34 protein-coding genes and 2 pseudogenes are annotated in these 53,370 nt (G+C 70.8%); 16 read left to right on the forward strand and 20 right to left on the reverse strand.

Features of this window, described 5'->3' with window-relative positions; all coding sequences use genetic code 11:
• The 6 genes from IEZ31_RS56615 to IEZ31_RS15565 all read right to left on the reverse strand — a co-directional run.
• Positions 1-313: hypothetical protein (locus IEZ31_RS56615; RefSeq protein ID WP_229835095.1), on the reverse strand; the 313-nt coding region annotated here is incomplete at its 3' end.
• Entirely contained in the window at positions 310-2,202 is a 1,893-nt protein-coding gene (gene drmB / locus IEZ31_RS15545; protein WP_190250554.1) for an MrfA Zn-binding domain-containing protein, read from the reverse strand. The genes drmB and IEZ31_RS56615, both read right to left, overlap by 4 nt.
• Positions 2,202-6,044 carry a DISARM system helicase DrmA gene (gene drmA, locus IEZ31_RS15550; protein ID WP_190250555.1) on the reverse strand — a complete coding sequence of 1,281 codons (3,843 nt, stop codon included), beginning with the start codon at positions 6,042-6,044 and terminating at the stop codon, positions 2,202-2,204. Before drmA ends, drmB begins: the two co-directional genes overlap by 1 nt.
• Positions 6,044-10,081, reverse strand: a complete 4,038-nt coding sequence (locus tag IEZ31_RS15555; RefSeq protein WP_190250556.1) for an Eco57I restriction-modification methylase domain-containing protein — start codon at positions 10,079-10,081, stop codon at positions 6,044-6,046. The genes drmA and IEZ31_RS15555 overlap by 1 nt, the downstream gene beginning before the upstream one ends.
• A complete protein-coding gene (gene drmD, locus IEZ31_RS15560; protein WP_229835104.1) occupies positions 10,078-13,236 on the reverse strand; it encodes a DISARM system SNF2-like helicase DrmD in 3,159 nt (1,052 codons plus the stop codon). Before drmD ends, IEZ31_RS15555 begins: the two co-directional genes overlap by 4 nt.
• 156 nt (positions 13,237-13,392) lie before the next feature.
• Complete coding sequence (locus tag IEZ31_RS15565; RefSeq protein WP_190250557.1) at positions 13,393-16,170, reverse strand: HsdM family class I SAM-dependent methyltransferase; 2,778 nt, start codon at positions 16,168-16,170, stop codon at positions 13,393-13,395.
• A 208-nt stretch (positions 16,171-16,378) separates the two neighbouring features.
• On the opposite strand from IEZ31_RS15565, the gene IEZ31_RS15570 reads away from it, so the two are divergent.
• The 6 genes and pseudogenes from IEZ31_RS15570 to IEZ31_RS15595 all read left to right on the forward strand — a co-directional run bounded on the left by IEZ31_RS15570 (position 16,379) and on the right by IEZ31_RS15595 (position 25,387).
• Positions 16,379-16,906, forward strand: a complete 528-nt coding sequence (locus IEZ31_RS15570; protein ID WP_190250558.1) for a DUF4352 domain-containing protein — start codon at positions 16,379-16,381, stop codon at positions 16,904-16,906.
• 255 nt (positions 16,907-17,161) lie between these two features.
• Positions 17,162-17,890 (forward strand): annotated as a pseudogene (locus IEZ31_RS59365) (AAA domain-containing protein); the annotation flags it as partial.
• Positions 17,891-17,952: 62 nt separating this feature from the next.
• A complete protein-coding gene (locus IEZ31_RS15580; protein WP_190250559.1) occupies positions 17,953-19,224 on the forward strand; it encodes a C-terminal helicase domain-containing protein in 1,272 nt (423 codons plus the stop codon).
• A 385-nt stretch (positions 19,225-19,609) separates the two neighbouring features.
• On the forward strand, positions 19,610-19,978 hold the full coding sequence (locus IEZ31_RS15585) for a hypothetical protein (protein ID WP_190250560.1): 369 nt from the start codon (positions 19,610-19,612) through the stop codon (positions 19,976-19,978).
• Between the two features lie 7 nt (positions 19,979-19,985).
• Positions 19,986-23,771 (forward strand): GTPase, encoded by a 3,786-nt coding sequence (locus IEZ31_RS15590; RefSeq protein WP_190250561.1) that lies wholly within the window; start codon positions 19,986-19,988, stop codon positions 23,769-23,771.
• The gene (locus IEZ31_RS15595) at positions 23,768-25,387 is read left to right on the forward strand and encodes a GTPase domain-containing protein (RefSeq protein WP_190250562.1); all 1,620 of its coding nucleotides are present in this window, start codon (positions 23,768-23,770) and stop codon (positions 25,385-25,387) included. The genes IEZ31_RS15590 and IEZ31_RS15595 overlap by 4 nt, the downstream gene beginning before the upstream one ends.
• A gap of 91 nt (positions 25,388-25,478) precedes the next feature.
• Here IEZ31_RS15595 and IEZ31_RS59370 read toward each other — a convergent pair.
• From IEZ31_RS59370 to IEZ31_RS15610, 3 genes and pseudogenes are all read right to left on the reverse strand, one after another.
• Positions 25,479-25,640: pseudogene (locus tag IEZ31_RS59370) on the reverse strand (IS3 family transposase); the annotation flags it as partial.
• Positions 25,641-26,122: 482 nt separating this feature from the next.
• The gene (locus IEZ31_RS15605) at positions 26,123-26,644 is read right to left on the reverse strand and encodes a GNAT family N-acetyltransferase (protein ID WP_190250563.1); all 522 of its coding nucleotides are present in this window, start codon (positions 26,642-26,644) and stop codon (positions 26,123-26,125) included.
• Positions 26,641-26,931, reverse strand: coding sequence for a type II toxin-antitoxin system TacA family antitoxin (locus tag IEZ31_RS15610; protein WP_229835114.1), 291 nt, complete (start codon positions 26,929-26,931; stop codon positions 26,641-26,643). Before IEZ31_RS15610 ends, IEZ31_RS15605 begins: the two co-directional genes overlap by 4 nt.
• A gap of 1,235 nt (positions 26,932-28,166) precedes the next feature.
• Between IEZ31_RS15610 and IEZ31_RS15615 the strand changes: the two genes are divergently transcribed.
• The 4 genes from IEZ31_RS15615 to IEZ31_RS15630 are packed head-to-tail and all read left to right on the forward strand — an operon-like array spanning position 28,167 to position 34,000.
• Positions 28,167-28,904 carry a hypothetical protein gene (locus tag IEZ31_RS15615; RefSeq protein ID WP_190250564.1) on the forward strand — a complete coding sequence of 246 codons (738 nt, stop codon included), beginning with the start codon at positions 28,167-28,169 and terminating at the stop codon, positions 28,902-28,904.
• Complete coding sequence (locus tag IEZ31_RS15620; protein WP_190250565.1) at positions 28,904-30,040, forward strand: toll/interleukin-1 receptor domain-containing protein; 1,137 nt, start codon at positions 28,904-28,906, stop codon at positions 30,038-30,040. The genes IEZ31_RS15615 and IEZ31_RS15620 overlap by 1 nt, the downstream gene beginning before the upstream one ends.
• Positions 30,037-32,319, forward strand: a complete 2,283-nt coding sequence (locus IEZ31_RS15625; protein WP_190250566.1) for a hypothetical protein — start codon at positions 30,037-30,039, stop codon at positions 32,317-32,319. Before IEZ31_RS15620 ends, IEZ31_RS15625 begins: the two co-directional genes overlap by 4 nt.
• A gap of 1 nt (position 32,320) precedes the next feature.
• A complete protein-coding gene (locus IEZ31_RS15630; protein ID WP_190250567.1) occupies positions 32,321-34,000 on the forward strand; it encodes a vWA domain-containing protein in 1,680 nt (559 codons plus the stop codon).
• Here the strand turns inward: IEZ31_RS15630 and IEZ31_RS15635 are convergent, their stop codons facing one another.
• The 6 genes from IEZ31_RS15635 to IEZ31_RS15660 are packed head-to-tail and all read right to left on the reverse strand — an operon-like array spanning position 34,001 to position 41,146.
• Complete coding sequence (locus tag IEZ31_RS15635) at positions 34,001-35,974, reverse strand: ATP-binding cassette domain-containing protein (RefSeq protein ID WP_190250568.1); 1,974 nt, start codon at positions 35,972-35,974, stop codon at positions 34,001-34,003.
• Positions 35,971-37,134, reverse strand: a complete 1,164-nt coding sequence (locus IEZ31_RS15640) for a hypothetical protein (protein ID WP_190250569.1) — start codon at positions 37,132-37,134, stop codon at positions 35,971-35,973. The genes IEZ31_RS15635 and IEZ31_RS15640 overlap by 4 nt, the downstream gene beginning before the upstream one ends.
• Positions 37,122-38,213: a protein phosphatase 2C domain-containing protein gene (locus IEZ31_RS15645; protein ID WP_190250570.1), complete on the reverse strand. Its 1,092-nt coding sequence runs from the start codon at positions 38,211-38,213 to the stop codon at positions 37,122-37,124. Before IEZ31_RS15645 ends, IEZ31_RS15640 begins: the two co-directional genes overlap by 13 nt.
• Positions 38,206-38,970 carry a vWA domain-containing protein gene (locus IEZ31_RS15650; protein ID WP_190250571.1) on the reverse strand — a complete coding sequence of 255 codons (765 nt, stop codon included), beginning with the start codon at positions 38,968-38,970 and terminating at the stop codon, positions 38,206-38,208. Before IEZ31_RS15650 ends, IEZ31_RS15645 begins: the two co-directional genes overlap by 8 nt.
• Positions 38,967-40,430 carry a DUF4407 domain-containing protein gene (locus IEZ31_RS15655; RefSeq protein WP_190250572.1) on the reverse strand — a complete coding sequence of 488 codons (1,464 nt, stop codon included), beginning with the start codon at positions 40,428-40,430 and terminating at the stop codon, positions 38,967-38,969. Before IEZ31_RS15655 ends, IEZ31_RS15650 begins: the two co-directional genes overlap by 4 nt.
• Positions 40,431-40,432: 2 nt before the next feature.
• Complete coding sequence (locus IEZ31_RS15660; RefSeq protein ID WP_190250573.1) at positions 40,433-41,146, reverse strand: hypothetical protein; 714 nt, start codon at positions 41,144-41,146, stop codon at positions 40,433-40,435.
• 244 nt (positions 41,147-41,390) lie between these two features.
• On the opposite strand from IEZ31_RS15660, the gene IEZ31_RS15665 reads away from it, so the two are divergent.
• Positions 41,391-42,194, forward strand: a complete 804-nt coding sequence (locus IEZ31_RS15665; protein WP_190250574.1) for a hypothetical protein — start codon at positions 41,391-41,393, stop codon at positions 42,192-42,194.
• Positions 42,195-42,241: 47 nt separating this feature from the next.
• Here the strand turns inward: IEZ31_RS15665 and IEZ31_RS15670 are convergent, their stop codons facing one another.
• Positions 42,242-43,045 (reverse strand): Fpg/Nei family DNA glycosylase, encoded by an 804-nt coding sequence (locus IEZ31_RS15670; protein ID WP_190250575.1) that lies wholly within the window; start codon positions 43,043-43,045, stop codon positions 42,242-42,244.
• Between the two features lie 68 nt (positions 43,046-43,113).
• Between IEZ31_RS15670 and IEZ31_RS15675 the strand changes: the two genes are divergently transcribed.
• From IEZ31_RS15675 to IEZ31_RS15690, 4 genes are all read left to right on the forward strand, one after another.
• A complete protein-coding gene (locus tag IEZ31_RS15675) occupies positions 43,114-45,384 on the forward strand; it encodes an ATP-dependent RNA helicase (RefSeq protein ID WP_190250576.1) in 2,271 nt (756 codons plus the stop codon).
• Positions 45,385-45,462: 78 nt separating this feature from the next.
• The gene (locus tag IEZ31_RS15680) at positions 45,463-46,773 is read left to right on the forward strand and encodes a DUF1254 domain-containing protein (protein WP_190250577.1); all 1,311 of its coding nucleotides are present in this window, start codon (positions 45,463-45,465) and stop codon (positions 46,771-46,773) included.
• Between the two features lie 13 nt (positions 46,774-46,786).
• Positions 46,787-47,542: a hypothetical protein gene (locus IEZ31_RS15685; RefSeq protein ID WP_190250578.1), complete on the forward strand. Its 756-nt coding sequence runs from the start codon at positions 46,787-46,789 to the stop codon at positions 47,540-47,542.
• Positions 47,543-47,618: 76 nt separating this feature from the next.
• Positions 47,619-48,839, forward strand: coding sequence for a glycosyltransferase (locus IEZ31_RS15690; RefSeq protein ID WP_190250579.1), 1,221 nt, complete (start codon positions 47,619-47,621; stop codon positions 48,837-48,839).
• A 103-nt stretch (positions 48,840-48,942) separates the two neighbouring features.
• On the opposite strand, the gene IEZ31_RS15695 is transcribed toward IEZ31_RS15690, so the two are convergent.
• Genes IEZ31_RS15695 through IEZ31_RS15710 form a run of 4 tightly spaced genes read right to left on the reverse strand, consistent with a single transcriptional unit; the run spans position 48,943 to position 52,446 of the window.
• Positions 48,943-50,145 (reverse strand): ABC transporter permease, encoded by a 1,203-nt coding sequence (locus IEZ31_RS15695; RefSeq protein ID WP_229835116.1) that lies wholly within the window; start codon positions 50,143-50,145, stop codon positions 48,943-48,945.
• A complete protein-coding gene (locus tag IEZ31_RS15700; RefSeq protein ID WP_190250580.1) occupies positions 50,142-50,807 on the reverse strand; it encodes an ABC transporter ATP-binding protein in 666 nt (221 codons plus the stop codon). The genes IEZ31_RS15695 and IEZ31_RS15700 overlap by 4 nt, the downstream gene beginning before the upstream one ends.
• Positions 50,804-51,871, reverse strand: coding sequence for a peptidoglycan-binding protein (locus tag IEZ31_RS15705; RefSeq protein WP_190250581.1), 1,068 nt, complete (start codon positions 51,869-51,871; stop codon positions 50,804-50,806). The genes IEZ31_RS15700 and IEZ31_RS15705 overlap by 4 nt, the downstream gene beginning before the upstream one ends.
• Positions 51,868-52,446 (reverse strand): hypothetical protein, encoded by a 579-nt coding sequence (locus tag IEZ31_RS15710; RefSeq protein ID WP_190250582.1) that lies wholly within the window; start codon positions 52,444-52,446, stop codon positions 51,868-51,870. Before IEZ31_RS15710 ends, IEZ31_RS15705 begins: the two co-directional genes overlap by 4 nt.
• Before the next feature lie 128 nt (positions 52,447-52,574).
• Here IEZ31_RS15710 and IEZ31_RS15715 point away from each other — a divergent pair, with 128 nt between their 5' ends.
• Positions 52,575-53,231, forward strand: a complete 657-nt coding sequence (locus tag IEZ31_RS15715) for a response regulator transcription factor (protein ID WP_190250583.1) — start codon at positions 52,575-52,577, stop codon at positions 53,229-53,231.
• The last annotated feature ends 139 nt before the right edge of the window (positions 53,232-53,370 follow it).

A 53,370-nucleotide genomic window follows, 5' to 3' on the forward strand; every position in this document is an offset into this window, starting at 1 on the left:
AGCGGACCGGCACCCGGTGGGTACCCGGACCGCTCCACACTGACTCGACCCGCACGGCGGCGGCCTGCTGGGCGTGTCCGGCCGCCACCCCACGCAGGTAGGCGGCGGCCTCGACGTCCGGCAGCGCGGCATCGCGCTGTGCGTCCAGGACCGCCTTCGCCGCCGCCGCGAATCCGGGCACCGCCACTGCGTCCAGGGCCGCATGATCCGGCCAGCCGGCCGCGATCCGATCGGCCAACGCACGCAGGTGCACCGCGCCCAGCCGGGCCACGGCCGCGACGGCCGCCGACTCGAACGCCTCGACGGAGGTCACGGCAGCTCTCGGAAGAGCGCGAGGTCGGGGTCGTCGATCGGCACCACGAACCGCCGGTCGAGGAACCGGTTGCCGCGCTCGCAGGTGGTTTCGGAGACGAATAGGCACACGTGGCAGGCAGCGCCGTGCAGGAACTCCTCCGGGAACTCGGGGAGCCGTTCGGCGCACAGCGGGTCGGACGAGCAGTGCATAGCCTCGGCGAGGGCACGTCGGGTCAGCCGCACCAGCGGATCCGGCTCGGCCAGCGACACGAGCCCACCGAGCGTGCCCTCGGCGTCGGGTACGGCGGTGTAGATGAGGATGCCGCCACGCGGGTCGCCATCGGTACCCGCGTAGATCCGCTCAGACAGGCTGGCGGAGCTGTACCCGCACTCCAGGGCGATCGTGCGGATCAGCAGGTGCGACAGGGTGTGCAGCGCGATGTACCGCTCACCCGGCCACAGCCGCATCTCGTCGAACGGGCCGGTGATCCGGTCCGAGTACCGGTTGCGGCGGAAGCGGCCATAGGCGCCCCGGTGCGCCTCCATGGCGCTGGAAGCCTTGGCTCGTCCCACCCACGCGTCAAGCAGGTCGTCGGGCACCCGCAAGAAGATTCCCTCACCGCGCACCTCGCTCGCCGGCACCCACGTCGGTGCGGACCGCGACAGCGGTGCCCGGGTCACCAGACCGGGGTCGTCGGGGTCGGGCGAATCGAGCCGGGTGAAGCCGATGAGGGCGCGAACCTCACGGAGGCGCTCGGCCTGCACGACGTCGGCGAAGCACTCCTTCAGTTGCGGTGGCACCCCGGCCGGGTCACGACGCAGCGTGAAGTCGTCGGTCTTCGGCAGCGACCCCGTGGTGGTGAAAATCTCCCACTCGGGGGTAAGCAGGTCCGGATAGGCGTTCCCGTCGTCGGCGGGCTTCGGCCCGGCGCGGTGTTGCTCGATCGCGGCCCACAGTTCGTCGTCCGACCAATCCGAGAACTCCCGCAACTGCGACACGTTGTCACGCGCGTAAGGGAGCATCTCGATGACCTTGAGGCCTTCGAGGTTTCCCCAGTACTGGTCGACCTTCGTCTGTAGCTCGCTCGCGCCGGTCTTCGGCACGGCGAGCGCCGACAACGTCTGCGCGAACCACTGGTTGGACGCGCCAACGACCAGCAGCTTCACCTGGCTGTTCGGGCAGCCATGCGGGTCGAAGTCGCCGAGGTGCGCGCGCCGGCCGCGGCACTTTGGCAGCTTCTCCGCGCCCCGCTGGCCCAGGACCTCGCGCATGTTGCGCCGCGCGCCGCAGTTCAGGCAGCGGATCTCGACGTTGGCCCCGAGGTTGCCGCCGCGGTCGTCCATCCGCAGCCGCGGGTGGCTCACCTTCGGGCAGGCGCCGCCGTGGTGGACGAAGTGGGCGTACGGGAAGTCGTCGAGATGCCCGGTCGTGCACGCGAGCACGAACCGGGCTCCGACGGCGAGCGGCTTGCGCCCACTCTTCTTGCGGGGGCAGTTGGCGTGGAAGAACCGCGCCTCGTGCGGCTTGCGGGCCTTGAGGTTCTCGAACCCGAAGACGCCCGAGTCGAGCGGAGCAAGCTCGTCGCAGACGGTGCAGCGCAGCCAGCCCGGGAACGGCACCGTCGGCACACCGACCTTGGCCGCCGGCCCCTGCGGGTCCTTGTCCGTGCCCTCCATCCACGGCGCCGGGCGCAGCTGGTCGACGGTGCGGAAGCCCATGGCCCGCACGGCGGCGAGCAGCCGGGGCTCGGCGATCGGCTCCCACCCGGGATGCCCGTAGTTCCAGTCCTCCAGCCCGCGCACGAGCACGGAGAAGTTCGGCAGGTCGACCAACGCGCCCACGCCCGTTGTGAACATGAGGTGGCTCGGCCGGACCGCGCCGACCCGCCGGAAGTGGTTCGCCGCCATCAGAGGCCCTTCCCGGTCAGCGTGGACTCGCCGAGTTCGTCACCGTCGGGCAACTCCTCCTCGGTCGGCGGCGCGTCGCCGCCCGCGAAGGCCCACTGCGGCGCGTTGTACAGCGCGTTGAGCACGTCCCCACCGGCCGGCACCAGCAGGTTGATCTCGTTCTCGGTCTCACGCATGGACATCCCGACGGTCAGGTCGCCCCATTTGCCGTTGCCGGCCTGCTCCAGCAGGCCCACCAGCTGCTGCTGCTTGAACGTCCCCGCCTGGTAGCCCAGGCGGGTCGAGCCGGTCCGCTTCTTGTTCCACTTGTCGATGAGGTCCCTGAGTCGCTCCTCGAAGTAGCCGCGGCCGCGCGGGCCGCCGATCGCCTCGGCCCGCGCCAGGAGCCGGTCGACGATCCTGCCGACCTCCGGGCCGTCGAGCGGCACATCGTGGGCGTCGAGGTTGCGGGAGAACGCCTCCTCCGCGTTGCGTACGGCCGCGACGACCGTCGCGGCCACACCCCGGTCCAGGGCCCGGCGGGTGTACGGGGTGACGGAAAGCGCCTCGACCTGGCGGTAGAACGTCGCGTGGTAGTACTCGAAGTCCTCGAAGTGCGCGAGGTCCCGCGGCCGGGTCCAGTTGTAGAGCGTCACCACCAGCCCCGGGCGCTTCGCGTCGCGGCCGACGCGGGAGGACGCCTGGATGTACTCGGCCGTGTTCTTCGGCTGCCCGGTGACGACCATCAGCCCGAACCGCGACACGTCGACGCCGACCTGAAGCATGGACGTGGCCAGCACGACGTCGACCGGGATCCGGTCCTGCTGGGCCCGGTCGCGCTGCCGGTCCGCCAGCGGGTGCACCACGATTTTCGGGTTGGAGGTCGTTCTCGTCCGCATTGCCTCCCGCACGTCGTCGGCGATGGCGCGTCGCCGGACCGAGGTGTCCAGCTCTGGGTCGAAGCCGATCTCCAGCCGCTTGAGCACATCGCTGATGTCGGCCGAGGAGATCCGGGAGGTCAACTCCTGAATCGCGAGCATCTGGGTACCCGTGATGAGCCGATCGGACAGCCCCTTACGGCGCCCGTGCGTGCGCACCCGCGTTGCCACGTCATCGTCGAGGTAGCGGCGCATACCGGCCAGCTCACGGGTGGCGTTGAAGTAGCCGACCAGCGTCAGGTACGGGTCGGCCGGCTCGCCGTACCGGTCGAACAGCGTCTGCCCGGCGATCAGCAGGATCTCGGCGAGACGGATCTCCGCGGACTTCAGCCGCACGCCGTGGGCGCAGACGCCGAGGTACCGGCGGCCCGGATCTGCTTTCGTCAGCGGGACCTGCCGGCTGAAGAACGTGTCGGCGATGTCGATGACCGGCGGCGGGAAGACCGCCAGCTCCCGACCGAACACGCCGAGCACCTGTTCCCGGGCGCGCTTCGTGGTTGCCGTGGACGCGACGATCTTCGGTCCGGCCGCGCCGCCGCCGGGCAGCGGCCAGGTGCACAGCTCGTCGACCGCCGCCTCGAAGAGCCCGACCGTCGTGCCCAGCGCTCCGGAGATGAGGTGCATCTCGTCCTGGACGATGAGGTCCGGTGGCCGCAGCCGTGCGACCGGCTCACTGGCGACCGCGTCCAGATTGCCCTTCTTGTTGTGCCGACTGGTACAGCCGGTCTTGGCGTCCAGGTCGTCGTGCCGGTACCCGTGCCGCGGGCACCGCTGGCGTACCCGGCCGAACAGCAGGCCGGCGAAGCCTCGCCACGGCAGCTGCGCCAGCTTGTCGACGGTCGCGATGACGAGGCTTGGGAGGTACCGATAGATCTCCTCGTCGATCGTGAGGATCGGCAGCCCCTCGGGCGAGCGGGTCCGGGAGAACGGGCACGCGTCGTCGCCTTCGCCGCGCGGGCAGTGCAGCAGCACCCGGCGCGTGTCAACATTGACGTGCAGGTCCTGGTGGGCCCGCAGCTTCGTGCCGCACCACGGGCACGACAGCGTCTGCAGGACGTTGGTGCGTTTGCCGTCGCCGGCCTCGCGGGCCTCGGCGATCTGCTCGGCGGCCTCCTCGAACCAGTTCGGCGAAACCCCGCCGCCGACCCACAGCCCGATCCGGAACGGCTCGGCTCCCCACCGGTCCGCGCGCTCGCGGCGCAGCACCTCGGCGGCACACACCAGCGCCGCGGCCCGCTGGAACTGCTGCGCGGTGAGCAGCCGCAGCGTATACCGCATCAGGACGGCCACTCCCGCCATGCCAGTGCGGGCGTCCGCGCCGGCGCCGATCGCGCGCTGGAGCCGGCGGATCGCGAAGGTGAACGCGGTGAGGCCGAGGTACGCCTCCGTCTTGCCACCGCCGGTCGGGAAGAACAGCAGGTCGACGGTGGCCGTGTGGTTGGCGGCCCGCTCAGGGTGGTCCGGGTCGGTCAGCGACGGAATGTTGAGCAGGACGAACGCGAGCTGGAATGGTCGCCACGACGCCGCCGAGGGTCCCCGCTCATCCACCTTGGCCTTTGCATCCACATAGGACAGCCCATGTTCCTCGCGCAGCCGGCCGATCTCGGTGTGCCGACGCTGCAAAGCCATCGCCTGGTTCGCGAACCGGAACGCGGCGAGAGCGTCGTCATGGCCCTTCAGCTTCGGGTCGGTGAGCAGGTCGATGCCGGCCCGGATCCGAATGGCGGCCTTCTTCGCCACGAACACGGCCGACTCGGCGGCGGCGCGCAGCGGCTCCGGCAACGCCGGGATCTCGGCCTCCTGCTCCTCCAGCCACGCGGCGTACCCGTCCGCGAGCGGCATCAGCCCGGTCCTGAGCTTGCCGATCTCCTCGGTGGCGAGGGCATCCATCGACAGTTCGACGGAGGCCAGCGGAGTCCCCTTCCCGACGGGCGCCACCGTGGCCGGCACGTTGTACGTCGGCAGCCACGTCGTCTCCAACCGGTAGGCGCACCGCTCCTCGTCGCGCACCGACGGGTGGACCGCCACGTTGCGCCCGGACGCGTATCGCCGCTGCGCCCGGTACAGCAGCCGCAGATGCGCCTCTTCAAGGTCGCCGCCGGCCGACCGCAGATCGTCGAGCGGATCGTCGATCGGCAGGAACACCGCCGCCGCACCGTCCAGGGCCGTCACCGTCATCGCCGGCTGGAACAGCCACGCCGTGTCGCTGTTGACGACCGGCTCCAGCTGGGTGTTGATCAGCACCAGCTGCACGACCCGCTGGCCGTCCCGGGGCCGCACGTCCACGGCGAGCAGAACACCCGGCGCGTCCGGGTCGGCACCAGTCAGCGACAGCCGCGCCGACGGGTCGCCGTCCAGGCGGATCTCCTTGGAGTACGACACCGGCTCCCGCGCCCAGACGCTGCGCTTCTTGCCGTTCTCGTCCTCGGCCTCCTTCTTGCCGTACCGACCCCACGTCGCTGTCACGCGCAACGCGTCAACGTCGTTCGGCACCGCGAATGACAGCCCCATCGACGACGCCCACAGCTTCCCGAGCGACTGCGGCGTCAGCACCTCCGGCAGCTCCGCCTCGCTCCCGTCGCCCTGCGCCGTCGAGGCTTCCACGTCCTGCGCCGCATCGGCCTGCGTGCCGTCGGACTTCGGCCGGGACCGCGGGCCGAGCATGCCGACGAGGTACCGTTCGCGCGGCCCCATGGCGTTCGGCCGGAACTGCTCCGTCTCGCCATCCCAGGGCCCGAGAAGGTCCCGCCGCACCAGGTCTTCAAGTTCGTCCCGGACCTGGTACGAACTGGCATCGCTGAACGCCTGCGGCACATCCAACGGCGGGATGGGGGGCGGCTGCTCCGGCTCGGTCTCCTGCGGCAACGGCAGCCGCTCCTGCTCGCCACGTGGGTGCGGGAAGAGGCTTTCCTGGGCGCCGGCCATCAGAACATCGCCTCCTGCTCCGACGAGCCTGAAGCCTTGCGGGCGGCGGCCTTCTTCTTGTCGTGCAACCCTTTCGCCTCTTCTTCGGAATACCGCCGGTGGTTGAGCTCCAAAAGCAGATCGACCATCTCGCGCTGTGCGGCCGGGCCCACTGTATAGCGGGTATACGGCCCGGTTTTGTGGAAACCGTGGTCGAGCCCCTGCCGCAGCAACTCGTCCCATCCGTACGCAGCGCACACCGCCGCATCGATCTCCCGGTGAATTTGCCGCAGTTCCTCGACGTCGTCGTCCTGGCAGCTGGCGTCGTTGACGAGGCCATAGGTCGCCGTCAGGCCTGCGACGCGGGAATCCATGATCTCGCGCCGCCGCCGGTCCAGCAGATCCCCAAGTCGGCGCATGTCCCTGGTCGTCTCCGGCAACGGCAATGTCTCGAACACATCGGACGGCGTGTACCGAAGGTCAGCCTTCATCGTCGAGGCACGGCTTACCGCCCACCAGTAATGCGGCGCACCGGAAAGCAATGCCAGCATCGCGGTGTCATCCGTCGCGAACACTCCGAGCGCGTGCGAGAACACCTGACCGGTCGGCACCATGACCGGCATGACCGTCTTACTCACAAGAGTGATCGCGATAACACGGCTGAACGGCGCAATCGCCTCAACCATTGAAGACTGCTTTTCAGCATACTGCCACCATTTATTGCGATATACGTTCCGTTTATTCCTGTCGCGCTCCGGCTTCACCGTGCGATACACCTGCTCGTAACAGTCGGGGTACGACCGTGCGCGTTCCTCACTCCAGTCATGGAAGTTGACGATCCAACGACTCCCGCTCTGACCCGGCCGAGAATTCAGATCCTGCCCGTTCAGGAAAGGAAACAAAACATCCTTGTTGCGGGCGTCCTTGCGTATCAATACGGCGGCGGCATCCGGCGTCATGGTAAAGCCCATGCCAAGGACGTATGAGCCGATGTGCGACATGTTTCCGTTCAGCACCAGTCGGTATGCATTGCCTTTCGCGCGGGACGCAGCATCGAGCGACGGCGTGATCGCCTCGACAAGCAGACCGTCGGCGAGATGCTTTATTCCATCGACCGGCGTCAGACGGCTCGTCCAGACGGCACAGAACTCCAGAACTGCGGATTTCGATGGCCACGGTTTGCTCTTGATAGCCTGTCGGATGGTCCCAAATTCGGCCACGATTTGATCGAGACCCACCTCGCGGGTGTCGCCTTGCGCAAGGGTGTTGGTGGCGATGATGCCCGTCTGGCCTATGTCGTTCAGCACATCGTGCGCCCGCAGCGCGAAGTAGGCGACCAGGTCGGCGTTGCCCCGTGCCCCGCGGCCGACCGTGTTGACGAGCAGTTCGCGGTAGGCAGTTCCCAGAGAGCCGGTGACTTTCTTTCCGCCCAGGAACGGCGGATTGCCGATCACGGCGTCGAAGCCACCGCGCTCGAAGACCTCTGGGAAGACGAGCGGCCAGTGCAGTGGTTCACGGTCGAAAGAGCCCGGCACGTGGTCCGTCGCAAGCCATCTTCTCCGCTGCCGCCGAGCATCTTTCTCGTCGGCGGTCGCGGCGGCGTCGTTCGCGAGCTTGGCGGCCTCGACGAAGAGCGCATCCCGACGGCCACCGCCGGCCAGGGCAGCGCCCACCGTCAGATCGGCGAACAGCCGGAGCTGCCGGGTGTCCTCGTCGATCTGCTCCAGGAGTTCCCGCTTCTGGATGAGCGCATTGACCGGATCCTCGCCGTCGATCTCGGCGATACGCCGGCGCTTGTCGGCGACCTCATGGACCAGTGGCGCCACGCCGGCGGCCCAGCCGAACAGGTCCTCGTGGACATCACGACCGCGCTTCGGGTTCAGGTGCATGTACTCCAGTTGGTCCAGCGACGTGATACCGAGCAGCGAATCACCCGCCACAAGGCGGTCGTCGAGGAACGTGAACGGGCGTTGCGGGTCCATCGACACCAGCCACAGGGACAGCTTCGCCATCTCCACTGCCATCGGGTTGATGTCCACGCCGTACAGGCAGTGCTCGATGACCTGCCGCCGGGCCTCGATAACGAGCGGGTCCTCGTCAACGCCTGCGCGCCGGTCCGATGCGGTCGCCAGGAACGCCTTCGCGCGTTCGTCTCCCTCATTGGACCAGGCCTCGATGAGGTGGTCGCCGAGGTATCGGGCGGCGGCGACGAGGAACGCCGCCGAGCCCATCGCGATGTCGGCCACCTTCAGCGCGAGGATGTCCTTGCTCAGCTTGCGCTTCCACTCCGCCTTGTCGGCGGTCTGCAGCGGGCCGGGTGAGTAGACGAGAGGCTCCAGAGCTCCTTCGACGACCTCCTCGGCGAGGAAGCGAGGCGTGTAGTGGGTGCCGGTGTTCTTGCGCAGCGCCGACTCAGTGACGAACAGAGCGCCGGGCAGGATCACCGTCGGCAGGCCGCGCAAGTCGGAACGGATGATGCCGAAGAGCGGTAGCAGCCGCTCGGCGAGTGGGTAGTCGCCACCGGTCACCGCGAGCAGCTTCTTGCGCGCCTCTTCGCGCTCGACCTGGGGAAGCGGGGCGAGCCGCTTCGCGAGGGCCGCCGGGGAACCGATCTTCGAGTCCTTGTACCGCTCGGCCAGCGCGGCGGCCAGTTCCGCCGGTGCGGACGGGAGCGCCTCCAGGTCGGTGATCGGTACCTCTTCCTCCTGGCCCTCCTTGCCGATGAGCCCGACGACCACGTCGCTGGCGCGGAAGCCTTCGAAGGACAGCAGGCCCTCGTACACGTAGCCGATCTGTTCGACGTCGAGGGTCCGGAAGCTCAGCGTGCGGACCTCTCGGGAGCGGCCGGTGCCGATCTCGACGCGCTGGACGGCGCGCAGCATGTGCAGCACGGTCCGGTCGTCAATGGAGAGCGGCAGCCATGCGTGCGCCTCGGGGTCGAACAGCGAACCGTCGTGGGCGTGCATGACGAGGCGGGGGTGTTCGATGCCGTGGTATACGGCGTTGAACAGTGCGAGCAGCCGGTGCCACGCGGCCGAGGTGTGTTCGAGGTCCTCCTCTGTTCCTTCGGTGACCCGGTCCTCGAGTTCGCCGCGGAGCCGGCCGGCGGAGTATGCCGTGGCGTACAACTCGTTGTCCGAGGGCAGGAGCTTGCGTTCCTCGGCGAAGAGCAGGAAGACGATGCGCATCATGACGGCCACGGCACCGCGGTACACGTCATGGGCCTTGACGTTCTCCAGACCGGAGCCGCCGAGTTCGCGTTCCCGGACGTCGGCGCGGCCGATCGCGGCGACCAGGAGTTCGACGGCCTTGCGGACCTGGACACCGAGGGCCTCGGTGATCTCCTCCTGGTTGTCCAGGCTGTCGCGCAGCAGCGGCACCAGCCGCTCGGCGTCTGGCACGCCGAAGAACCGGCGCCGGTTCAGCAGCGAGACGAACGCGCGCACCACGTCCCGCTCGGCCGCTTCGGGCCAGGCGACCGTGTCGAACACGGCCGTCGTGGTGACCCCGCCGCGCGGCGCCCAGACGAATGCCCACCAGCGGCCGTCGGTGGCCAGGCCGAGCTCGATGTCGTGGTGGCGGCACAGGTGTGCGAGGCGGTCGACCGGCGTTGCGCTCCAGGCGGAGCCCGCGATGCGGGCGGTGGGCCGGTCGCCGGGCGGGCATACCAGGCCGAGCAGCCGCACCGTGCCGGGCTTGACCTCCTCGCCAGGCTCGGCGAGCACGAACGACGGGACGAGGTCGGTGTCGTGCTCGGCGATACGCACCGTCAGGTCGTCGAGGCCGTCCTGGTGCAGCGCGTCGGCCCAACCGAGCAACTCACCGAGGACGTACCGGATCCAGGCCGGCTGCCCGGCGGCGGTGTCGTCCTGCCAGGCGGCGTGCTCGACCCGGAGCCGTTCGCGGACCTTTTTGTCGATGGGGTCGAGCGTCGGCCAGGTGGCCCGCAGGACGGGCAGGCTGAGGAAGGGGCCGCTCACCTCGACGAGGCTGAGCCAGTCACGGTGCTGCTGTGCGCCGTCGGGCGCGGCGGGGCGCCCCTTGAACGTCCGGCTCATCGGGTCGCTTCCTCCCTCGGTACCACAAAGATCACCGCGACGGGGAACCGGTGCGGCTTCGGATCGCGGTAGCGATCGGCGATGGTCTGCAGTTCCCGGTCCCGTTCAACCTCGAGGCTCTTGAGGCGCTCGTCCCAGGACTGGCGGTCGCGGCGGAACTGCGCCAGCTCCTCCTTGCTCTTGTGCGCGGCGATCGCCATGGCACGGCTGAACAAGGCGTTCTCCGCCTCCTCCTCGTCCTCGGCGAGCGCGCCGCGCAATGAGGCGGCGAACTGGTCGAGGTTCGAGGTGACCCGGTCCTGCTCGGCCTGCTGGCGCTGGACGAGTTTGCGTTCGAGGGATTCGCGCCGAATGGCGGTCCGCCAGTCGATCGCGGCGAGCAGGCCGTCGGTGATCCGAGGCCACCGTGCGGCGAGTCTTCCCTGGAGCAGAGACGAGGCGACGGTGCCGCTGGTGAGCGCCCGGTCGAGGATGCCGCCGAGCGTTGTCAGGTTCTCTAGGCGGCGGAACCGGCCACCCTCCGGCGCCCAGCCTCCGGCGTACAGGACCTCCTCGTGCAGGCGTACCCCGTCGGCGCCAACCAGCACGAACCTCGAGTAAGCGCCAACCAGGACGTCTTCCAGCGCCGGGTCGTCGCTGACCACGGCGGTGACCCGGTGCAGGCCGACGTCGCGGTTCGACACGGCCGCCCGCAGCAGCCGGGTCGACATCGCGACAAGCGGGTGGCCGAGGTGGGCAAGGACGGCAGTACCACCATGCTCCGCCAATTCGCGGGCGGCAGTGTGATCGAACGCGACCGGCAGCTGACGCGGAGGTTCGCCGTCCCGCTGCAGCTTGTCGGTCAGGCCGGCCGCCGCCCGCTGCCAGGATCCGGTCAGCGGCGGTACTGCGAAAAGCCCGTCGACCGGGTGCTTATCATCGACGTGCTTCTTCAGCGGCTGCTGGCGGGCCAGTTCGAGGGCGGTGTCGACAACCCGCTTGACCGCCGCCGGCGTGATGCCCAGCTCGTGCATGGTCTCGGCGAGGTTGGCGCGTAGCCGGCGGACCTGCTCGCCGACGTTGGAATCGACCGGGATGGACTCGGCCGTACCGCTACCGGCGGCGTCGACGTCGTAGTCGACGACCTCACCGAGCATCCGGCGCTGTACCGCGTCGGCGAGGACGGCGTTGACCGACCCAAGGTCGGACTGCATCCGGGCGACCTTGGTCGCGACGCGGGACAGGAACTCGAGGTCGGCCTCGAAGCCGTCGACCTGGTGTCCCCACCCGGTGCCGACGAAGTGCCGGACGTCGGGCGTGGTCCGCTGCCCGTACCGGTCGATACGCCCGATCCGCTGCTCCAGCTTGTTCGGGTTGAACGGGATGTCGTAGTTGACCAGCCGGTGGCAGTACCGCTGCAGGTCGATGCCCTCGCTGGCGGCGTCGGTGGCAAGCAGAATCCGGACGCTGTGCTCGGTGGGATCGGCCTGGAACGCGAGGCGCAGTTGTTCCCGCTCATCGGTGGAGACCGCGCCATGCAACTGCGCCAGTGCGGTCCCGGCCAGCCCTTCCTGCCGGAGCAGTTCGGCGAGCCACATTTGCGTATCGCGGTACTCGGTGAAGACCACGACGCGCTCGTTGAGCCAGTGTTCGCCGTCGGGCATGCACACAGCCTTGAGGTACTTGATGAGCTCGCTGGCCTTGGCGTCGGGCTGGGCCTCGTGCGCGAGCGCCCACGCTTCCATCCGCTCCAGAAGCTCGATCTCGCCGTCGGTGGCGTCGGGCTGCATCGGTCGGGTGCGGCCCAGCGCGTCGTCCTCGGCGTCCGCGAGTTCCTCGTCGGCGAGGGTGGCGCTGTCGTCGAAGAAGTCCTCCATCCACTCCGGCACGTCGTCGTCGACCTGGTGGACGGCGGGCGATTTCCGCGAGCGCAGCGTCTCGAGGTACACCCCGACGGTGTGCGCGAACGCCGCCGGGCTGGAGAACAGGCGCTTCTTGAGCAGCAGGGTCACCAGGTCGGTCGCCTTGCGGCCACGCTGGGTATTGAGCCGTTCGCGGCGCAGTTTCGCGAACTCCTTGAGCAGCGCGTGTACCTGCCGTTCGCTCTCCGGGTACTCCACCGGCATCGCGCGGGTGTGACGCTGCGCGAACCGTGGTGTGCCGTCTGCATTGACGATGTCGCGCTTGAGCCGGCGCACGACGGTCTCCTTGACCGCGGTCGGGTCGGGCTCCATGCCACGCGCGAAGCGCTGGTTGTCGAGGATCTCCAGCAGAGCGGTGAAGGATGCCTGGTACCCGTTGTGTGGTGTCGCGGACAGGAACAGCCGGTGGGTGAAGTGCGGCGCCAGCCGGCGGATGAGCTTGGTCTGCTGTGAGTCGACCGCGTAGACCTGCTTGGGCGCGGCTGGGGCAACGTGGTGGGCCTCGTCGAGGATGAGCAGGTCGAAGGTGCGCGGATAGCTGGGTCCGTCGGCGGGCAGCACCTCGTCCAGCAACCGTTGCGCCTTGGGCCCGCGCAGCCAGGGCAGGCTGACGATGCTCTGCGGGTACACCTCGAAGGGGTTGGCGGCGGAACCATGCGTGCGCCGGACGAGCGCGCAGCGCTCGGTGTCGATGACGGTGAAGTCGAGGCCGAACTTCTCAGCCATCTCGTCGCGCCACTTCACGGTGAGGCCAGCAGGGCAGACGATCATGATGCGGCGGCCGCGGTGACGCAGCAGGAGCTCCTGAGCGACCAGGCCGGCCTCGATGGTCTTGCCGAGCCCGACATCGTCGGCGAGCAAGAGGTTGACCCTTGGCGCGTCCACGGCGCGCGCGACCGGCTCCAGCTGATAGTCCTCGATCGCGACACCGGAGCGGAACGGTGACTGTAACGTCTTGACGTCGGCCGAGGTCACCGCGGACCAGCGCACCGCGTCGAGGAACGCGGCGAGTCGCTGCGGCGAGTCGAACGCCTCTTCGACCACGTCGGGCAAGGAGCCGCTGGGCAGCACCTGCCGTCCCGGTTCGACCTCCCAGATCACCTCCAGGGTGTGGCCGTACCGGCCGTCTTCGACGCTCTGCAGGCTGACGAGGCTGCTACGCTCGCCCGTCTCGACGTCGCTGACCACCCACCGTTGACCGCGAACGGCTACGAGCGACCCGATCGTGGGGGTGTCCATCGTTGCGCTCGACACGCCAAGCTCCTTATGAGTCGAACAACATCAAAGTTTGCGGTACACGCGTTTCGGGCCGCTCGACCATCAAACGCTCTAATCGGTCCGTAGACCGTAGACGTAAGCCATCCGGAATCGGCTCCTCCTTACGGCCTATCTGCGGGGCCGACCCGAGTGTCACGAGCGTTCGCGTGGAAATCCGTCAAGGACATCCGCCGGATTGCCGGCGAAAAGGAGATACTCGACCAGGTCAGCAGTCCATGGCTGTCCGCCTGTGGACAGCTGCTCAGCCGCCCGGCTGAGAAACGACAGGTACACCCGGTATCGATAGGTCGTCCAGCGGGGGCCTTGCCACAGCCACGCCGCCTTCGCCGCGTCCACTCCGTAGGACTCCTGGTCGCGTCTGGCCCAGAACCATCGCATCCGTGCCGCGAGCACCTTATCCAGAACGAGCGGCCGGGGTGGTGGCGCCCCGATCGCCGTGGCCGCGAAGTACAGGAACTTCGTGAAGAACGCCGGCCCCAGCTCCGGTATGTGCCCCTCTCCGTTCAGGAGTTCGTAGGCCTCGGCAGCTCCCCGGTCGGCGAGGGTTTGCACGGCCTGGGCCAGTCGGTGCCGGATCTCGTCGAGCGATGGCGCCGGACGACCGTCTTTGCCGTCGAGAATCCATGAGAGGCGGGTAGGCCCGTAACCGTTGTTGCCCTGCCCCCACATGAAGGACGTCACGAGCAACGGGAGCCAGTCTCCCGTTGCTCGACAATCGACGGCCACGGCCGCGACGGTGCGGCGGCTCAGCCACATTGGACCGGCCGTCTGAGTGAACGGCGGCAGCCAGTCGCTGACGGCCGACCATAGCTGTGGTGAAACCGAGACGGCATGCTGGGACACGAGGTCGTCCGCGTTCCAGGAGGCGTCCGGGTCGGAGGACGCGACGCGGGACGCCAGCGCCTGGCGTGCGAGTCCAAACCAGCGCCGTTCGTCGTCGCGGAGTCCGCCACCGACCACACCGCCGTCGATCTGCGCGGCATCGTCTGGCAATGCCAGGTCAACACTGCCCGGAACGTCGGCGGGCGGACGCAGGACACCCCGCGCGAGCCCATCGGCCGTCATCCGGACAAGCTCAGCGCCCAGGGTGGCCGTGCCGCGCAGTACTTCATCGAAGGATTCCAGACGGCGGAAGGCCGCGCCCTGCCGGCGCTGCTCCTCGAGTGCGGCCCGTGGCACCAGGGCTCGACGGACGTCGAACCGGAACGCCCCTGAGACACTGACCGCCTGCCGTTCGTTGGCCGTGGTGCGCAGCTGGCCGGCCAGGAACCAGGGATCCAACGCGGCCGGATTGGGTCTCAGCAGGTAGAGGTTGGCGCCGAGGAGTGGGCCTTCGACAGTCACCACGAGGGCGGTGAGCTGCCGTGCCACGGTGGGCACTACAACGTCGCCGGGTCGCAGGACGATCTCTGGGGTCAGTCCGTCACCGACGCGGCCGGAGGCGTCCCGGTTGAATACGACGTCTTTGCCGGTCAGCGTCACGCGATCGTCGACGCTGTCGCCCCGCTTGGCGGCTGCTCGCACCGGACCGATGATCTCCAGCGCCCCCGACTTCGCCAGATCCGCCACCGACACGGTTGTCGCCATGGCCTCCGGGCCGGCGACCAAATCAGGTATCAGCCCGGGCAGCTGCGCCACCAGCGCCGTCAAGCGGTCCCGGACGCCGTCGAGCCGTTCACCGGTGTCCCTGGCGTCCATCACTGGCTGTCTGCGGGCAGGGGTTAGGTCGACGTCCTCGTCCAACAACTCGATGACCGGGACAGCCCGCGCGAATCCCGGCTCCTCCGCTGCACCGTCGGGGGCGTTGTCGAACGCGCGGAACGCCGCGAGTGTCCGGTCATACCCCGGGGTGAGATCGCCGTCGGTCGCATCGACCAGCAGTGCGTGTGTCGGCGTGTGCACGCCCGATGCGGGTCGTCGCAGGATCCACAGATGTAGAGGGATGCCGTGGGGCGCCGCCGCCTTCGCCGGTAGCGCGATGACCGCTCGTAACGCGCCTCGTCGGAGCAGCTCCGACCGGATGCGCCGACCAGCGCGCCGACTCGCCGCCGATGGTGGCATCAGCAGCACGGCGGTGCCACCCGGCCGAAGATGGGCAAGTGCGTGCTGAACCCAAGCGAGCTCCGGCTCCGTCCGTGGCGGTGTGCCGTATTCCCACCGCGGGTCGTAGCCGAGCTCGTCGTGGCCCCAGTTGGTGTCACCGAACGGCGGGTTCGACACGACCGCGTCGGCCGCCAGCCCGGGGTAGGCATCGGCGCGCAGGGAATCGCCGACCTTGACGTCCCCGGGGACGCCACGGAAGTCCAACCACAGTTTGGCCATACCGGCCGAATGCTCATCGATCTCCTGCCCGTACACGGTTGTGCAGCCGGCGCGAACGGCGGCCCGCAGGATGTTGCCGGTGCCGCACGCCGGATCGAGCACGATGCCACCCGCAGCGCCGGACAGGCCGATCATCAGTTCGGTCAACGCCTCCGGGGTGACACCGATCCGCCATGCCTGGGCTTGAAGGAATCGACTCCACAGCTCGTCGAACACCGCCTGTGCGCCGCGGTCGCTGGCCAGCTCGACCATGCCCTGAAACGCCGGCAGATCGCCGCTCACCGGCGGGGGCTCACCGCGATGATGGGCAAGAAGTTGAGTGCCGGCCGCCCCGAGCGTCGCGGCAAGGCTGTCGCCGGCCGCCACGAGGTGCGACCACACGCGGTCTTCGGCGGACAGTTCTGGCAGCTTGCCTTGTCGGCGGAGCCAGTCTTCGACGTGCTCGAGGTCGAACTCGGGGCTACTCGCCGTGCCACCGACCGGCGCGGGGAAATCGAGATGGCGCTTCCGCCAATTGCTGACGGCGGCGCGTCCGACGCCCGCGAGGCGGGCGATGTCGGCGGCGGTGACCTTCGGCGATTCCTGCACGAACGCAGTCTACATGACTGTCAAGCAAATCGTCCGTTGACAGAGTTCACAGACGATGCTCTCATTGACACCGCACCTGCTTCTCAGGTGCCACCCGAACCAGGCTTCCGGCGGTCATCACCTGCCCGCCGCAGACTCCCGCACCACCGCATCACCCTGTGCCGGGACAGCCTGCCCGGGGCTTCATCCCCGAAGGAGCGACAACACCATGCGCAAGATCGTCACCGGGCTGGCCGCCGCGTTGGCACTGTTCGTCATCGCCTGCGGCGCTGCCCCGAAGAGCGACACCGTGAGCAAGGCGCCCGCCGCGACCGGCTCGGGCGCGCCCGTCGCCGGCGCGGCGGCGGACACCAAGGCCGCCGCCCCCGAGGGCCCGAAGAAGTTCGCCGTGGGCGAGGTGGGCGTCCTGTCGATGGCGAACGGTTCGACCGGTGAGGTCGTCGTCAAGAGCGTCAAGCTGCAGGGCAAGGTGATCGTCGTGTCCGTCTCGATCACCTGCAAGGCGGGATCGATCGACTACAACACGTTCGACTGGTCGATGCTCGCCGGTGACGGCACCAAGCTCGACACCGGCTTCAGCATCGACGTGAAGAACCAGCTCCACTCCGGCACCATCGGTGCCGGACAGTCGGTCACGGGCAACCTCGTCTTCGAGGGCACCGCGGCGCAGATGAAGGGTGCCCAGGTGCAGTTCTCCCCGTCGTTCGACACCCTCGCCTACTGGGTCAACCCGTAGCCCCGTCCGTGGCGCCGCCTGATGCCCTGGCGGCGCCACGCCTTGACCTTCTCAGTGGGCTGGGCGGGGTCACCGCTGATCGGCAGCCATCTGGCGGGTAGACCCACCCTGGTCACACCCGCAAGACTGGCTGACTCGCAGCACAAGGCCCCAGAAGTCGTGTTGTCGGTCAAATCCTCGTCCGGTGATAGGAGCAGGTGAGGAAGCGTGATGCGTGACGCCTTCGACGTCGAGGTGGTTGCGGTGTTCGGCAGCATGGTCACGCTCTCCGTGCCCCACGATGCGCCGGCCGCGAGGGATGCGGTGCTCCGTTGCGACCTCTCGTGGCTGCTGAACCTGCAGAACAAGCGACTCAGGGAGCTGGTCAACGGTGGGCCGGGCTTCGACGCCGCGGCGGCCTCTGCGGTGGTGACACACCAGCACACGGAAGACCTGCCGGATGGCGTCGAGCTGGCAGACCACGAGCTGCGGCACCTCAATCTCGGCCAACGAAATGCCGTCCAGCTCGGACTTACCACCGGGGTCACCTGGCTGTGGGGTCCGCCCGGCACCGGCAAGACCACGACGCTGGCATCGTTGGTGGCGAAGCTCTACGAAGGCGGCCAGCGAATTCTGCTTACCGCGCCGACCAACGCGGCCCTGGATGTAGCGATCCAGGCGGTGTTGAAGCGATTGCCTGATCTCACTCCGGGCACGCTGGTCCGCCTCGGGCAACCGGCAGATCCGTCATTGATCGACCGCGCGGACGGCCCCGTCCTGATCGACGAGATCGCCGCCACCCGCGGCGCCCCTCTGGCCGAGTGGCGAACGAAGGAAGGCCGAAAGCTCCGGGACCTTCGGGAGAAGCTCTCATCCCTGCAGCGCCGTCACCGCCAGCTCTCCAGGGATGAGGAGCGCACGCGGCTGCAGCTGGAGAAGGAGATTGCCGAACGCCAGGACCTTGTCCGTGAACTCGACCGGATGCTGCCGCAGGTGCGCCGTCAGGTCTGCCGTGAAGCCGCCGTCGTCGCAGCGACCTCGCACCAGGTTGTACTGCAAACGCTCAGGTGCACCGCAGCCCGTTCGAGAAGTCGGGCATCGACAATGCGGTGGCCGGCGGGCGACCGCCGGCTCGCCTGGCTGCCCTCACCGAGCAGTACCGGATGCGTGGGCCGATCAACGAGGTCGTCAGCATCGCCTTCTACCCCGAAAGCAAACTCGTCACCGCACCCGCCGTGGCCCGCAGGGCCCGCCGCAGCCGGGCAGCTTGGGCATGCAACGAGCTCATCGTCCTCGATACCTCAAGCCTCGCACCACGCACCGCCCGCCGACAGGGCGTCACCTCCCGGTACAACCTCATGCACGCCCAACTGGTCGCGGCACTGCTTGGGCCGGATGGCGACGACAATCTTGAACTCGGGCTGGTCACCCCGTTTGCACCCCAGGCCCGGCTGCTGGAGTCGCTCCTTCCCAAAGCCATGCTCGACACCTGGGCGGCCTCCACGGTCCACCGCTTCCAAGGTGGCGAACGCGACGTCATCGTCTACGACACCGTCGACACCGGCTACGGCGTGACGCCACTGCACCGCTGGTTCACCGACGGACACGCGGGAAGCCAAGGCGCCCGCCTGCTCAACGTCGCAGCCAGCCGCGCCCGGGACCATCTCGTCGTTGTGGCTGCCCTGAACCGGATGCACAAGGTCCGTGCCCGCGATGCCGTGTCGACGTTCTTCGCGCACCTGCTCGACCAAGCCACACGCCTCCCGTGGGAGAAGTCGCTCACGTTTTCGTCGAGCACGGAACGAATCACGAACGGTGTCGTCAAGCGTCTCAAGCGCGACCTCGACCGGGCGTCTACCGTCGACATTTGGCTGCCCCGGACACCACTCGTAGGGATGCGGGAACTCATCCCGCACCTCCGACTGATCACGGCCACCGGCTCGAATGCCGAGCCGGTGACCGTCTGGGTCGAACCGGACCGCGACGGCTACCTCTCCGCTGAGGTGTTGGCGACCAAACGCGCAGGGGTCAATGTCCGCCCGTGCACACCGATCCTGGAATCCTTGGCGGTCGTTGGTGATGTGGTCTGGTCCTCAACGCGCTCGCTACTTGGACCGGACCCGGGCGTGGTGCTGCGGACCGAGCATCGGGCCTTCGCCGACGCAGTGCGCCGCGCCCAGCGACGCCGCCCAGGAGTGGCCCCGGGCAGCGGACAGACGGCGGACGACCGCGGCCACTGTAGACGTACGTTGGTTCGCTTCGAACTCCCCCGCCGGGGCGACCCTCACATCACCTACGCATGCGCATCTTGCGACAGCCCGGACAGGAGGCCGAACTGAAGCGCGACAAACCGATCTTGGGTTCCGCGAGATAGCCGATTGTCAGGTTCCACTGGTTTACCTAACGTCGTGGCGGCTGGCTTCCCATTGACAGAGGTGCAGATTGACGTACAGGGGCGCGTCCGCCATCGGCTGGCTGGACACCGATGACCAGCAGTCAAGACAGATGCGGACGGCGATCGCGGGCCTGGACGACAAGGAGGCGCTGGATCCACTCGGGCTCGGTGGAATCCGGGGGACCTGCGGCCACCCTCGCTGGACGGATGAGCCAGGCGCCTGATGAAGAACGCTGTCATGCCAGGCAAAGGTGGGCCTTTGCCTCCCGAGCCGGAGTCGGGTACGACGATCGCCATCACCCCACAGGAGGAGCAAAGTGTCTCTGACGATGCGTGAGTTCGAGAACGGCGTCGCCTGCTGGCGCATGAGGAGATGGCCCCCGGACTTCCACAACGGCTTCTATGGGCGACTGGCGACACAGAATCCGAACGGGAGCTGGTTTGTGACCGAGGATCATCGGCGAGAAGACGACGGGGGCGTATGGGCCTACGAGAACATCGACGCCGACGAAGCGCGCGCGGTTGCGCTTGAGGTCCCGGACCCCTCCGCTTCGGACATGAGCCGCCTGACGCGCCCCGAGTCCAGCTTCACGCTGGATCAGATCGACCGACACCCCGTAGACAAACTTCTCGGCAAGCGTTTCGCCGAGGAGCTGGCGGTGCGTTCGCGCCGTAACCGGTCGGTCAGCGGAAAGTGACGACGAGTTGACGACAGAGGTGGTGTCGCTCGAGGAGGCCGTTCGATCGGCCGTCGAGCAGGGACACACGGAACTGACGCGCCTGGATGACATCACGGACGACCTGGTCGGCGCATTTACGCGAGGGCAGCGCGTCGCGCCGTCCTCGTCTGGCTTGATCACCCGACTGGACGACTTCACTCGTGAGTTTCCCGGGGAACTGCGACGTCACCTCGATCGTGAGCGCGAGTCACTCGGGTCGTTCAACATCGCTTTCTTCGGACGCACCGGCGTCGGAAAGAGCACCCTGCTATCGGCGTTCGGCCAGCTCGACGGGGAGTATGTCTCACCGGGTGTCAGCGATTGGACCACCGAGGTGCGTCCAATCGAGTGGCGGGATTGCCGGCTGTTCGACACCCCCGGGATTAACGGCTGGGGACGGACCGAGAGCCGGGACGATCTCGAGGCCAAGGCCCGCGAGGCAGTCGAGATCGCCGACGTCGTGCTTCTGTGCTTCGACAACCAGTCTCAGCAGGAGATGGAGTTCGAGAAGATCGCCGCCTGGATCCGCGACCACGGAAAGCCGGCGGTGGCTGTCCTCAACGTCCGCAACCCGCGCTGGCGCCACCCCGCGAAAGTTCCCGAGGCTCGCCGCAGGAATCTGTCCGAATCGGTTCGCCAGCACACCGACAACATTCGGACCCAGCTCGTACAGATTGGGTTGCCCGACACACCGGTCGTCGCGATCCACAGCCAACGGGCCTTGTTCGCACGCGCCACAACCCCCTTCCACGGCCCAGACCAAGTCCAGAATGCCTTCCACCAACAACGGGAGGAGTTCGGGAAGGATTACCTCGATCGCTGGTCGAACTTCGGGACGCTAGAGCGCCTGATAGCCACCTCGATCGCGGAAGGCGGCGCCGATCTCCGGTTGACCGCGCTGCGGGAGGATATCCGATCACGGTGCCGCCGAGGGGTCGGCGAACTCGAAGACCTGGCGGTCGAGATCGAGCAGGAAGCGGAATCCCGCGAACGCGAGGTCGAGTCGCTGTTCGCCGTGTTGGGCTATCCGGAAGACGCCGAACGTGCCGTGTGGCTGCACGATGCGGCTCTCAGCGCGGATCTGGTTGACCTGTCCGAGCAGGCGCGGGGCCGCCCGTACACGTCGCCGGACAAAGGGGCGTTGGACCGCTTCGTCCGGCACCTCGCTGCCTCGCACCTCGCGGGATGTCACCGACAGGCGACGGCCAACACCGATGACCTGATCCGGAGGGCATTCGACGAGCGCACAGCGATCGACGAGTCGAAGTTCACGGAGGTTGTGTTCGATCAAGGTGCCATTTCCGCTGCGGCGGAAGCCGTTTGGGCGGATCGCCGGGCGTTCCTGCAGCGTGAGCTTGAGGTCGTGGTGGAGCATAAGTCCATCGCCAGCGGGCCGGCGGTGTCGCACGCCGCGATGATCCGCGGCGACGAGGGCGGCGGCGCGACGGGTGGTGTCGTCAGGGGGACGGGCATCGCGGTGAGTGCGGGCGCCCTCGCGGTGCCTGCGGTGGCCGCACTCCTCTCGAACCCCGTAGGTTGGGTGATCGGCGCAGCTGCCGTGGGCGTCGGGATCGTAGGACAGGTCCAGCAGCATCTCGGCAAGAAGATGAGCGAGAAAGCGTCGGAGGAAGCACGAGAGGCGAAGGCTCAGGCGATCGTCGACTGCCATCGCGCTGTGGATCAGACGTTCGCCGGCTACGAGGATGCCCTCGTCCGCGACAGCCGGAAAGCGGCGTGGACGTTGTTGGCTCCTGCGGTCGGCGAGTCGCTCCGCGCTGCGATCGAGCTTCGCATGGCGCGCAGCCGGATCGTGAGTTTGATCGACAGCCTGCAGACCTACGCCGGTTCGATCAAGCCCGCACCCACGGTGACCGACGTCCTGCTCCGCGCGCAGCGTCGGATGGGGGAGACCCCGGCCGAGGTGACCCGGGTGTTGTTGGGCGAGGACTGGCTCGAGTCTGGCCTCGACCACCAGCCGGCGCAGATCAACCATGCCGCCCACGAGGCGTACTCGAGTCGCCGGGAGCAGGACCACAGCCGGCTGATGCGCGCAATAGCTGCGGCATGGAGCGCACCGTCGACGGCAGACATCCACTCGTGGCGAGACGACCTCGAAGACGCCGCCAGATGCGACCCGGCACTGTTTGACATCGCACGAACCTTCTCGCGCGTCGACGCGGCAAGACCAGCTCTTGCCGTTCTCGGTGACTACAACTCCGGAAAGTCGTCGTTGATCCGTCGGATCGTGGTGGACGGCGGTCGGCAACCGCACGCGGCGTTCGACATCCGAGCGTTGCCTGCGACCGCAGCCGCGAACCGCCACCAGTTGCCCCGGTTCGATCTCGTAGACACACCGGGCTTGCAGAGTGGACACGACGAGCACGACACCGCCGCGCTCGAGGCGATCGCCGAGGCGGCCCTCGTGTTCGTCGTCGTCCACATCAATCTGCTGGTCGGCGACACCTCGATACTGGAAGAGCTTTCGCGTGGCTCGGAGATGGTTGCCGCCAAAGGGGGGCGGATGGTGTTCCTCGTCAATCGGTGCGACGAACTGGGCGTGGATCCACTGACCGCACCCGAAGCATTTCTCAACCTGCAGAGCCGTAAACGCGAGGAACTGCGGGCAGCCCTCGCAACTCGTTCCATCGACGTCGAGATCGACAGAGTTCACTGCTTATCTGGCGATCCGTTCGGCCTGGTGGGAGGCGATGCAACGGCAGAACCCGGTGATTTCGACGAGAATCGGGTGTGGGACGGCGTGGCCGCATTGACGAGCGCCATGTCGGCGCTCTTCGACGAGCAGCTGTCCGCTGCGGCGTCGTCGGCCGCCTTCGATGCGGCGGTCACCGGCCTCAAGCGTCACCAGCACACGCTTCACCAGGTGCAGATCGACGGTACGAAAGAGCTGCGTCGCTCGGAACCGGTGATCGCTGCCCTCCGGTCTGCAGTGAAGGACGCCGTGGTCCTCGAAGGTTCGCTGCGAGAGGACGCCCGCCGCATGGTGGACCGCCACTCGGCGGCGACGAAATCCACAGTCGCGAGACTCGATCGGAAGGCCGGCCAGAAGCTGAAGGACCTTGTCGAGTCCTGGTGGAAGGCTCCGCAGTTCGAAGCTGATCTCGAACGGTACCTTGCCGACGCGGCACGCAAACTGGACGAGTGGCACAGTGACCACATTTCAGCAATCGGACGGGAGATGAGCGCTGCTGAGTTCCAGGTGACACCCGAGTTCGCGGCAGAGTTCAAGGCCCTGGCAAGCGCCTGGCACGAGGATCTGGCCGAGGACGCCGGCAACGTCGCAGGAGCCGCAGCGTCGCTTGCGAAGGCCCTGGGAAATCGGGACGCGGTCTACGCGATCGGCAAGCTGTTCAACCACAAGTTCAAGCCGTGGGGTGCGGTGAAGGGCGGCGCCAAGGTCGCCAAGGCCGGGTTCGTCCTCGGGGCCGTCGCTACCGCCGTGGACGCCGCGACGATGGCCAATGACATCCACAAGGCCGTGAAACACAAAGACCAGCAGGAGTCGGCGTCGCGGGAGATCGACCAAGCGGCTACCGGGATCGTCGAACAGATCGTGCGCGGTGAGCAGGGCGAAGGTCCCGTCGGATACCTCGAACAGCGGACCAAGGAGCTCGAGACATTGCTCGACGAGCACCTCGACCTCGAATCGTCGATCAGGGAACGGATGGACTCGGCGAGAGAGCAGGCCGAGGTGGCCGGGGCTCTGATCGCGGCCGCAGACGAATTGATCGGCACGTCGGGGAGGAACGAATGACAGTTATTGACATCGATGCAGTGCGAGACTGGTTGGGGCGACTCCCAGGCGGATCGCTGGCCGGGCGGCACGTCGAGGACTGGGACGCGTTCGCGAAGCTGGACAAGCCGGTCGCGACCCTCTTCGGGTCCTACGACACCGGCAAGAGCTCCCTGCTCCGCCGGTTACTCGTCGATTCCGGCCGCGATGTCCCCGGCTGGCTCACGATCAGCGCACGCCACGAAACCTTCGAGGTCAATGACGCCGAGGTCGGTGAGTGCATCATCCGCGATACTCCCGGATTCGCGGTCGGTGCGTCCGACATTCGTGCACAGAACAATTCGCGCCGAGCGATGGCGGCGGTCGGACTCACAGACGTCGGCATCGCGGTACTGACTCCGCAGTTGGCGACCGCCGAACGTGACGTGCTCAAGAAGCTGTTCACGCAGGGATGGCCGATGGGGACGATGTGGTTCGTCATCTCGCGGTTCGACGAGGCCGGTGTGGACCCGGAGTACGAACTCGCGGAGTACCGGGATCTGAGTGATCGCAAGGTTCGCGAGTTGCGGGAACTGTTCGAGTTGGACGACAGGACGCCGGTATTCGTTGTCTCGCAGGACCCGTTCCAGACGGCAGGGCCGGACACGGATCTCAGCCGAGAGACCTGGGATGACTTCCGTGGCTGGGACGGCATGAGGGACCTTGCGGATGCTTTCGAGGCGGTGTCTCCTTCGGCGCTGCCCGGATGGCGACATGCGGCCGGGCAACGGTACTGGACAGCGGTCCTGGAGGAAACCGTGACCGAACTGCGGAGGCAACTGTCGGACTACATGGCACGTGCCGAAGTAGCTGCGAGTGGCGTCGCTCACCGCGACGTATGGAAGAGCGAACTCGACACTCTCGATCGGGCCGCCCACGCCAGCCTCGACGGTCTCGTCGAGGAGGTGATGCGGCGGTCGTGGGAGCCGAGTTCCGGCACCGATGAACTTCAGGCCGAGATTCAGCGCACGCTCGACGAGTGGTTCACCAAGCAGGAGATCCGCCTCCAGCGGTTGCAGCAGTCGATCCGCAAGACCAGGGAGCGAGAGCGCGCCCGACCCTCCTGGGCCGGCTTCGCTTCGCTGGTCGCGACACTCGGGTCCGGGGAGGATGCCGCCGCGACCCCGGCAGGGCCCGGTGGTGTCGCGGAACATGTCGAGAAGGTCGGGCCCATGTTGATCGGTATGTTGAAGGCTGCGAACAAAGCACCCGGGCCGACCGCCGGCGGGAAGGCCAGTTCGGCGAAGGCGGCTCGGGACCTGGGACGGCCCATCGGCATCGCCGAAGCCGCGCTTCCCCTTGCCGCCTACCTGGCGAAAGTCTTCGACGAGCAAAGAACGGATCGCGCGCGCCTGAACCAGGACAAGGCGGTGGCCGAGAAGCGACAACAGGTCGTCACTGAGTGCACGCAGCGCGCTCGCGACAGCTGGCAGCCGTTCGTGGACGACGTGCGTGAAGCGATCGTTGCGGAGACGAGAGACCAGGTCGACCTCAACGCAAGTCTCCGCCAACTCGTCGAGCAACTGCAGGAAGCTGTGGTGGAAGGCGAGGGTCTCTTTCGAGCGGGTACCGTACCGCTGCTCGAGACGGAGGCGTAAGCGATGGGCCACTGTGGCGCGACTTCAGGGAACAGGTCACTAGCGAAGCTGGGAAGGCGGTGTCAATCCCCTGGAATCGTGGAGGACTCGGTTATGCGGCCCGATCCTCCAGGCCACGGATGATTGATCGTTCGTAGTCGATCGGTGAGCGCCCGTCGCAGACGGAGTGGCGGCGGCGGTTGTAGAAGTCGGTGATCCAGGTGGCGATCTTCAGTCGGGCCTCGGTGCGGGTGCGGAACTGGTGACGGTGGACGTACTCGACCTTGCATGCTGGAAGTCGCTTTCAGAGTGGAACAGCGGACGATGCTGCGCCAACTCCGCCATGAGCGCCGGGATATCCACGCCCTTGATACTGGCGATCCGGGAAGGCCTTCGTTACCGCCGATCGGGCATCACCAGCATGACGGTTCAGGCAACCACGAGCCCGCCGGGTCGGGAATGAAGAATCGTCCACAGGGTTCGAGCCGTGAACACAGGTGGCTGACCGGTCGAGGAAGGTCGTCGGGGTGGCGCGGACGTGGTTGTCGATCAGGTCGAGTTTGGTCTCTGTGCACGGGGACAACTTCTGGCCGCAGCTGGGACCTGACCGGTCTGCGACACCTCGCCGACCGGGTCGAGCGCCGGAGCCGCTCGGCGCTGATTCGCTGCAGCTCTTGGGGCGGTACGTCGAGGCACAGTTGCCACGCCTACCGCGACCTCATCAATATCGAGGCACAGCCCCGACATTGGCCGGCGTTACCCTTCAAGGGCGCGACGCAGATCTTTCATCAGCAGCAGCAGGTGCATCGGATCGGTGGGGCTGGCCTCGAACTTGGCCAGGCGCAGGTAGAAGTCGCGGGCGGCCTCAGTCTCGCAGTGGATGAGCACCGCCCGCACACCGATGACCTCCGCGGCGCCGGCGACGCGGCGCAGCGCGTCGACCACCAGAGCCCGGCCCAGCCCTGCCGCTTGGACCGCGAGATCGACGCCGAGCCGGGTCAGGATCACCACCGGCTGGTGGTAACGGCCTGCGCCCTGCCGCAGCCGCGGAGAAGCGTCGGCCGGGGCCACGCTGCCGGCTGCTAGCGCGTAGTACCCGACCACTCGCCCATCGGCATGGTCGTTTTCGCGGACGACGTAGACGCGGGACAGTCCCGCCCGATGAGCTTGCAGGGCGTGTTCGACGAGCCACACGGATTGGGCCTGCGATCCGCAGTCGAACCCGGCCACCGCATGCCCGGCCGACAGCGGCTCCACCGGCGAGAAGCTGAAGCTCACCGGGGCGTTCCACCCTGCGGCGGGTCGAGCACCGTCGGACCGGTCAGCAGTTCCCGAAGTCCGGCGATGTCCTGCGGCGGCCGTTGCAGCGCCTCGTCGAAGACCTGCCAGGCGTCCTGGTCCAGGACGAAAACCCGGCGGTCGGCCAGCACGTCGGCCGCCGCCTCTGTCGCCGCCTTCAGCACGAAGGTCGACACGGTGTCGCCAGCGGCTCGGCTGGCCGCCTCCAGCATCGCCTTCTGCTCGGCATCCAACCGCAGATGCAGCCGGTCTCCTTTGGCACTCACAATCTCATTGTACGCACAATGTACGCCAGCGCCAAGACGAAACGGCGGCCACCACAGGGTGCTCGCGCTGTCAGGATGCAACCGGACGGACAAGGACGGTCCAAGGGGGCTCTTAATCTGCGGGTTGTAGGTTCAAGTCCTACGCGGCGCACTCGACTTGGGGAGGCCCCTGCTTCGCGGCGGGGGCCTCTTGCCGTTGGGGTCTCGTTGTTTTCGCGCGCGCTTCGCGCGCTCCCCAGCGGGGACTCCGCCCACCCACACCCCCGAAAACCGCAGCCGGGTCCACTGCTGGAATTGGTCCATTGCGTTCGGTGCGCCGCGCGTTGAATGAGCTTTTCGTGTTCGTTGTCACAGTGGTCAGCGTGGCGTGCGTGTGGCGATCGGGAAAACTGATCGGCAGCCTCCGTCATGCGCGGGGTTGTGCCGTCGCGGAAACACCGCGCAGGTCTTCTGATGGACACGGGCCTTGGCCGTCCGGGGTGATGCGCGCCCATTGAAGCCGCGCCGGACCAGCCCGGATCAGCGCCGAGAGCGCGCGCAGAGCCGCCACCCTCGGCGGTTCCGGTCGCCGGGGTGAGCACCATCGCAGCCAGCGGTTGCTCGTCCGTCACCATGACCCCGCCCGTCCGTGCCGGGAGGCCGAGCCGGCCCCAGTCGGCGCCTCAGGCAAGCATGGATGGCTGCCCATTGAATTTGCCTGGGCAAGTCGTCTCACGAGTTGGGGCAATTCGAGCTGCCCGGACATCTGGGAACTCGACAACGGGACGTCGCGGTCATCGGAACAGACCTGAGCGCGTCATATCAGGGCCGCCTACCCGAAGGCGTGAGCGTCGACCCCGGGGAGCGGCTTGTGATCATTCCCCGGCAGACCACGCCGGCGGCGAAGGTGGACATCCCGGACGCCTGAAGCGTGCCGATCGGCCGCATCGAACGGCGCGGCACACTGCGAACTCGGCACCCCCGGACGTCGCGAGACCGGCACGCATCGGATCAGGCACGCTGACGCCAGCCACATAGGCGCGCGGACGCATTCCGTATGGAAATGGAGTCCGTGGATCGGCCGGCGGTAGCGTCGAGGCCGGTTGCCGATAGGCGGACATTGATGAGACGCGGCCGCCGCGGGTCGGGCGGTTGCACAGCCGGAACGGGTCGGCCGAACTGGTCTCAGGGTCGCCGGGACGACCGGCTGTATCGACGGGTGGGAGCGCCTAGGGTCGGGCCAGGGGTGAGCTTCCTTGACGCTCGACGACTTCCGGCGGCAGCTTCTGCTGTCCGTTGACGTCCGTGGTTACGGGCGCAGTGGCGATGTCCGGCAACACGAGATCCAACGGCTCCTGAGTGAGATGCTCGACGCCGCCGCGGGGCGGGCGGGGCTCGACCGGGCCGGCTGGCAGCGCCAGCCCGCCGGTGACGGTGAGTTGTCCGTCCTGCCCGCCGGTGAGCCGGAGGTGCGGCTGGTCGACGACTTCGTCCGGGAGCTGGCGGCCGAGCTGCGCTTCCGGAACCGGGACGAGCTGCCGGCCGATCGGATGCGGATGCGCGTCGCCGTGCACCACGGGGTCGTCCGGGCGTCGACGATGGGGTTCGCCGGCAAGGGGGTGGTCGAGGTCAGCCGGCTCGCCGACTCCGCCGTCGCACATCTGGCGCTCGATCGCAGCGACGCCGATCTCGTCGTGGTGCTGTCGAGGCGGATCTTCGAGGATACCGTCGAGCACACGTCGCTGGAGCCGGCGCGGCTGCGCCGGGTGACGGTCGAGCACAAGGAGTTCCGCGAGGCCGCCTGGCTGCTGCTGCCGGGCCGGGACATCCACGCGGTCGATCTCGACCCGCCGGCCGAGCCGGACACGGCGCCGGACGACGGCGCGAGTGCGGGCTCGGGCGCGGTCCGCAACAGCGTGCAGGTCAACCACGGCAACGTCGTACAGGCCCGGGACATCCACGGTGGCGTGGTCATGGGCGATCGGAAGCGCTAGTGCCGCAGATCTTCATCTCGTACCGCAGCGGTGACGAAAGCTTCGCCGCCGTCACGCTCGACCGCCTGCTGTGCGAGCGGTTCGGTGCGGACGCCGTCTTCCGGGACGCCCGGTCGATCCCGCCGGCGACCGACTACGCGACGGTGCTCTGGGGCCGGCTGGACCGCAGCGACCTCGTGATCGTCGTCATCGGTCCCCGCTGGCACCTCGACGCTCACGGCGGCAACCGGCTGCGCGACGAGTCGGATCCGGTGCGCCGGGAGGTGGCGTTCGCGCTCCGAAAGGGCGTGCCGGTGCTCCCGGTCCTGGTTGGGGACGCCGTCATGCCGGCCGCGACGGACCTGCCCGAGGACATCCGGACGCTGCCCGGCCGGCAGTACCGGCGCATGCGGGCCGCCACCGCGGACGTCGACGCGCAGCGGGTGGTGACGGACGTGACGGCGCTGCTGGAGTTCCGCCGGGCGGCCACGGTCGCGGTGCTGCGCGCACCGGCGTCGCTGGCCGCGCCGGTGCGCCGGGTGGCCGCCGGGTGCGGGCTGTCCGGCTTCGTCCTGTCCCACGAGGACGGCGTGCTGCGCCTGACCCAGCCGGGCGACGCGCACGCGCGCGCCGTCGCCGTCGGGCTGACCGGTGCGCTCGATGCCCTGCTGCGTGACGTGCCGGATGCGGTACCGCTGCGCATCGCCATGGATCATGCGACGTCCGCCGACGGCGCGCTGCGCCTGCTCGACGATCCCGCGTTCGACACCGTGCTGCGGAGGATGTCGTCGGCGCGGCTCGTGCTCGTGCTCTCCGACGCGCTGCACCGGCTCGCGATCCGGCCCGGTGGCGGCATCAACAAGGCGGCGTACACACGCTTCGCGACCGCGGCCGGACCGGCGGCGTGGGCGCACGTACCCGGCCGGCCGGGCCTGCCCGGCCTGCCGGACGGCACGGCGCACACCGCCCACCGGGCCGGGCACGGCGACCCGGGCGGGCACGGCGACCCGGGCGGGCACCACGACCCGGGCGGGCACGACGGCGACGGCGGCGGACACCACAACGTCGTGGAGGTCAACCACGGCCGGGCCGTCCTGGCCCGGGACATCTACGGCGACGTGATCCTCGGCGACCGGGTCGACGGAGGCCAGCGGTGACCACGCCCGCGGGACCCGCGGCCGCGCCGGCCACCACCACCACGACCACGGCGGCAACCGCGCCGGCAACCGCGCCGGACCCGAGCGCGCCGAAGACCACGGGCGGACAGCCCGCCGCGGCCGGACAGCCCGCCGCCGGTGCCGACCCGGCGGGCGCCGCCGCACCGGTCGAGGCGGTCGACAGCGGATCGTGGTCCGAGCCCGGGCAGGCGACCGCCCGCTCGGGCGAGGGCACCGCGCGCCGGGAGCACTGGACGGCGGCCCGCAACATCTACGGCGACCACGTCGCCGGGCACAAGATCGTGCTCAGGATCGGCGACAAGACCCTGCCGGTGCCGGAGCTGTCCGCCGACCTGTCCGACCCGGTGCACTACGCGTTCGTCGACCCCGACAACTGGCTCGACCTGTGCGACCGGTTCCGCGACCAGCGTACGGCGATCGTGCGGGGCCCCGGCGGGGCCGGCAAGGACGCGAGCGCGATCCGGCTGCTGACCGGCGAGGTGGAGCGGGTGTACCACCTCGACCCGGCCGTCGAGATGCTGCACCTCGCGGAGTCGATCACGGAGCAGGCCGGCACGCTCGGCGGCGGGGAGGGCGGCGTCGGGTTCCTGCTCTGCCAGCCGCACGACGCGGGCAAGCTGCGCGGCTTCCTCTTCCACGCGCTGGAGAAGGCGCTCACCAAGGCCAACGCCCGGCTGGTGATCACCATGCCGACCGGCGTGCTGCCGCCGGACAACGACCTGGAGCAGTACGTGCTCGACCTGCCCGAGCAGCGGGTGAGCCGGCGGCGGATCGTGTCGAGCCACCTGAGCTGGCGGCTCAGCGACGAGCTCGCCGAGAAGACGCTGGCGAACGCGGCCGTGCGGGAGCTGATCGAGGAGCTGGAGCGCGGCGACCACAGCTGCCAGTCGGCGGCCGAGCTGGCCTGGATCATCAGCTCGGAGTGCAGCGACGCCGGCGTCGTCAACGCGGCGCGGGTGCGCGAACGGCGGCGCCGCCAGCGCGGCCACGCCTTCGACCGCTGGTTCGACAGCCTGCGGGACGCCGACGAGCGCAGCTTCGCGATCAGCCTCGCGGTGCTCGACGGGCTGCCCTTCGAGGACGTCTCCGACGCCGCGCGGCGGCTGCGCCGGCGGATGGAGCCGAGCCGGCAGCTGGTGGTGTCGGCGACGGCCCAGGGCATGTCGGAGCTGCGGATGGGCTCGCCCGACCTGCTGCGCGGCGCGACGGCGCGGCTGCTGCAGTCGCTGCGCGCCGACGAGGTCGACGAGGAGCAGCAGTTCGCCTACGGCACGGCGCCGGTGCGGATCGTGCGGTACAAGGACGGCAGCTATCCGCAGCAGGTGCTGGAGCGCGTCTGGCGCGGCTACCACATCCAGCCGACGGTGCTGGAGTGGCTCCACGAGCTGGTCATCTCGCCGTCGGAGGCCATCCGCTTCTACGCGGCGAGCGCGCTCGGCGAGCTGTGCCGGTACTCGTTCGACTACGTCCACGCGTACTACCTCGCCCGCTGGGCGGCCAGCAAGGACTACCGGGTCCGCGAGGCGGTCGCCTACGCGCTGCGGGTCGCCGGGCGCGACCCCCGGCTGGCGGTGGCCGTCGCGACGGTGGTCGGCGGCTGGTACGCCAACAAGGACCAGCCCTACCTGCAGGCGACCGCGGCGCGCGCGTACGGCGTCGGGGTCGGCGTGCCGGACGCGGCGACCGCCGTCGACCGGCTCGGCCGGCTGGCCACGATCGACGACTACTGGATCGCGGTGGCGATCGGCGACGCGCTGGCGGACCTGATCCTGGAGGACGAGCAGACCGTGGCCCCGATGGCGTGCGGCGCCCTGCTGGAGTGGTTCGAGAACCGGCGCCGGGTCCGCCCGGCCCAGCTCGCGTTCCTCATCCTGGCCAGCACCCTGGTGTTCTGGGAGCCCGCCGAAGCCGGCCGGCCTCCGGCGCGCTGGCCGACGCTGCTGCGGCTGGCCACCACGCTCGAGCCGCTCCGGGCGCCGCTGATCGGGCTCTGGCGGCGCGTCCTCAGCGAGAGCGTCCTGCACGAGGAGGCCCGGGGAGTGCTCAGCGGCTGGGCCGCGCTCGCCGAGAACGACCCGGCGCAGCTGGACGACCTGGGGCAGCTCGTCGGCGCCGCGCTGTGGATGCCGGAGTGGAACCGCCGGATCGAGACGATTCTCGGCCGGCTCGCGCGGGACTGGGTCGCCGAGGAGAACCTCGTGCCGCTGCCGAACGCCCGCAAGACCGTGACCGCGCTGTTCTCGGCGGAGGAAAGCTGACATGACCGACCCGATCAAGCTGATCGTGCACGAGGAGCCCGTCAAGCGGGTCACGCTGACCCCCGGCAAGGGCCGCCGCCCCTCCGTGGCCGTGGTCTACGCGACCCGCGAGGGCGACCTGGAGGTGCTCGACGGCGGCAAGCCGATGCGTTGGTCGGATCAGATGCTCACCAAGTACCGCACGCGCTACGAGGTGGACATCAGCGACCACCACCTCTCGCTGGAGTTCAAGGACGACACGCCGCTGCCGACCCAGAGCGACGTGTACCACTTCCACGCCACGGTCAGCGCGAGCTTCCGGGTCACCGAGCCCGCGGAGACGATCCGGCGCAACGTGACCGACGCCGTCCCGCTCGTTCACGGCCACCTGCTCAGCATCTGCCGGCCGATCACCCGGCAGTACTCGATCGAGGAGGCCGAGGAGGCGGAGGCCGGCATCCACGCCCGGTTCCGCCGGGACACCCTGATCCAGGGCGGGATCACGCTCTACGCCGTCGAGGTCCGGCTCTCCCTCGACGAGGCCGGCCGCAAGTACCTGCAGGACATCGAGCAGGCCCGGCGCGACGACAAGGTCCGGTCCGCCCAGCACGACACCAACGTCAACGACGTGGCCCGCAACGAGCACATCAAGCAGCTCCAGCAGGCCGGCGACCACCTGCTCCAGGAGCGCGAGCGGCTGGCGATGGGCAACCGGCCGCTCGACGTCCAGGGCATGATCCAGCTCCACCTCCAGCGCCACCCGAACGACACCGAGGGCGCGATGAAGCTGCTGCTCGACTTCGAGCAGAAGCGGCTGGAGTACCAGGAACAGCGCGACGACCGCTGGCAGTCGATCCTGGCCACCATGGCCGCGAACGGCATGGCCCAGCCCGCCGACGTCGCGCCGCTGCTCGACGCCGCCGTCCGGCACCTGGAGGGGTCCGCCGGCGTCGTCCGTGCCGAGTCCACCGTGCAGCAGCCCGAGCGGCCGGCCCCGAAGCCGCCGGCCGCGATCGGCTGGCTCGACCGTCCGGCGGCGCCGCCGCAGCCGGGTCCGGCGAGCGGGCCGGCCAATCTCGCGCCGGTGTACCTGGTCCTCGACGAGTCGGCCGACGCGCGGCCGTGGGCCGACGCGCTCACGGACGCCGCCCAGGACCTGTTCGCCGCCGTCGCCGCCCGGCCCGACGTCTCGGCGGCGCTGCGGCTGTCGGTCGTCGGCTTCGCCGAGCGGGTCGCCGTGCGGGTGCCGATCTCCCGGGTGGACGCCGAGCCCGAGGTACCGCCGCTGCTGCATCGGCAGACGGCCGACCATGCGGCGCTGTTCCGGTGGCTGCTGGATCACGTTCCGGCCGAGCACTCGGCGTTGAAGGCCGAGCACACCTCGGTACGCCCACCGCTGCTGATCCTGCTGAGCGCCGGTGCTCCGGCGGGCGACTGGGCGGATCCGCGGCAGCGGCTCGACCGCGCCCTGCGCCGTTCCGACGTCATCGCCTTCGGCCTGGGCGGCGCCGTGGAGACGATCGCCGGGTTCGCGTCGGAGGCGGACCTCGCATTCGTGCCGGACGCCGGTATCGACGACGAGACGGCGGTCCGGCAGTTCGGCGAGTTCCTCAAGCGCCACGTGCTCGCCTGCGGCGAGGCCGCGCGGCTGGGTTCGGAGACGCCGTCGCCCGCGCCGCCGCGCGGCTTCCGCCCGGCGTAGCTACAGCCGGTGCTCGAGCACCGGCGGGGCGGCGAGCACGGCGACCGCGGTCAGCGGCACCAGCCAGAGCAGCCCCGGCAGCCAGCCGAGGCCCAGCAGGAGCGAGCCGGCGAGCACCTGCACCACGCCCACCCCGGCGGTGGCCGCCACCGCGAGCTGCGGCGTGCTCACCGCCGACGCGCACAGCAGCCCGCCGGCGACCGAGGCCAGCATGACCGCCAGCAGCAGGAGATACTGCGACCACCAGCCGGGCAGCCCCGGCAGCCGGGGCAGGGCGGTGCCGAAGAGGTACGTCGCCCACGCCATCGGGGCCGCGAGCACCGCACACACCAGCCCGAAGAGCCCGGACTTCGCAGCCAGCGCCGCGCCCGCGCCGATCCCGGCCCGCAGGTCCCGGCGCAGCGGGCCGCGCTGGGTCGCCGGATCGATCCGGCCGACGACGGCCCCGGCGGCAACCGCGACGACCAGCAGCGGCCACAGCCGCTCACGGCTCGCCAACGCGCCGAGCACGGTCAGCAGCGGCATCACGAGACAGGTGGCGAGCGCGCCGGTGCCCCGCCGCCAGAACAGCAGGGCCTCCCGCACCAGCAGGGCGGGCGGGAAGCCCTCGGGCTCCCGGCGCTGCCGCCACTCCGGCAGCTTCGCCGGCCGGTCGGTCTCCAGGTCGCCGGCGGGCGTCTCCATGGTCGCCAGGTACTCGGGCCAGGTGAGCTCGCTCCGGCCGGTGCGCGCCCGGCCGGGCGGCCCGGCGTGGCGCAGGCGACCCCGCCGGTCGAACACGACGACCTGGTCGGCCAGGTCGAGGTTGCCGACGGACCGGGTGCCGGCGATGACGGTGCACGGCAGGTCGCGGGAGATGGTGCGCAGGCGCGACATCAGGTCGCGGTCGCGGCCGATCTCGTACGACGTCGCCGAGTCGAGCACGAGCAGCAGGCCGGGCCGGCCGGCGATCTCGACGCCGATCGAGAGCCGCTTGCGCTCCCCCTCCGACAGCGTCCGCACCCACTTGTCGCGCTTGTCGGACAGCCCGATCCAGGACACGATCTCGTCGAGCGTCGTGCCGGTGTCGCCGCGGGTGCCCGGCGACGGGCGCAGCGCGATCGCGAGGCGGAGCGTCTCCTCGACGGTGAGCGTGCCGTGCAGGTCGTCGTCGGCCGGGACCCACCGCACCCGGGGGTTGCCGCTGCGGCTGGACCGGCCCACCCGCACCGTGCCGCTGTCCTGGCGGTATCCGCCGGCGAGCGCGCCGAGGAGCATCCACGCGCTCGCCGCCTCCTGCCCGTACACGGCGGCGAACTCGCCCTCCGCGACGTCCAGCGAGACGTCGTCGAGCAGCGGCCGCCCGCCGCGGCGGGCGTTCAGTCCGGCCACCTCGACGGCGAGGGCCCGCTGCGCGCCCCGGCTCGGCAGCGGGACCGTGTGGACGTAGCCGCCGATCGTGATGCTGCAGCCGGGCTCGCGCTCGGCCGACGTCACCGGCTCCCCGTCGACGAACAGGTCGCCGTTGCGCGCGGTCAGCCACCAGGTGCCCCGGGCGTCGACCTCGACCCGGGCGTGGTCCGCCACCACCGACGGGTGGTCGATCACGATGTCCGCGGTGCTGCCGGGCGGCCCGACGACGAGCTGTCCCGGCGGACGCTGCTCCGGCTCGGGGGCGCTCCCGCGCGGCCGGCGCGGCCGTTCCGGCTGGCTGTAGGGCTCCCCGGACAGGCGCACCTCGGCCCGGTCGGCCGGGAGCGCCACGTCGCCGTCGTCGGCGGGCCGACCGTTGATGCGCAGCTCCCGCGGGTAGCGCGCCGGGCCGGTGTGGAACCACCAGGCGCCGAGCTCGGAGACGAAGTACCCGAAGCACGCCGAGCGGTCGGGCGGATGCTCCGAGACGCGCAGCCGTCCGGCGTCCATCCACAGGTAGTGCGGCGCCTGCTCGGGCAGGCGCCGCTGCTCGTCGTCGAGGACGAGCAGGAGCGAGCTCACAGCGGAACCCCCTGCATCAGCAGCCACAGCACACCCACGCTGCAGACGACGGCCATGACGACGAGCAGGACGACCAGCACGAGGTTCGCCTCCCGCCAACCGGCCGCCGGGGGCGCCGGCGGCTGCCGGGGGACGTTTCCGACCAGGACGGTGGCGCGGCGGTACTGCGTCGGCACCCACCGGCTGGGGTGCGGCGGCCGCACCACGGCGACGAACCGCCGGGTCGGCACCCGCACCGGCTCCGGCCCGGGCTCCGGCCCGGGCTCCGGCTCGGGCTCCGGCTCGGGCTGGAGCACCTCGGTCTCGACCGGAGCCTGGCCCCTGTCGTGGCCGGTCCAGCGGGCGGCGAGCCGCCGCCACTCGTCCATGTCGACGTCCGCGCCGCCGCTCGTGCGCACGAGCAGCCGGGCAGCGCCCACGTCGAGCGTGGGGGTCAGCTGCTCCAGCTGGACGTGGCTCAGCGAGAAGTCGTTGCGCAGGAGCCAGATGGCGACCCAGGCGAGCCGCGCGAAGTCGGACGCCGGCGTGGGCCGGGCGGCCGACGGCACCAGGTTGGCGATGAAGTCGGGCGCCGCGGGCGAGCCGACGGATCCCCATGGGCCGATCATGACGTCGCAGTCGACGTAGTACACGGCCGCGCCGTCGTCGGTGCACAGGATGTTGGACTCACGCACGTCGTTCACCAGCACCTGCCGCTGGTGGAACCACTGGAGCACCTCGGCGGCGTGGCCGATCGCCCGGGTCTTCACCCGGTCCGGGGCGCCCGGGCGGACCTGGCCCTCCACGGTGTACCGCACGAGGCCGGCCAGGGTCTGCGGGTGCGCCCGTTGCCCCGCCCGGTAGAACCCGGCCGCCGCGAACGGCACCAGAACGCCCAGCAACAGCCCGCTTTCATGGACCCGGAACCGGGGCCAGGCGGCCGTCCGGTCGAGGTGGTCGCGCCGGTTGTCGTTCAGCCCGTCACGCCATGCGATGAGCCGGCCGAGGGCGCGGGAGTCCGCGTCGGCGCGGAAGTCCTCGGAGTACTCCTTGTACACGTACTGCTCGCCGCCGTAGGTGCACTCGTACAGCGTCGAGTTGCCCGCGTCGCGCCAGCCGAGGCGCCGCAGGTCGCGGAGCTCGTAATACTCGACCCAGTAGCCGATGTCTATTGAATCCACACCGCAACAGCCGATCTGTCGTCGTTGAAGTAGTCGTCCTGGAATCCGACCTGCGCGAGGAAGTCGACCGCGGGCGGCGGGTTCTGCCAGTGCTTGTCGAGCTCCCGGGTCAGCGGGGAGCCCTCGCCGCCCAGGGCGCCGGCGAAGCCGTCGCTGGCCACGACCACCACGGTGCCGCGCCGGACCGCGATGGGGTCGCGACCCGCCGCGGGCTGGTGCTTCGGCAGGTGCCGGGTGATGTTCTCGGAGTCCCGGACCCGCTCGTGATGCAGCGCCTTCCACTTGCCGGGCTGCATGGCCCACGCCTCCGAGTCGCCGACACCACAGGTCGTGACCAGCACGCCGTCGCGGGTGGGGCGCAGCTCCGCCAGGACGAGGGTCGTGGCGCCGTCGAGGCCGCGCCGCTCGATCTCGCGGTACAGCCCGGCACTGACCCGGCGGAAGACCTCGGACAGCGGGTCGCCGGGCCCGAGGCGGGCGCCGTGGTCGAGGGCCAGCTCGGCGGCCGTCAGCGCGACGGCGCCCGAGTCGCGCAGCGAGCCGAGCCCGTCGGCGGCGACCAGGAGCAGCGCGCCGCGCGAGGCGCTCCAGACGACGCCCACGGCGTCCTGGCCCGGTTCCCCGCCGTAGGCGTGCTCCTTGCCGCGCACGGTGGCGGCCCGGATGGCGAAGCGGGTGCCGCCCGCCTCGTGGGTGGCGTGGAAGACCGAGTCGCACCACGAACCGTGGACGACGACGGGGTCGACGAACTCGGGCTCGGTGGCCGGCCGGCCGCCCCGGGTCAGCCGCACGGGCATCACCTGCCGCAGCCCCTGGAACTTCGACGTCCTGGCCGGGCGCGACGACCGCGCCGGCGCGGCGGCACCGGTGCGCGGCGGCGGCTGCGGTGCCCCGGTGGTCCGGCGGGGCTGCGCCTTGCCGGCGCTGCCGGTCGAGACCTCCGCGCCGGCCGGCACCCGCTGCACGTTGTGCGAGCGACGGCGCTGCAGGAAATACAGCACCGTCATCACCAGGATCGCCAGCACGCCGACGGTGACGACCGCGAGCAGGCCCGAGTCCCCGGCCGGTCCCTCAGCCATTGGTCGGCCCGTCGATGCGCCGCATCCCGACCGGGGTGCGGATCGACAGCAGGCCGGTGCGGGCCGACGCGGAGATGCTGCTCTTGATGGCGTCGACGACGCTCACCGACAGCTCCTTCGGGTCGGCGCGGCGCTGGTCGGAGATGAACGCGTTGCGGCGCAGGCCGTGCTCGTTGCCGGTGGCCAGCCACCAGAGCACGTCCTCGTCGGCGCCCGGCAGCCCGATCGCGACGATGCGCGCCTCGGTCGGCGGATCGGTGAGCTGTTCGCGGTACTGCATCCACTCCGCCTTCGCCTGGTCCGCGTCGTGCGCGAAGGGCCGGCCGTCGGTGACGAAGAAGATCCACGGCCGGGCGACGTCCACGTTGTAGCCGTCGCGCGACCGGTCCTGCTTCACCGCCCGGACGTCCTTGACGTGCTGGGCGACCAGGAACTTCAGGACGCCCGCGTAGTCGGTGCCGAAGCCGATCCGCGGCTTGCCGATCGGCACGGCCCGGTCCAGGGGCGTCATCGGCCGCAGGACCTCGGCGTCGTCGTTGAACGCCAGCACGCTCACCGCGGCCAGGTTGTTGGTCACCGGGTTCGCGGCGAGCTCCCGGATCATGCGCGGGAACAGGTCGATGAAGTGGTCGAGCGGCGCACTGCGCTGCTGGGTGCCCGGCTTGGGGACGCGCATCGACTCCGAGGTGTCCAGCACCACGTAGATCAGGTAGGTGCGGACGGAGGCGGCCGGCGGGTTGTCGAACTGGGTGGTCACGAGTACCTCCCCGGCGCGTTCTCGCTCCTGAGCTCCTGGGTCGGCATGTCCTCGAGGTTCTCCGCATCTGTGAGCGCCGAGTCGGCGCCGGACCAGCCCCGCCCGGACGGCCCGATGGCGGTGCGCATGTAGTGCTGTTCGAGCGCGTCGACCAGGGCACCCCGCTGCTCGTCGAGGTTGGCCCGGGTGATCCGGCTGTCCTGGTCCATCAGCTCCAGCTGGGTGCGGAACGTGATGTCCGTCTGGTGGCGGACCAGGTCGCCGTAGTGCGCGTTGCGGTCGAGCTCCTCGGCGGACCGGTACTTCTGCAGAAGCTCCTGATCCGCGAGCTTCGCCTCCAGCAGCCGCTCGTACGAGCTGGTGCCGCTCAGCGCCTTGAGGAGGACCGGCAGCGCGTCGACGAGGATGAAGAAGATCCGGATCGCCCACTGCGTCACGCGCACGTAGTCGTTGGTGGCCACGAGCTCGTCGAGCGCCCGGAACCGTTCCAGCAGGCCGATCTTGCCCTGCCGGCCGCGGACCGCGGCGAGGTCCTCCTCGATCGCCTTGTCCAGCAGCCCGGCGTAGTCGTTGCGCGCCCGGCCCACCTGATCGCTCAACTCGGCCAGCTTGCGGTTGAGCTCGGCGAGCTTCGCGCCGTTCTCGTCGATCCTGTGGTCTTTGCGGTACTGATCGGCTTCGTTGCGCAGTCGCTTGCAGTTGATGCCCTCGCCGTAGCGGCCGGTGAGCCCGTCGCCGGAGGTGCCGTTGCACTCCTTGCGCGCCAGGTCCTCCAGCTTCGCGTAGGCCGCGGCGTCGGCGTCGACCGTCTTCTTCAGCTCGTCCCGCTGCGTGGCCAGGCCGTCGAGCTGGCTCTGCAGCGCCTCCGGCGAGTCGCCGCCGAGGGACAGCCGCAGGCCCTCGCACCGGTCGGACGTGGCGACCCCGCCGGCCGCCTCGGGCGTGCCGGGGACGGGGTTGCACGTGCGCAGGTCGCTCTCGCGGGTGTCGACCTCCTGCTTGCGGTCGTGCGCGATCTTCTCGGTGATGGCGGTGTTGTAGATGCCCAGCAGCAACGGCTCCGCGAGGACCACGCCGAGCGCGATCGACAGCCCCAGCCTGGGCAGCAGGTTGCGCAGCGCCTTGCCCGACTGCGACATCGACGTCGAGGACATGAGCCAGCGGTCGAGGCTCAGGATGAACATGCCCCAGACCGGCACGGCGAACAGCATGAACAGCTGGAAGCCGCCGAAGATCGAGTAGATCGCCGCGCTCATCGACAGCATCGCCATGACGGCGGTGCCCACGACGACCCCGCCCATCGAGGTGTACCGCGCGCGTTCGCTCGGCACGTGCGCGAGGACGTCCTCCCGCACGCCCGTTGCCAGGCGCAGCACGCGCCCCAGTCCCCAGCGAGCCGGTTCGGGGTCGGCCGGGCGCAGCGCGTCGGCGTCGAACTGCTCGGTGAACGGTGCTCCCATGGTCAGTTCCCGTATCCGTCTCGTGGCCGCGCCCGGCCGTGCTCAACATCGAAGTCGGCGTACCGGTCGCGGTGGTGGAAGCCGTTGTCGTGGTCCTCGCTCGGCCGCCGCTGCTCGGGCGGCTCCCAGGCGGCGTGGGCCCGATGGCTGACGACCGACACCTCGACCAGCTGCAGGCGCATGCCGGGGATCACCAGCGGTTCCAGCTCGTTGCGCGCCATCGCCCGGGCCAGGATCCGCTGCTGGACCTCGGGGTTGTCGTCCACGTCGTGACGCAGGCTCAGCATCCGGATCTTCGCGTCCCCGAGCAGGTAGGCCATCAGGTGGCCGCGCACGTCCCAGCAGCCGCCCTCGAGCACCCGGACCGGATCGGTCACCTGGCACTGATAGGTCGCCCGCAGGCCGAGCCGGAAGCTCGGATCCACGGACGGCAGCATCGCCACCGCCGGCACCACCTGCGCCCGGGTCAGCACGACGGCGACCATCGTCGCCCGCACCACCACGTCCGAGCGCAGCATCCGGGGCCCGGTGGGTGCGAGCGCGAAGCGGTCGTTGGCCTGGAACACCAGCACGGACCCGCCGACCGGCTCGGGCAGCTCGCCGGCCTGCCGCCGGGTCGGCCGGAACCAGCGGCCCGACAGCGGGCTCAGCGGCGCGGCCTCGACGACGGGAAACTTTTCGTCCGGCCGCGTGACATCGACACCGGAGGGAAACAACCGCGGCTCCCGAAGTCTGGTCGCGTTCCTGGGAATTTCAGCCTTTCAGCGCCGGAACCGGCAGAGAACGGCAAGAAGGCCGGTCATCGGCGAGACATCAGCCGAACTTGGAACACGATCAGCCCAGCCATTCCGGATGGCACCGCCGATCGGCCGCAGCCGATCCTGCCGGTCGGCCCGGTTGCAGTCTTGTTCGAACATGTGTTCGAATGGGCGCCTCGCCGTCTGCTGCTGGAGGTACCTCGTGCTCTTCGACCCGGCCGCGAACCTGCTGCACTCCGAGCCGGTGGTGCGGCTGCCCATCATCGCGGGCGATGCCGCGGTGGGCCAGCTGTGCTGCGATCCGGAGACGTTCGCCGACGCCACGACGCTCGCCGGGCTCGGCGGCCCCGGCACCCCGTGGCTCGACGACCGCCTGCGGGCGCTGCTGCGGCTGGCGTGGCCCGGGACGCCCGCCGAGGCACGCCTGTGGTGGGGCCGGTCGGTCACGCGGGCCGACCTGCGCACCGCCGTCGCCGAGGTGACCGGCGTCCCCGCCGACCTGCTGCGCCGGGTGGAGGCGCGCGGCGCGGCGATCCGGCAGTCCTGCGCCGATCCCGTCGTGCGGGCCGCGGCACCGATGGCGGTGCTGCGCGCGGAGGTCGCCCGGCTCGTCCACGACCGCGCGGCGGCACCGCGCCGCCCCGGCACCGCGCTCGACGAGCTGCTGTTCTGGCGGGGCACCGGCCGGGACCTGGTGACGCTGGACGAGATCGCGTGGCTGGTGAGCGCGCTCACGGCCGCGGCGTGGGACGCGGCGCGGATCGCGCGCTCCGGGGTCGTCGGCTGGTTGCGGGTCACCACGCAGGCCGTGGTCCTCGGCGGGGTGCGGATCCCCGGCGGCACCCGGTGCCTGCTCCTGGTCGACGCGGACGAGCGGGACGACCGCCCGGCCCAGCCGGCCCTGCGGGCGTTGCGATGGCTCGCCCCGGCGGCGCCGGACGGGGCCGGGGCCACCTTTGCCCGGCTGCTCGGCGACGGGCCGGGTGTGCTCCAGCGAGCCGCTTAGGGCCTATGCCTGGTGCACGGCTGAGGCCCGCCGCGGTGGACCGGGCCTCAGCCGGCCTGCTCGCGACTGCACCACCACGTGGTGCGGCCGCCCACCACGCCCCGGTGCATCTCGGCGCCGCACCTCGGGCACCTGCCGTCCGGGTGGCGGGCCGGGATCACCGACAGCACGTGGACGCCGCCGCCCTCGACGGCGGACGTGACCGCCGTCCGCAGCGCGCGCAGCAGGCGGTCGACCTCGGGCCGGGACAGCTCGTCCACCGGGCGGGCCGGGTGGGTCCTCGCCAGCCAGAGCGTCTGGTCGGCCAGCAGGTTGCCCACCCCGGCGACGGCCTCCTGGTCCAGCAGGCGGGCCTTCACCGGGGCCGTGCCGCGGGACATCATCGAGCGGAACTGCGCGGGGGTGATGTCGGCCGCGTCGGGGCCCAGGCGCTCCACCGGCGGGTCCAGGCGCACCCGGCCCAGGCGGCGCGGGTCCACCAGCAGCAGGGCCGTGCCGTCGGCGAACCGTAACGCGAACCGGGTGAAGCGGTAGTCGCCCTTCGCCCGGCCGCGCTCCCAGTAGTCGCCGCCGTCGATCTCGTCGCCGTCCGCGGCGGCGAACACCACCTTGCCGGACATGCCGAGGTGGATGCCCAGGACCGGGCCGTCGTCGTCGGTGTCGCACCACATGCTCTTGCCGCGGCGGTTGGCGGCCGTCAGCGAGCGGCCCACCAGGGCGTCGCGGATCTCGCCCGGGTGGTGCGGGCGGCACACGTACGTGTCCGAGTCGTCGACGTCCACGATGCGCCGCTTGAGGGCGTATCGCTCCAGGACGGCGCGAGCGGACTCCACCTCGGGAAGTTCTGGCACGTCGACGAGCGTAGTGTCCACGGCGTGCGGGGACGGATCTGGTTCGCGGGCGGCCCCGGCGGCCACCGATGATCCTGCCCGTCGCGCGGGTGGTTCCGCGGCTGCTCGACGTGCTCGACCGGGAGGCCGCGGTGCTCGTGGCGCCGCCCGGAAGCGGGAAGACCACGCTCGTACCGCCGGCGCTCGACGAGCGGTTCGGCGGCACGGTCCTCGTGGCCGAGCCGCGGCGGATCGCCGCCCGGGCCGCCGCGCGGCGGATGGCGCAGCTGCGCGGGGAGGCGGTCGGGGACAGCGTCGGGTATGCCGTTCGCGGCGACCGGCGGACCGGGCCCCGCACGCGGGTCGAGGTCGTCACCACCGGGCTGCTCGTGCAGCGGCTGCTCGCCGATCCCGAACTGGCCGGAGTGTCCGCCGTGGTGCTCGACGAGTGCCACGAGCGGCAGCTCGACACCGATCTCGCGTTCGCCTTCCTCATCGAGAGCCGGGCCACCATCCGGCCCGACCTGAAGCTGCTGGCCACCTCGGCCACGGCCGAGGCCGAGCGGTTCGCGGACAAGCTCGGCGGCACGGTCGTCGAGGCCGACGGCGGGCTGTTCCCGGTCGAGGTGCGCTGGGCTCCCCCGGACCGGCGGGCACCCCGGTTCCTCGACCACGTCGCCGCGACCGTCAAGCGGGCCTGGAACGAGACCGGCGGGGACATCCTGGTCTTCCTGCCCGGCATGGCGGAGATCGAGCGGATCCGCCAGCAGCTCCGCGGCACCCCCACCGCGGTCCTGCACGGGCGGCTGCCGGCCGCGCAGCAGGACCAGGCGCTCACCCCCGGGAACGAACGCCGCGTGATCCTCGCCACCGACGTCGCCGAGAGCAGCCTCACCGTGCCCGGCGTGCGGGTCGTCGTCGACGCCGGGCTCGCCCGCGTGCCGCGCGTCGACCTGGCCCGCGGGCTGGGCCGGCTGGTGACCGTGAACGCCGCCCGGGCCAGCGCCACCCAGCGGGCCGGGCGGGCCGCCCGCGAGGCGCCGGGGATCGTGTACCGCTGCTGGTCCGAGGCGGACCACGAGCGGCGGGCCGAGCAGCCCGAGCCCGAGGTGGCCACCGCCGACCTGACCGGGTTCGCGCTCGCCCTGGCCTGCTGGGGCGGCCTGCACAACGAGGCGCTGCCAGACCGGCCGCCCGAGGGGGCGATGCGGGTGGCGCGGCAGACCCTCGAAGCGCTCGGCGCCCTCGACGCGGCGGCCAGGGTGACCGAACGGGGCCGGAGGATGCAGCGGGTCGGCGCCCACCCGCGGCTCGCCCGCGCGCTGCTCGACGGGGCACCGCTGGTCGGCCGGAGGGCCGCCGCCGAGGTCGTTGCCGTGTTGAGCGAGGACGCGCCCACGACCACCGACGACCTGACCGCGGTGGAGCTGACCCCGGCGATGCGACAGGAGGCCGCCCGGCTGGGCCGCCTGGTCGAACCGGTCAGGCACGAGCACGGCCGCGAACGAGCGGCCGGGATCGTCGCGAGCCTCGCCTACCCGGAGTGGATCGCCAGGCGGCGCGGCGACGGCTACCTCATGGCCGGCGGCACCGAAGCGGCGCTGCCCGGACATTCGGCGCTGCAGGGCGAGGAGTGGCTCGCGATCGCGGCCGCCGACCGTCCACAGGGGAGCGTCAATGCGCGTATCCGGCTGGCCGCCCCGATCGACGAGCGGACCGCACGGGCGGCCGGACAGGCGCTCCTGTCCACCGCGGACGAGGTCACCGCGAACGGCGCCCGGCGGATCGAACGGCTCGGCGCCATCACGCTCACCGAGCGGCACATCGACGCGCCCGAGCTGATCGCGCAGGCCAGGCACGCCCGACGGCGCGCCCGGGGGCTGCCGTGGACCCCGCTGCGGCGGCGGATGGCGTTCCTGCACCACGCCGTCGGCGCGCCGTGGCCGGACGTGAGCGATGACGACCACCTGGCCGACGGCGAGATCGATCACGTACTGCAGGCAATGCTCCCCTGGCCCGCCGCCAAGGACCTCGACCGGCTCGCGCCCGAGCGGCTCACCGTGCCGAGCGGCTCGCAGCGCAGGGTGGACTACACCGACCCCGAGCGGCCCGTGCTCACCGTCAAGGTGCAGGAGGCGTTCGGCTGGCTGGAGACGCCGGAGCTGGCCGGCGTGCGGGTGGTCCTGCACCTGCTCTCCCCCGCCGACCGCCCGGTCGCCGTCACGCAGGATCTCGCCTCGTTCTGGCGGAACGGCTATCCGCAGGTGCGGGCCGAGCTGCGCGGCCGCTACCCCCGCCACCCGTGGCCCGAGGACCCCCTCACCGCCGAGCCGACCCGGAAGGCCAAGCCGCGCCGGTAGCCGAACGGGTCACCCGCGACCTCACCCGCTGACCCATCAACCGCACCGCACAGTGGAGGCTGGACGAGGGAGGCGCGTATGAGAGACGACCTGCCCGCGCTGGCCGCCGAGGCCTTCGGCTACGGCTACCCGTTGCTGTCCGGCCTCACCGCGGTGGAGCGCGACGTCACGACGAGTCCCTTCAACACGTTCACCCATCGACGCGGTCTCGCCACACCCGGCCCCCAATCCACCAACGCCAACGTCGACCTGCTGCACTCGACCGCCCAGCTGGACCTGTCCGGCGGCCCCCTCTGGCTGCGGGTGCCGGCGACCGGCGGCCGGTACCACGTCGTGCAGTTCATCGACGCCTGGACCGACAACTTCGCCTACGTGGGCAGCCGCTCCACCGGCGCCGACGAGCGGGAGTACCTGCTCGTGCCGCCCGGCTGGGCCGGCCGGGAGGCGCCCGGCGCCGAGATCATCCGGATGCCGACGATGGTCGCGACCCTGATCGCCCGGTTCGCCTGCGACGGGCCGGCGGACCTACCGACCGTCAACGCGCTGCAGGACGGGCTCTCGATCGAGCGGATGTACCCGCAGGTGCCGCTCGACGGGCTGCCCGCGCCCCAGTCCGGCGTGCCGGACGACGTGCTGTTCTTCGAGACGCTGCGGCGGTCGCTGGCGGCGTTCCCGCCGTCGCCGGCCGAGCGGCGCTACCAGCGGCGCTTCGGGCCGCTCGGGCTGTTCGAGCGCGGCAACTCGCCGTACACCACGATCCCCCGTGACGTCAGGAACGCCATGCGGGAGGGTCTGGAGCGCGGGCGCGACGCGCTCGAGGAGGCCGCCACCTCGGAGCACGCGAGCCTGGTCAACGGCTGGACCAACGACCTGCACACCTTCGACTACAACCTCGACTACTTCGAGGTGGGCACGATGGACACTCCCGAGTGGACGGTCCCCGACCGGGACCAGGCCCACCGGATGCGCGCGGTCGCGGCCCGCACCGGCCTGTGGGGCACCCACGCCTACGAGGCCGTCCACCCGACCGTGCACAAGAGCCTGACCGGCGAGCGGCTGACCGGCACCCGATCGCACACGATCCGTTTCGACCAGCCGCCGCCCGTCGCGGCGCAGTGGTCGCTGGCCCTCTACGACGCGCCGGACTCCCGGCTGGTGCCGAACGAGCTCGACCGGTACGCGGTCGGCAGCCACACCCCGGGCCTGCGCACCGACCCGGACGGCTCGGTCACGGTGACGATCCAGCACGAGCGGCCGGCCGACGAGGCGGCGGCGGCCAACTGGCTGCCGGCCCCGGCGGGCGGCTTCCGGCCGGTGCTGTGGATGTACCACCCCGCGCCGGCCGTCCTGCACAGCGAATATCGGCTGCCCCCGGTGGTGCCGGGATAGCACGATACGGGGCATGGTCACGCTGGACGGCGGGCTCGAGCCCCTGCGCGAACTGCTGACGGATGCCCCGCAGGAAACCCGGCGGCGGCTGTACCGCGCGATCGTCCGCCGCCGCCGCACGGACCTCGGCGACGGGCTGGTCGACGCGATCCGCGCCCGGTACGGCGACGACGAGGCCGCCCGCCTGCTGCCCGCCTGCGGCGCGGCGACGTCGCAGCGCCTGCTGCCGGAGCTCGGCTACGCGCTCGGCTCGTGGGAGCGCCTCGCCCGCCGCCACCCGGAGGCCGGCGTGCGGGTCGGCGGCCGGGACCGGCCGGCCCGGCGGCGCGTGGAGACGATCGTCGCCCGGCTGGGCGAGCAGGTCCGGCCGGGCGCGGCGGTGCGCGGCACCCTCGGTACCGCTGCCACCGCCATGTCCACCCGGGACGCCTTCGTGCCCGCGGCCGCCGGCCTGCTCCTCGCCGCGACCGATCCGGCCGCCGCCGGCGAGGTCGACCGGCTCGTGCGGCTCGTCGGCGACCGGCCGGTGCTCGCCGTGGGCATCGCCCGGGACCTCACCCGGCGCCTCGAACGGCACGAGCCGCTGCTCGCGGTCGCCGAGCGCCTCGCCGCCCGGCCGGGGACGGCCGACGGGCTGTTCGCCCTCGCCTACGCGGCGCAGGGGAAGCGGCTCGGCTGGCCGGCCGCGTGGCGCGAGCTGGTCGAACAGCTGCGCGAACATCCGGCCGAGGAGGTGCGGGACAGGGCCCTGGAGGCGAGGCTGGAGTGAACATCCCGTGGCCGGACGGCGTACACCTCGCTGCGACCGTCGTGCTGTCCGGTGGCCGTACCGCACCATGTCCCGCGTGAGGATTGCGCACTTCTGCGACAGCCATCCGGGCCGCACCGACGGGGTGGCCATCTCGGTCGAGACGACCGTCTCGCTGCTGCGGTCCGCCGGCCACGAGGTGCAGGTCTACCAGCCGGCGCCGCTGCTGCGGGGCCGCGACGAGCCGTGCGGGGTGCGGTCGGTGCCGGTCCCGCTGCGCAACATCCGGGTCGGCGTGCCGCGCTTCTCCGGCATGCGGCCGGTGCCGCAGATCGTGCACATCCACACGCCCGGCCCGGTCGGGATCGGCGGGCTGCGGTACGCGAAGGCCCACGAGATCCCGGTCGTCATGACCTGGCACACGGACCTGCTCGCGTACTCCGCGCACTTCATGGAGATCCAGGTCGGCGCCGCGCACGCCGCGCAGCGGCTCGGCCTGGGCTGGACCGCCCGCGACTACCTGCGGCTGGCCCGCCCCGGCACCGAGCGCCGCCTCCAGCTGGTGCGCCTCGGCCAGGAGTTCCTGGACCGCACCGCGGTCGTGATCGCGCCGTCGGAGAAGACGGCGGCGAGCTTCGCCGAGTTCGAACGGGTGCCTCCCGTGTGGACGGTGCCGACGTCGGTGGCGCTGGCCGAGTGCCCGCTGGGCCGCTCCGAGGTGCGCCGCTCGCTGCGGATCCCGGACGGCGTGCCGGTGGTCCTGGCGGTCGGCCGGGCGACCAGGGAGAAGGACCCGCAGCTGCTGCTCGCGTCGTTCGCCCGCCTGCTGCGCCACCTGCCGGACGCGCGGCTGGTGATGCTCGGCGTCAGGCAGCAGCGCCTGACGATCCTCCGGCTGGCCCGCCAGGCCGGGGTCGCGCACGCGCTGCGGATCGTGCGCCCGGTGCCACACTCGCGGATGGCGGCGTACTACCGGGCGGCCGACGTCCTCGCGTTCGCATCGACGACCGACACCCAGGGTCTGGTACTGCTGGAGGCCGAGCAGGCCGGCCTGCCCGTCGTGCTGGCCGACGCGGCGCTGGCCGGGCGGCCCGGCGAGGAGTCGCCGGGCCGGATGAGCACGGCGCCGGACGCCGACTCGTTCGCGGCCGCCCTGGCCCGCGTGCTCACCGACCCGGCCCTGCACCGCGCGGTGGCCGAGGCCGGCCGCGCCGCCGCCGAGTCGTACTCGACCCAGCGCTACCTCGACCACCTATTGGCCGCGTACGCCTTCGCCCGCGCGGCGCAGCCCGCCCCCGCCGCCCCTCCCATCCGCTGAACCCCGCCGCTCTCGGAATTGCGCGTCGATCTTGCAGTTGTGGTGCCTGACAAACCATGACATTCACGGAGTGTCCGGGCACCACAACTGCAAGATCGACGCGTTAGGGGGTGGACAGGGCCTCGGTTGGGGACAGGCGGGCGGCCCGGACCGCCGGGTAGAGGCCCGCGATGCCGCCGATGACCAGGGTCGCCGCGATGCCGCCGGCCGTGGCCCAGGCCGGGACGACGGCCGGCCAGTCGCGGGTCGCGGCGTACAGGCCCGTCACGCCGATGCCCAGCACCACGCCGCCGATGCCACCCAGGGCGGACAGCAGCAGCGACTCCGACAGGAACTGCAGCAGGATCTGGCCGCGGGTCGCCCCCAGGGCGCGCCGCAGGCCGATCTCCGGGCGCCGTTCCAGCACCGAGATGACCATCGTGTTGGCCACGCCAACGCCGCCGACCAGCAACGCCACCGCGCCCAGGCCGAGGAGCAGGCCGGTGAAGGTCTTGTCCGTGGCCTGCCGCGCGGCGAGCGCGTCGGAGGGGCGGGAGACCTTCACCTCGTTGGGCGCCTGCGGGTTCGCGGTCGCGGCGAGCACCGCCCGCACGTCCTCAACGTAGGCGTCCTTGGACCGCGTGTAGACCGTGGTCGCCGCGCCGTCGAAGTCGAAGTACGCCTTCGCGGCCTCCCAGCCGAGCAGGGCGGTGGCGTCGAGCTCGGGCGCCAGGGGTACCGGTGCCAGGATCCCCACCACGGTGAACCAGCGCCGGCCGAGGTAGACCTGCACGCCGTCGTTCACGGCCGCGATGCCCAGCCGGCGGGCGGCCGTCGCGCCGAGCACGACCGCCGGGTAGCGGGCGGTCGCCGCGTTGAGCCACACGCCGTCGGCCAGCTCGGCGCCGACCGTCGACGGCAGTGCCAGCTGGGCCGCGGCGACCGCGATCGAGCTGGTCTGGGCGGCCGGGATCTGGTCGCTGCGGTACACCCGGATCCCGCTCAGCTTGGCGGTCGCGGCGACGGCGGTGACCGGCCCGATCCGGGAGATCATCGGGATCGCCTCGTCCGGCAGGCTGGAGGACTCGCCGAACAGGTCGTTGCCCGGCGCGACGGTGAGCAGGTTGGTGCCCAGGGCGGCCAGCTGGCGGTCCAGCTCGGCCCGGCTCGACGAGGAGATGCCGACCACCGCCGTCATCGCGGCGATGCCGATCGCGATGCCCAGCGCGGAGAGGAACACCCGCAGCGGCCGGGTGCGCAGGCCGGTGCCGCCGACCCGGATCACGTCGGTCAGGAACAGCCGGGCGGGCTGCAGGGGCGCGCTCACGACGGCACCACCTCCCCGTCGCGCATGGTGATCTGGCGCGGCAGGCTCGCCGCGATCTCCTGGTCGTGCGTGATCACCAGGATCGTCGTCCCGGCGTGGTGCAGCTCCCGCAGCAGCTGCACGACGCCGGCCCCCGAGGCCGAGTCCAGGTTCCCGGTCGGCTCGTCGGCCAGCAGGATCGCCGGCTCGCCGACGACCGCCCGCGCGATCGCGACCCGCTGCCGTTCGCCGCCCGACAGCTCGTGCGGCAGGTGGTCGAGCCGGTCGCCGAGCCCGACCCGGCGCAGCGCGTCCTCGGCCCGGCGGCGGCGCTCGGCCCGGGACGGCCCCGCGTACAGCAGCCCGTCGGCCACGTTGTCCAGGGCGGACTGCCCGGCGGCGAGGTGGAACTGCTGGAAGACGAACCCGATGCGCCGGGCCCGCAGCGCCGACAGCTGCCGGTCGCGAAGGGTCGCGACCTCATGCCCGTCGATGCGCACGGTGCCCGCCGACGGCCGGTCGAGGGTGCCGATGAGGTGCAGCATCGTGCTCTTGCCGGAGCCGGACGGCCCGACGATGGCGGCCAGCTCCCCCGCCTCCACGGTGAGGCTGACGTCGCGCACGGCGACGACGCCGCCGGGGTACTCCTTGGTCACGTCCTCCAGCTGCACGACCGCGGTCATGAGGGCATCCCCACGACCGTGCCGTCGGTGATGCCGTCGCCGCTGACCTCGACCTTGCCGGCCGCGAACATGCCGGTCTCGACCGCGACGACGCGGGTCGTGCCGTTCTCGACGACCTGCACGCCGTAGCCGCCCTCGGCCAGCGCCAGCAGCGCCGCGATCGGCACCGCGAGCACGTTCTCCTTCCGCGCGGCGGTGAAGACCACCTCGCAGGTCACCTGGTCGAGGCCGGCGAAGGCGGCGCCGTCGTCGGGCACCACGGTCGCCTGGATCTTGGTCGTGGCCGGGCTCTGGCCGTCGGCCGGCTTGATGACGGTCTCGACCTGGCTGATCTTCGCCGGGACCGTCCTGCCGTCGGGCAGCTTCACGGTGACCGCCGCGCCGACCTTGGCCAGCCGCTGCAGCGCCACCTCCAGCTCGACGGTCACGACCGGGCCGGTGCCGGTGTAGGTGAGCAGCGTCGTGCCGGCCTGGTCGCCGACCGCCGCCTTCCGCTCCTGGATGCGCACCGGGCCGGACGCGTAGACGATCCGGCCCTGCTCGACCGTGCCGGTCTTGGTGATGCCGAGGTCGCCCTGCCACTTGCGCACCGCGGCCGCGGTCGACGCCGTGTACTCGTCGTCGACGGTGAAGCCGGTGTACCCCAGCGCCGCCAGGTTCTGCTCGAACTGCTTGACGTCGGCGCCCTCGACGCCGGTGGCGAGCGTGCGGTACGCGGGCAGCGCCCCGTACAGCAGGACCACCGGCGTGTCGTCGACCCGGAACATCGCCTGGCCGCGCTGGACGGTCGCGCCGGCCGCCGGCAGCTCGGTCACCGTGCCCTGGAGCCGGCCCGCGACCGACTTCGTGTCGCCGTGGCCGACCTTGCCGTCCTCGGTCTGCGTGTCGACGAGCGTCTGCTTGCTCACCTTCGCCGTCTTGGCCGGCGTCTGCGAGCCGCTCTGGGCGTTGGACTCCCGGTCGGGCAGGCCGAGCGCGGCCGCCGTCACGGCGCCGGCCGCCGCGACCGCCACCGCCGCGACCACGACCTTGCCGGCCCGCCCCCGGCGCCTGCTCCCGCTCATTCGCCGCGCTCCTCGGTCTTGGGCCCGTCGCTGCCGCGCGGTCCCGGCTGGTACTGCTGGCACTGCTCCTCCGCCTTGCGGAACTCGTCGCTCTTCGGGTCGACGCCGAGCGCGTTGGCGTCGATCGCGATGCCGCCGTCCTCGCTCGGGTCGGGGAAGTTCGGCACGCCGTTGTCCCGCATGCACTGCGCGAACTTGCGCATCTGCTCCTGCATCTCGGGGTTGGGCTTCATCGGCTCGCCGCCGTTGGGCATGAACTGCTTGCACTCCTTCTGGGCGGCCTCGACCTTGTCCTTGTCGACGCTCTCCGGGATCGACATCTGGACCCGGCCCTCGTCGATCTGCGGGTCGTCCATCGCAATGCCGTGCTCGCGCATGCACTTGGCGAAGTTCAGGAAAGCCTCCTGGTCCCGCACCGGGTCCCGGTCGCCGCTCCCGCCGCCCGGCGTGGCGCTCGCGCTGGGCTTGCCGCCGTTGGCCGAGGCCACGCCGTCGTCCTGGTCGCCGGAGCGGGCGCAGCCCGCCGCCCCGAGGGCCAGCAGCAGGCCGACGACCAGCGCTGTCCTGATGCGCATGGTGCGCTCCTTTCGAAACGGCCGGCGGACGCCGGCCACGTCCCGCAGTCAACCGAGGAGCACGTCACCGGGCCGTAACCGCGAACGTTGACGCCGAGTTGACGGCCGGGCGCGGGACCATGGGAGGCATGCGGATTCTGGTGGTCGAGGACGAGCCGCTGCTCGCCGAGACGGTGGCGCAGGGCCTGCGGCGCGACGCCCACGCGGTCGACGTGGTCCACGACGGTGGCGCCGCCCTGGAGCGGCTCGGCGTCAACGACTACGACGTCGTCGTGCTCGACCGCGACCTGCCCGTCGTGCACGGCGACGACGTGTGCCGGGAGCTGGCCCGGCGCGAGTCGGCGGCCCGCGTGCTCATGCTCACCGCCGCCGCGGACATCGACGACCGGGTCGCCGGGCTGGCCCTCGGCGCCGACGACTACCTGCCCAAGCCGTTCGCGTTCCGGGAGCTGTCCGCCCGGGTCGCGGCGCTGGGCCGCCGCGCCCGCCCGGCCGTGCCGCCGGTGCTGGAGCGCTCCGGGATCCGCCTCGACCCGCACCGCCGGGAGGTGTACCGCGACGGCCGCTACGTGCCGCTGTCGCGCAAGGAGTTCGCCGTCCTGGCCGAGCTGCTGCGGGCCGGCGGCGCCGCCGTCTCCGCCGAGCAGCTGCTGGAGAAGGCGTGGGACGAGAACGCCGACCCGTTCACGCACACCGTGCGCATGACCATCCTCAAGCTGCGCCGCAAGCTCGGCGACCCGCCGGTCGTGCACACCGAGCCGGGAGTGGGGTATCGCCTCGCATGAACCGCATGACCATCCGCACCCGCCTCACGCTCGTGTACGGCGCCCTGGTCCTCGTCGCCGGCCTGGCCCTGCTCGGGATCACCTACCTGCTCGTCTACGCCCGGCTGCAGGACTCCGTGGTCTTCGCCGGCACCCGGGA

Origin of the sequence: Dactylosporangium sucinum, assembly GCF_014647515.1 — a bacterium.
Lineage (GTDB): Bacteria > Actinomycetota > Actinomycetes > Mycobacteriales > Micromonosporaceae > Dactylosporangium > Dactylosporangium sucinum.

What these genes read in the sequence shown, in the direction of transcription:
- drmA (WP_190250555.1), bottom strand. Translation starts at nt 6,044, where the DNA reads ATGGCCGGCGCCCAGGAAAGCCTCTTCCCGCACCCACGTGGCGAGCAG.
- IEZ31_RS15675 (WP_190250576.1), top strand. Translation starts at nt 43,114, where the DNA reads ATGATCCTGCCCGTCGCGCGGGTGGTTCCGCGGCTGCTCGACGTGCTC.
- drmB (WP_190250554.1), bottom strand. Translation starts at nt 2,202, where the DNA reads ATGGCGGCGAACCACTTCCGGCGGGTCGGCGCGGTCCGGCCGAGCCAC.
- IEZ31_RS15655 (WP_190250572.1), bottom strand. Translation starts at nt 40,430, where the DNA reads ATGGGAGCACCGTTCACCGAGCAGTTCGACGCCGACGCGCTGCGCCCG.
- IEZ31_RS15680 (WP_190250577.1), top strand. Translation starts at nt 45,463, where the DNA reads ATGAGAGACGACCTGCCCGCGCTGGCCGCCGAGGCCTTCGGCTACGGC.
- IEZ31_RS15685 (WP_190250578.1), top strand. Translation starts at nt 46,787, where the DNA reads ATGGTCACGCTGGACGGCGGGCTCGAGCCCCTGCGCGAACTGCTGACG.
- IEZ31_RS15570 (WP_190250558.1), top strand. Translation starts at nt 16,379, where the DNA reads ATGCGCAAGATCGTCACCGGGCTGGCCGCCGCGTTGGCACTGTTCGTC.
- IEZ31_RS15710 (WP_190250582.1), bottom strand. Translation starts at nt 52,446, where the DNA reads ATGCGCATCAGGACAGCGCTGGTCGTCGGCCTGCTGCTGGCCCTCGGG.
- IEZ31_RS15645 (WP_190250570.1), bottom strand. Translation starts at nt 38,213, where the DNA reads ATGGCTGAGGGACCGGCCGGGGACTCGGGCCTGCTCGCGGTCGTCACC.
- IEZ31_RS15585 (WP_190250560.1), top strand. Translation starts at nt 19,610, where the DNA reads ATGCGTGAGTTCGAGAACGGCGTCGCCTGCTGGCGCATGAGGAGATGG.
- IEZ31_RS15595 (WP_190250562.1), top strand. Translation starts at nt 23,768, where the DNA reads ATGACAGTTATTGACATCGATGCAGTGCGAGACTGGTTGGGGCGACTC.
- IEZ31_RS15555 (WP_190250556.1), bottom strand. Translation starts at nt 10,081, where the DNA reads ATGAGCCGGACGTTCAAGGGGCGCCCCGCCGCGCCCGACGGCGCACAG.
- IEZ31_RS15705 (WP_190250581.1), bottom strand. Translation starts at nt 51,871, where the DNA reads ATGAGCGGGAGCAGGCGCCGGGGGCGGGCCGGCAAGGTCGTGGTCGCG.
- IEZ31_RS15700 (WP_190250580.1), bottom strand. Translation starts at nt 50,807, where the DNA reads ATGACCGCGGTCGTGCAGCTGGAGGACGTGACCAAGGAGTACCCCGGC.
- IEZ31_RS15715 (WP_190250583.1), top strand. Translation starts at nt 52,575, where the DNA reads ATGCGGATTCTGGTGGTCGAGGACGAGCCGCTGCTCGCCGAGACGGTG.
- IEZ31_RS15630 (WP_190250567.1), top strand. Translation starts at nt 32,321, where the DNA reads ATGACCGACCCGATCAAGCTGATCGTGCACGAGGAGCCCGTCAAGCGG.